General features: G+C 59.7%; 50 protein-coding genes and 1 tRNA gene (1 of these 51 running past the window's edge). 30 read left to right on the top strand and 21 right to left on the bottom strand.

The genetic code is table 11. The annotated features are described in order from the left end of the window. The 6 genes in view from AAE029_RS19395 to AAE029_RS19370 are tightly spaced (at most 56 nt apart) and all read right to left on the bottom strand, a layout consistent with a single transcriptional unit that may run on beyond the window. On the bottom strand, positions 1-995 hold the 5' portion of the coding sequence (locus AAE029_RS19395; protein ID WP_371074515.1) for a mandelate racemase/muconate lactonizing enzyme family protein. 112 nt of this gene lie to the left of the window's left edge; 995 of the gene's 1,107 nt are visible here — the first part of the coding sequence; the start codon lies at positions 993-995; its stop codon lies off the left edge, out of view. A gap of 25 nt (positions 996-1,020) precedes the next feature. Further along, a complete protein-coding gene (locus AAE029_RS19390) occupies positions 1,021-1,914 on the bottom strand; it encodes a carbohydrate ABC transporter permease (RefSeq protein ID WP_371074514.1) in 894 nt (297 codons plus the stop codon). Next, the gene (locus AAE029_RS19385) at positions 1,911-2,807 is read right to left on the bottom strand and encodes a carbohydrate ABC transporter permease (protein WP_371074513.1); all 897 of its coding nucleotides are present in this window, start codon (positions 2,805-2,807) and stop codon (positions 1,911-1,913) included. The genes AAE029_RS19390 and AAE029_RS19385 overlap by 4 nt, the downstream gene beginning before the upstream one ends. Further along, a complete protein-coding gene (locus AAE029_RS19380; RefSeq protein WP_371074512.1) occupies positions 2,800-3,861 on the bottom strand; it encodes an ABC transporter ATP-binding protein in 1,062 nt (353 codons plus the stop codon). The genes AAE029_RS19385 and AAE029_RS19380 overlap by 8 nt, the downstream gene beginning before the upstream one ends. Beyond that, positions 3,848-5,425 (bottom strand): argininosuccinate lyase, encoded by a 1,578-nt coding sequence (argH, locus tag AAE029_RS19375; RefSeq protein ID WP_371074511.1) that lies wholly within the window; start codon positions 5,423-5,425, stop codon positions 3,848-3,850. The genes AAE029_RS19380 and argH overlap by 14 nt, the downstream gene beginning before the upstream one ends. A 56-nt stretch (positions 5,426-5,481) precedes the next feature. Beyond that, a complete protein-coding gene (locus tag AAE029_RS19370) occupies positions 5,482-6,822 on the bottom strand; it encodes an ABC transporter substrate-binding protein (RefSeq protein ID WP_371074510.1) in 1,341 nt (446 codons plus the stop codon). A gap of 68 nt (positions 6,823-6,890) precedes the next feature. On the opposite strand from AAE029_RS19370, the gene AAE029_RS19365 reads away from it, so the two are divergent. From AAE029_RS19365 to AAE029_RS19330, 8 genes are all read left to right on the top strand, one after another. Beyond that, a complete protein-coding gene (locus AAE029_RS19365; RefSeq protein WP_371074509.1) occupies positions 6,891-7,868 on the top strand; it encodes a LysR family transcriptional regulator in 978 nt (325 codons plus the stop codon). A 238-nt stretch (positions 7,869-8,106) separates the two neighbouring features. Next, entirely contained in the window at positions 8,107-8,895 is a 789-nt protein-coding gene (locus AAE029_RS19360) for a GntR family transcriptional regulator (RefSeq protein ID WP_371074508.1), read from the top strand. Then, positions 8,885-9,721 carry a 5-dehydro-4-deoxy-D-glucuronate isomerase gene (kduI, locus tag AAE029_RS19355; protein ID WP_371074507.1) on the top strand — a complete coding sequence of 279 codons (837 nt, stop codon included), beginning with the start codon at positions 8,885-8,887 and terminating at the stop codon, positions 9,719-9,721. Before AAE029_RS19360 ends, kduI begins: the two co-directional genes overlap by 11 nt. 5 nt (positions 9,722-9,726) lie before the next feature. Next, entirely contained in the window at positions 9,727-10,482 is a 756-nt protein-coding gene (kduD, locus tag AAE029_RS19350; protein ID WP_371074506.1) for a 2-dehydro-3-deoxy-D-gluconate 5-dehydrogenase KduD, read from the top strand. Positions 10,483-10,570: 88 nt separating this feature from the next. Beyond that, the gene (locus tag AAE029_RS19345; RefSeq protein WP_371074505.1) at positions 10,571-11,254 is read left to right on the top strand and encodes an amino acid ABC transporter permease; all 684 of its coding nucleotides are present in this window, start codon (positions 10,571-10,573) and stop codon (positions 11,252-11,254) included. A 9-nt stretch (positions 11,255-11,263) separates the two neighbouring features. Continuing rightward, on the top strand, positions 11,264-11,917 hold the full coding sequence (locus tag AAE029_RS19340) for an amino acid ABC transporter permease (protein ID WP_371074504.1): 654 nt from the start codon (positions 11,264-11,266) through the stop codon (positions 11,915-11,917). Beyond that, entirely contained in the window at positions 11,901-12,629 is a 729-nt protein-coding gene (locus AAE029_RS19335) for an amino acid ABC transporter ATP-binding protein (RefSeq protein ID WP_371074503.1), read from the top strand. Before AAE029_RS19340 ends, AAE029_RS19335 begins: the two co-directional genes overlap by 17 nt. 109 nt (positions 12,630-12,738) lie before the next feature. Continuing rightward, a complete protein-coding gene (locus AAE029_RS19330) occupies positions 12,739-13,533 on the top strand; it encodes a transporter substrate-binding domain-containing protein (RefSeq protein WP_371074502.1) in 795 nt (264 codons plus the stop codon). Positions 13,534-13,654: 121 nt separating this feature from the next. Here AAE029_RS19330 and AAE029_RS19325 read toward each other — a convergent pair whose 3' ends face one another. Next, positions 13,655-14,674, bottom strand: a complete 1,020-nt coding sequence (locus AAE029_RS19325; protein ID WP_371074501.1) for a LacI family DNA-binding transcriptional regulator — start codon at positions 14,672-14,674, stop codon at positions 13,655-13,657. A 416-nt stretch (positions 14,675-15,090) separates the two neighbouring features. Here AAE029_RS19325 and AAE029_RS19320 point away from each other — a divergent pair, with 416 nt between their 5' ends. From AAE029_RS19320 to AAE029_RS19295, 6 genes are all read left to right on the top strand, one after another. Further along, complete coding sequence (locus tag AAE029_RS19320) at positions 15,091-16,239, top strand: ABC transporter permease (RefSeq protein ID WP_371074500.1); 1,149 nt, start codon at positions 15,091-15,093, stop codon at positions 16,237-16,239. Next, on the top strand, positions 16,236-17,282 hold the full coding sequence (locus AAE029_RS19315) for an ABC transporter ATP-binding protein (protein WP_371074499.1): 1,047 nt from the start codon (positions 16,236-16,238) through the stop codon (positions 17,280-17,282). Before AAE029_RS19320 ends, AAE029_RS19315 begins: the two co-directional genes overlap by 4 nt. Before the next feature lie 2 nt (positions 17,283-17,284). Continuing rightward, on the top strand, positions 17,285-18,346 hold the full coding sequence (locus tag AAE029_RS19310) for an ABC transporter ATP-binding protein (protein ID WP_371074498.1): 1,062 nt from the start codon (positions 17,285-17,287) through the stop codon (positions 18,344-18,346). After that, the gene (locus AAE029_RS19305) at positions 18,336-20,423 is read left to right on the top strand and encodes a hypothetical protein (RefSeq protein ID WP_371074497.1); all 2,088 of its coding nucleotides are present in this window, start codon (positions 18,336-18,338) and stop codon (positions 20,421-20,423) included. The genes AAE029_RS19310 and AAE029_RS19305 overlap by 11 nt, the downstream gene beginning before the upstream one ends. A gap of 72 nt (positions 20,424-20,495) precedes the next feature. Next, a complete protein-coding gene (locus AAE029_RS19300; RefSeq protein ID WP_371074496.1) occupies positions 20,496-22,457 on the top strand; it encodes an ABC transporter substrate-binding protein in 1,962 nt (653 codons plus the stop codon). Positions 22,458-22,531: 74 nt separating this feature from the next. Further along, the gene (locus tag AAE029_RS19295; RefSeq protein ID WP_371074495.1) at positions 22,532-23,518 is read left to right on the top strand and encodes an ABC transporter permease; all 987 of its coding nucleotides are present in this window, start codon (positions 22,532-22,534) and stop codon (positions 23,516-23,518) included. Between the two features lie 56 nt (positions 23,519-23,574). Here the strand turns inward: AAE029_RS19295 and kdgD are convergent, their stop codons facing one another. Both kdgD and AAE029_RS19285 read right to left on the bottom strand, forming a co-directional pair. Continuing rightward, positions 23,575-24,483 (bottom strand): 5-dehydro-4-deoxyglucarate dehydratase, encoded by a 909-nt coding sequence (gene kdgD, locus AAE029_RS19290; RefSeq protein WP_371074494.1) that lies wholly within the window; start codon positions 24,481-24,483, stop codon positions 23,575-23,577. 82 nt (positions 24,484-24,565) lie between these two features. Continuing rightward, entirely contained in the window at positions 24,566-25,297 is a 732-nt protein-coding gene (locus tag AAE029_RS19285) for a FadR/GntR family transcriptional regulator (protein WP_371074493.1), read from the bottom strand. 310 nt (positions 25,298-25,607) lie between these two features. Here AAE029_RS19285 and AAE029_RS19280 point away from each other — a divergent pair, with 310 nt between their 5' ends. The 8 genes from AAE029_RS19280 to AAE029_RS19245 are packed head-to-tail and all read left to right on the top strand — an operon-like array spanning position 25,608 to position 33,467. After that, a complete protein-coding gene (locus AAE029_RS19280; protein WP_371074492.1) occupies positions 25,608-27,212 on the top strand; it encodes an ABC transporter substrate-binding protein in 1,605 nt (534 codons plus the stop codon). A gap of 16 nt (positions 27,213-27,228) precedes the next feature. After that, the gene (locus tag AAE029_RS19275) at positions 27,229-28,290 is read left to right on the top strand and encodes an ABC transporter permease (protein ID WP_371074491.1); all 1,062 of its coding nucleotides are present in this window, start codon (positions 27,229-27,231) and stop codon (positions 28,288-28,290) included. Further along, the gene (locus AAE029_RS19270) at positions 28,287-29,195 is read left to right on the top strand and encodes an ABC transporter permease (RefSeq protein WP_371074490.1); all 909 of its coding nucleotides are present in this window, start codon (positions 28,287-28,289) and stop codon (positions 29,193-29,195) included. The genes AAE029_RS19275 and AAE029_RS19270 overlap by 4 nt, the downstream gene beginning before the upstream one ends. Before the next feature lie 3 nt (positions 29,196-29,198). Further along, positions 29,199-30,029 (top strand): ABC transporter ATP-binding protein, encoded by an 831-nt coding sequence (locus tag AAE029_RS19265; RefSeq protein ID WP_371074489.1) that lies wholly within the window; start codon positions 29,199-29,201, stop codon positions 30,027-30,029. Between the two features lie 5 nt (positions 30,030-30,034). Next, positions 30,035-30,835 carry an ABC transporter ATP-binding protein gene (locus AAE029_RS19260; RefSeq protein WP_371074488.1) on the top strand — a complete coding sequence of 267 codons (801 nt, stop codon included), beginning with the start codon at positions 30,035-30,037 and terminating at the stop codon, positions 30,833-30,835. Positions 30,836-30,848: 13 nt separating this feature from the next. Then, positions 30,849-31,829 (top strand): mannonate dehydratase, encoded by a 981-nt coding sequence (locus AAE029_RS19255; protein WP_371074487.1) that lies wholly within the window; start codon positions 30,849-30,851, stop codon positions 31,827-31,829. A 1-nt stretch (position 31,830) separates the two neighbouring features. Next, entirely contained in the window at positions 31,831-32,664 is an 834-nt protein-coding gene (locus tag AAE029_RS19250; protein ID WP_371074486.1) for a 5-deoxy-glucuronate isomerase, read from the top strand. Positions 32,665-32,699: 35 nt separating this feature from the next. Beyond that, entirely contained in the window at positions 32,700-33,467 is a 768-nt protein-coding gene (locus AAE029_RS19245) for an SDR family oxidoreductase (RefSeq protein WP_371074485.1), read from the top strand. 255 nt (positions 33,468-33,722) lie between these two features. Here the strand turns inward: AAE029_RS19245 and AAE029_RS19240 are convergent, their stop codons facing one another. Continuing rightward, positions 33,723-35,903 carry a molybdopterin cofactor-binding domain-containing protein gene (locus AAE029_RS19240; RefSeq protein ID WP_371074783.1) on the bottom strand — a complete coding sequence of 727 codons (2,181 nt, stop codon included), beginning with the start codon at positions 35,901-35,903 and terminating at the stop codon, positions 33,723-33,725. Between the two features lie 25 nt (positions 35,904-35,928). Then, the gene (locus tag AAE029_RS19235) at positions 35,929-36,399 is read right to left on the bottom strand and encodes a (2Fe-2S)-binding protein (RefSeq protein WP_371074484.1); all 471 of its coding nucleotides are present in this window, start codon (positions 36,397-36,399) and stop codon (positions 35,929-35,931) included. 218 nt (positions 36,400-36,617) lie between these two features. Here AAE029_RS19235 and AAE029_RS19230 point away from each other — a divergent pair, with 218 nt between their 5' ends. Then, positions 36,618-37,088, top strand: coding sequence for an aminoacyl-tRNA deacylase (locus AAE029_RS19230; RefSeq protein ID WP_371074483.1), 471 nt, complete (start codon positions 36,618-36,620; stop codon positions 37,086-37,088). A gap of 600 nt (positions 37,089-37,688) precedes the next feature. On the opposite strand, the gene AAE029_RS19225 is transcribed toward AAE029_RS19230, so the two are convergent. The 3 genes from AAE029_RS19225 to AAE029_RS19215 form a co-directional block, all read right to left on the bottom strand. After that, positions 37,689-37,862 (bottom strand): hypothetical protein, encoded by a 174-nt coding sequence (locus tag AAE029_RS19225; RefSeq protein WP_371074482.1) that lies wholly within the window; start codon positions 37,860-37,862, stop codon positions 37,689-37,691. A 155-nt stretch (positions 37,863-38,017) separates the two neighbouring features. Further along, positions 38,018-39,265, bottom strand: a complete 1,248-nt coding sequence (locus AAE029_RS19220) for an adenylate/guanylate cyclase domain-containing protein (RefSeq protein ID WP_371074481.1) — start codon at positions 39,263-39,265, stop codon at positions 38,018-38,020. 69 nt (positions 39,266-39,334) lie between these two features. Then, positions 39,335-39,943, bottom strand: a complete 609-nt coding sequence (locus tag AAE029_RS19215; RefSeq protein ID WP_371074480.1) for a hypothetical protein — start codon at positions 39,941-39,943, stop codon at positions 39,335-39,337. 266 nt (positions 39,944-40,209) lie between these two features. Here AAE029_RS19215 and AAE029_RS19210 point away from each other — a divergent pair, with 266 nt between their 5' ends. Genes AAE029_RS19210 through AAE029_RS19200 form a run of 3 tightly spaced genes read left to right on the top strand, consistent with a single transcriptional unit; the run spans position 40,210 to position 43,158 of the window. Further along, complete coding sequence (locus tag AAE029_RS19210) at positions 40,210-41,172, top strand: hypothetical protein (RefSeq protein ID WP_371074479.1); 963 nt, start codon at positions 40,210-40,212, stop codon at positions 41,170-41,172. Beyond that, entirely contained in the window at positions 41,156-41,395 is a 240-nt protein-coding gene (locus AAE029_RS19205; RefSeq protein ID WP_371074478.1) for an ABC-three component system middle component 6, read from the top strand. The genes AAE029_RS19210 and AAE029_RS19205 overlap by 17 nt, the downstream gene beginning before the upstream one ends. Next, complete coding sequence (locus tag AAE029_RS19200) at positions 41,395-43,158, top strand: DUF2326 domain-containing protein (RefSeq protein WP_371074477.1); 1,764 nt, start codon at positions 41,395-41,397, stop codon at positions 43,156-43,158. The genes AAE029_RS19205 and AAE029_RS19200 overlap by 1 nt, the downstream gene beginning before the upstream one ends. Before the next feature lie 399 nt (positions 43,159-43,557). Here AAE029_RS19200 and AAE029_RS19195 read toward each other — a convergent pair whose 3' ends face one another. The 5 genes from AAE029_RS19195 to xylF form a co-directional block, all read right to left on the bottom strand. Then, positions 43,558-46,044, bottom strand: a complete 2,487-nt coding sequence (locus AAE029_RS19195; protein ID WP_371074476.1) for a helicase C-terminal domain-containing protein — start codon at positions 46,042-46,044, stop codon at positions 43,558-43,560. Positions 46,045-46,523: 479 nt separating this feature from the next. Next, positions 46,524-46,600: transfer RNA gene (locus tag AAE029_RS19190), tRNA-Arg, on the bottom strand. A 180-nt stretch (positions 46,601-46,780) separates the two neighbouring features. Then, on the bottom strand, positions 46,781-47,563 hold the full coding sequence (locus AAE029_RS19185) for an ATP-binding cassette domain-containing protein (RefSeq protein ID WP_371074475.1): 783 nt from the start codon (positions 47,561-47,563) through the stop codon (positions 46,781-46,783). 21 nt (positions 47,564-47,584) lie between these two features. Next, the gene (locus tag AAE029_RS19180) at positions 47,585-48,895 is read right to left on the bottom strand and encodes a sugar ABC transporter permease (RefSeq protein ID WP_371074782.1); all 1,311 of its coding nucleotides are present in this window, start codon (positions 48,893-48,895) and stop codon (positions 47,585-47,587) included. Between the two features lie 261 nt (positions 48,896-49,156). Then, entirely contained in the window at positions 49,157-50,197 is a 1,041-nt protein-coding gene (gene xylF, locus AAE029_RS19175; RefSeq protein WP_371074474.1) for a D-xylose ABC transporter substrate-binding protein, read from the bottom strand. Between the two features lie 229 nt (positions 50,198-50,426). On the opposite strand from xylF, the gene AAE029_RS19170 reads away from it, so the two are divergent. From AAE029_RS19170 to AAE029_RS19160, 3 genes are read left to right on the top strand one after another with little or no spacing between them, the layout of a single operon-like run. Beyond that, positions 50,427-51,668 carry an ROK family protein gene (locus tag AAE029_RS19170; RefSeq protein WP_371074473.1) on the top strand — a complete coding sequence of 414 codons (1,242 nt, stop codon included), beginning with the start codon at positions 50,427-50,429 and terminating at the stop codon, positions 51,666-51,668. Positions 51,669-51,719: 51 nt separating this feature from the next. Next, complete coding sequence (locus tag AAE029_RS19165; protein ID WP_371074472.1) at positions 51,720-53,129, top strand: hypothetical protein; 1,410 nt, start codon at positions 51,720-51,722, stop codon at positions 53,127-53,129. Then, positions 53,126-54,805, top strand: coding sequence for a CRTAC1 family protein (locus AAE029_RS19160; RefSeq protein ID WP_371074471.1), 1,680 nt, complete (start codon positions 53,126-53,128; stop codon positions 54,803-54,805). The genes AAE029_RS19165 and AAE029_RS19160 overlap by 4 nt, the downstream gene beginning before the upstream one ends. A 318-nt stretch (positions 54,806-55,123) precedes the next feature. On the opposite strand, the gene iolG is transcribed toward AAE029_RS19160, so the two are convergent. Beyond that, positions 55,124-56,116, bottom strand: a complete 993-nt coding sequence (iolG, locus tag AAE029_RS19155) for an inositol 2-dehydrogenase (protein WP_371074470.1) — start codon at positions 56,114-56,116, stop codon at positions 55,124-55,126. A 155-nt stretch (positions 56,117-56,271) separates the two neighbouring features. Between iolG and AAE029_RS19150 the strand changes: the two genes are divergently transcribed. Beyond that, a complete protein-coding gene (locus tag AAE029_RS19150) occupies positions 56,272-56,505 on the top strand; it encodes a hypothetical protein (protein ID WP_371074469.1) in 234 nt (77 codons plus the stop codon). A gap of 1 nt (position 56,506) precedes the next feature. On the opposite strand, the gene AAE029_RS19145 is transcribed toward AAE029_RS19150, so the two are convergent. Then, positions 56,507-56,971, bottom strand: coding sequence for a hypothetical protein (locus tag AAE029_RS19145; protein WP_371074468.1), 465 nt, complete (start codon positions 56,969-56,971; stop codon positions 56,507-56,509). Positions 56,972-57,125: the final 154 nt, after the last annotated feature.

Genomic DNA, 57,125 nt, shown 5'->3' with positions numbered 1-57,125 from the left:
CCGGCCCAAATGGGGTCACGCGCCGGCTCGAAGCACTCGACGCAGACGCCGTTCGGGATGGCCGCGATCATGTGCATGGCGATCTGCGATTCCTCGTGATGGCCGACACGAAGGTCATAAAGAGCGCACATTGCCGCTGCCCGGCGCCATTCGGTGATCCCACCCGCCTCCGAGGCGTCGAAATTGACGATATCGACGGCGTCGGCCGCAATCAGGCGGCGTACCCCGGCTGCACTGACCTCGCTCTGTCCGGCGTCGATCGGGATGGAGGTCGAGCGGCGCACCTGCGCCATCATGCGGGCGTCATCGTACCAGTGGCAGGGTTCCTCGAACCATGCGATATTGTATTTCTCGATCATGCGGGCGAACTTGACCGCTTCGGAGACGGACCAGCCACGATTGGCGTCGACCGCGATCCAGAAATCGTCGCCGGCCCCCTTACGCGCAGCCTCGACGCGTTTTGCGTCCTCTTCAGCTGAGAGCCCGCCAACCTTTACCTTGCACCCCGCAAGGCCGGCTTCCCTCAGGCGCTCCATTTCCCTGCCCAGATCGGAAAGCGTCTTGCCTTCCTCGTAATAGCCGCCGATGCAGATGATCGGAATTTCCTGGCGGAAGCCGCCAAGCAGACGGCAGACATTGACGCCCGTCGCCTTGCCGATCAGATCCCAGACAGCGCTGTCCATGCAGGCGATCGCCTCCATGACGAGCTTGCGGTCGCGATTCCATTCGGAAGCCTTGAACATCTTCCTCCAGAGTCGTTCAATGGCGAAGATCTCTTCGCCGATCAGCATCGGCGCCAGTTCCTTTTCGATGATCTCGACCACATCGCGCAAGTGATCGCGATTGTCACCGTTATAGATCTCGCTCACGAGACCGCTGTCGGTTTCCATCCGCGTGATGATGGTGCAGCGTTTGGTGACATTGTACCTGCTGCCGCCGAAATTGCGGGCGAGCGGGATCTCGACGGCGATGACCGCCACGTTCTTGATCTTCATTGTTTCCTCCGATTTATGGGATGAACTATTCGCCCTTGGTGCCGCCTTCCGACAGGCCAACGACCAGCTTTCGCTGAACGAGCAGGTAGAAAAGGACGACGGGAATGGTGACGAGAACCGCGCCTGCGAGCAGCATGCCCCAGGAATAGATGTTGTCCTGCCCGATCCATGTCGCCAGCCCAAGCGGCAAGGTCTTGTTCGTCTCGGACGAGATGAAGACCAGCGCGAAGAGGAACTCGTTCCAGGCGTGGTTGAAGCTGAAGACGCCGACGGAGACGATGCCGGGCAGGGCGAGGGGGACGGTGACGCGCATCATAGCCTGAAGGCGTGTGCAGCCATCGATCATTGCGCTTTCTTCAAGGCTCACCGGGATGGCGTTGAAGTAGGACCGCATGAACCAGAGGGCGAGCGGCAGGGTGAACGCCGTATTGGCAACGATCAGCGATATCAGCGTATCGGCCATCCCCAGCTTGACGACGTAGATGTAGAGCGGGAGGACGATCAGCACCTCGGGCAGCATGTAGCAGATCAGCGTCGCATTCGAGAAGGCGGCGATGCCGAAGAAGCGGAAGCGGCTGAGGCTGTAGGCGCCGAGACCGCCCACGATCAGCGACAGGAACGTTGCGCCGAAGGCGACGATCAAGCTGTTTGCGAAATAGGTCAGGAAGTTCGTCTGTTCGAAGAGATCGCGGTAGTTCTGCAACGTCCATTCGTGCGGAAGGAATGTGGGCGGCACGGCATAGAGTTCGCCGCCCGGCTTGAAGGAGCAGAGCAGCATCCAGAAGAGCGGGAAGCCGATCACGCTGACGGCGGTGAAAACCAGCAGATAGAGAAGTATCTTTGACGCGAGGTAGTGCACATCCATCATCTCGCGATTGCGCGGAACGGATGTCTCGATGCTTGGGGCGATAGCTGTCATTGGCGTGCCTCCGCTCTCTTGATGAAGAAGAAATAGATCGCTAGCATTACGCAGAGGATTGCGAGCGTGATGATAGCGATTGCGGCGGCGCGGCCGAACTCGAAGTCCGAGAAAGCCTTCAGATAGACCAGCACAGGCAGCGTGGTGGTGGCGTCGAGCGGGCCGCCGCCCGTCATCAGGTAGATGATCTCGAACTTGTTGAACGACCAGATGGTTCTGAGCAGCGAGGTCAGCAGGAAGACCGGCATGACATAGGGCAGGGTGATCCGCCAGAACTGCTGGAAACTCGACGCTCCATCGATCTTTGCGGCCTCATATTGTTCCTGCGGAATGGACTGCAGGATGCCGAGAATGGCGATGACGGCGAAGGGAAAGAATTTCCAGACGCCAACCAGGATGACCGAGACCATTGCCAGAGACTGGCTGTTCAACCACAGCAAGGGCTGATCGATGACACCAATATCGATCAAGCCCGCATTGATGATGCCGACGATATCGTGAAGCATGTAGCGCCATGTCAGGACGGCAACGACCGTCGGCACGAGATAAGGCGCCAGGATGACGGCGCGTGCGGCGCCGCGGAACTTGAAGCTCTTGTTGAGCAGCAGGGCGAGACCCAGGCCCAGCAGCATCTCCAGCACGACGCTGCCGAAGACCCATACGAAGGTATTCCATAACGCGGTGAGAAAAGCCGGTTCGTTGATCGCCCAGATGAAGTTCTCCAGGCCGACGAAGGGACCGCTGGTATCGCCCATGGAAACGTCCTGCATCGCCGTGAAGAAGACGGTGATCGTCGGAACGCCGGCGAGCAGGATCAGCAGGAAGGCGCTGGGTGCGAGCGTCGCATAGGCGAGCATGCGGTCGCCGGCAAGGGCCGTTCGGGACTCAGCCATTGGCCGTCCTCCTTTCGGAGATATTGGCCGCCGGAACGATCGCCTTGCCGCTTGTGGTATCGAAACGCCGCAACTCCGAGTTCGCTACCGCGAAGTTGACGTCGCTATTCAGTACGGGACTGTAGTGGACGCTCGATGGGATGCGGGCAATAACCGGCGTCTCGGGCAAGTTCCCGGAGACATTTCCATAGAGAAGCCGGTCGCCGCCGAGATACTCGACACGGTGGACATTGAAGCTGATATTCATGACCGCGGCGCCTTCGGCGAAGTTCGCCTTGGGCAGGAAGTTTTCCGGACGGAAGCCGAGCGTCACGTCTTCCGTCACCACCAGGTTCATCGGCGGCGAGCCCATGAAGGTTGCAACGAAGGTATCGGCCGGATGGAGGTAGATTTCCTCAGGCGTTCCGACCTGCCGGACGGAGCCTCCCTGCATGACGACGATGCGGTCGCCGAGGCCCATGGCTTCGACCTGATCATGTGTCACATAGATGGATGTCACGCCGACCCGATCTTGGAACTGGCGAAGCTCCTCGCGCGCGGAGTGGCGCAGCTTCGCATCAAGGTTCGACAGCGGCTCGTCGAGCAGGAAGACATCGGGATCGCGGACAAGCGAACGCGCAAGTGCGGTACGCTGCCGCTCTCCGCCGGACATCTGGCGCGGTTTGCGCTTCAGCATGCGCGTGAGGCCGACAAGTTCGGCCGCCCAGCGGACCTTGTCGTCGATCGCCTTCTTGTCGGCGCCGCCACGAACCCGCAGCGGAAAGGCGATATTTTCATAGACGGTCAGATGCGGGTAGAGCGCGTAGTTCTGAAAGACCATCGCAATGTTGCGATCCTTGGGCTGCAGCCATGTCGCCTTGCGATCGCCGATGAAGATATCGCCATAGGTTGGCAGTTCCAGCCCGGATATCATGCGCAGCAGCGTGCTCTTGCCGCAGCCGGAAGGACCGAGGAGGACCAGGAACTCCCCGTCGTTAACAGTCAGGCTGACGTTGGAGACGGCGGTGTGGTCGGTAAAGATCTTGCTGACCTGTTTGATTTCAACTCGTGCCATGGTTCTCTCTCGCGATCGGGGAAGGCGCCGTCAGACCGGCGTTGCCGATCATTTCATGGGCCTTGTCCATAAGGGTCTTGTCGGCATCCGCGATGCGGCGGCGGACGTCGGCAATATTGGCAACGTCGCCATCAAGAGCGGTGTTCCGCCGCGAAATCATTTCCTTCATGCGAAGAGGCGCTGGACCGCCGATAACCGTGCGACTCTTGAGGTTCTCCGCCGGATCGAGGGCCTTGCTCACGTCTTCTTCGGAGATGCCGAGCGTGTGGCCGAAAAGAAGCTGCGAAGCCTCATCGAGCTCGGCCGAGGTGATGTCCATCGCGGTCCGACGCGCCTCGATCGCCTCGCGAACGACGCGGCCGACGATATTATGCGCCATGCGGAAGGACATGCCGGTTTCGCGGACGATGACGTCAGCAAGTTCCGTGGCGGTGCCGAAACCGATTTCAGCCAGATGCAGCATCATTTCCGGCTTGACCGTCAGCGTACGCACCGCGCCCTCGAAAACGATCAGTGCGCGCGTGGCGCGCTCGATCGTATCCATCGCCGGCGCGTTGCCTGCGGAGACGCCGTCGTTGACATCGGCGAGTGCCGTGTTCTTTGATGCGGCGAGAACGGTGTTCAGCATGCCAGTGACCATCGCGGCCACCGCCTTGACGTGTTCGAGCGCCTGCGGGTTTTTCTTCTGCGGCATGATGCTGCTGACGCTCGAATAGGCATCGTCGAGTTCGAGCATGCCGAATTCCATCGTATTCCAGCTTTGCAGGTCGGTTGCGACACGCGACACACCCGTCATCAGGACCGCCAGTGCGGCAGCGGATTCCTGCAGATCGTCACGGATCGCGACGCCGTCGTAGGCAACTTCGACCAGACGAGCGAAACCGAGAAGTTTCGCCGTCATCTCGCGATCGATCGGGAAACCGGTGGTGGAAAGCGCGCCGGAGCCGAGCGGGCTTCGATCGCAGCAGGCAAGCGCATGCATCAGGCGACCGAAATCCCGTTCCACCAGGTCGGCCGCCGAAAGCAGATAGTAGCCGAAGGATATGGGCTGGGCATGCTGGGTGTGAGTGTAGCCCGGCATGACGGTGTCGGTGTGCCTCTCCGCAAGATTGAGAAGGGTACGGCGCAGTTGCGCGACGACATCCAGCAGATTGAGCAGGGATCCCCTGAGCGCGAGGCGCCAGGACGTCGTATGGAGGTCGTTGCGGCTGCGGCCGGTGTGAAGCCGCCCGCCTGTTTCCGGACCGAGCTTCTCGACGATATAGCGCTCGATATAGGAATAGAGGTCTTCCTGAAGGTAGTCGATCGTCAGTGCGTGGACACCCAATTGCTTGAGTTCGAGCAGGACGGCGATGATGCGCGCAATGTCGTCGCGCTTTACGATCCCGCATTCGGCGAGCATCACCGCATGGGCGAGGTGAATGCGCATTTCCGGCTCGAACTGGAAACGGATGCCGGCTGCGACGGCAGGGCCGAAATAGGAGTCCACCATTGCCTGCGCCGGTGGCGACTTGACGCGTTCGCGTAGCGATACGACCGGTGCTGCCGGTTGTTCCTGGGACATAAATCTCTCCTGAAAAAATGTCCGCGCGCCTTGCACGCGGACCTCATCCTTGTGAACTATTTCTTCCTCAGATCGTCCACGATGGCCTGCATGCGCTTCTGGCCCCAGGCGGCGGCCTTTGCGGGATCCTCACCCTGCAGGACGACGCGCTGCACGACCTGTGCGGGGATATCTCTGGCGACGATCGAGCCGATATAGGGGTTCACGACGCCCGAGCGGATGACCTTGCCATCCTTGAACTGGGCGCCCGCCTCGGACTCGAAATCAAGCGAGTTCGAAGTGTCGAAGGCGATGCGCGCGATATCCTCCCGTCCGCTGAGCTTTGCCGCGGCGCCCGCCTTGATCACCTCCTCCTGCACATCCTTCAACGGCGGGATGAGGTGGGGATGGACGGTCAGCGAGAAATCCTTGAGGCGATCGCCCGAGACGATGAACTTGAGGAATTTTCGCGCGGCGTCGATATTCTTGGCGCCGACGGCTTCCGATGACAGCGCAAAGCTGTTCGAATTGACGAACTTGACGCCGACACCGCTCGGCCCCACCGGCGTTGCTTCGCCGCTGGTATTCTTGAACAGATCCGGTGTGTTCGATGCCGCGTTGGCGATCAGCCTCGGCGCATATTCATCAAGTGCGATCTTACCGGTCAGATAGACATTGATCATGTCTCCGTAGGAATAGGAACCGACTCCCTTCGGCGAATATTTCGCCATTTCCTGCAGGAATGTCAGCGCCTTGACGGTGCCAGGATTGTCGAAGGTGACGTTCAGGTCCTTGTCGAAATAGGTGCCTCCGGCGCTCCAGATCATCTGAGACAGGAAGATGCCAGTCATCCGGTTCTTTCCGGCCGGGAACATGAAGCCGAAGTTGCCGTCGCCAGTCAGGGCAGCAGCCGCACTCTTCAATTCGTCCCAGTTCTTCGGCGTCGAGATGCCCTTGGCTTTCAAGAGGTCGTCACGCTGCCAAAGAACGCCGTAATTCCCGAGCGTGTAGGGAATATCGTAAATCTTGCCTTCAACCGGCACGAGGGAGCCCGGAACGTAGTCGTCCTTCCCGATCTCGTTCACCATGTCGTCGAGCGGCACCAGATATCCCTTGCGGGCAAATTCGAAACGCTCCTCCGGCAGGATCTTGAAGATTTCCGGCATGGTCTTGGTATTGACCGAGGCGAGCACCTTCTGCAGTCGACCGTCGGTGCTGACGGCTTCCATCTCGATCTTGATATCGGGGTTCTGCGTCTCGAATTCCTTGATCGCCTTGTTGTAGAACTCAATGCTCGGCGGATCGGTCTCGTTATGCAGAAATCGGACAACCTGTGTCTCTGCCCAGGCCGTGCTTGACATGAGAAGTGCGACAATGCCGCTCCCTACGCCAAGACATAGCTGTTTTCTGGAAATCATTCCATTCTCCTCCCATCGATCTCCTCATGCGCACGCCGCTGGCATGCAGCGGCCTCCTATGTGCGTAGATGATAGGTAAACAGGCTTGTTGCCATCCGTCCACTACATGTTACCTATATCGGATATTCATTTTGCGGATGGGTGGAGTAATGGAACTCGCTGAACTTCGAATTTTTGTTCGGGCAGGGGAGTTGGGAAGTTTCAGCAAGGCGGCGGTGTCGCTGGGGGTCGCGCAACCGACCGTTAGCAGGGTCGTCAGCGAGCTGGAGCGTGAATGGGACGGGCCCTTGTTCTATCGTACCGGTAGGGGGGTGACGCTTTCGGAACTCGGCGAAGAGGCATTGATGAAGGCGCGCTTTCTCCTGCGCGAAGCGGACCAGGCCGCGGAGGATCTGAGGGCCTTCAGCCGCCTGCCGAGCGGCGTTGTTTCAGTCGGTCTGCCGACGTCGCTCGTCGAGCCCGTGGTTCCGGCGCTTGTCAACGAGTTGCGGGCGGACCTGCCCGGAATCCGCCTGCAGGTCTACGAGGGCTTCAGCGATCAAATCGAGCGATGGCTCGCCGAAGGAACAATCGATCTCGGCGCCTATAGCAAATATCGCGAAGGGGAACGCGGCAACAGCTCGCTGCTCCTGGAGTCGCAACTCGTTCTCGCGGGACCTCGTGACGGCTGGAGCCAGCCTGCCGAAATCGACTTCGAGCGCCTCGCGGATATGGCGCTTGTCCTGCCTGCACCGACGAACGGCCTGCGTATCATGGTCGAGTCGGTTGCAAAGAAACTGAAGGTGCCGCTCAACATTATCGCGGATATCGATTCGACGATCGGCCAAAAAGCGATGGCGGCGCAGTGCGGGTGCTACATGGTGAAGGCGCCGCACACGATAGCGGACGAAACGGCACGGGGAATGTTTGCCAGCAGCGTGATCCGCAATCCTTACATCACCCGCCATGTCATACTTGTAACCGGTCATCAACGCCCGCTGAGCCGTGCCAGCCGGGAGGTCATTCTTCGCATGACGGCGATTTTGCGAAGGCTGTCCGGTAACTAGCTCCGAACGAGTTCGCCGAATTCTGAGCCTCACGGACCTCACGTCGCGCCGTCGCCGACGCGTCTCGTCATGCAAGTCGTTGCATTAGAACGCTTATTTCCATCCACATGCTTTTGCTCACGTGTGATTGCACAAAGTTGGATATTAATATATTACTTTTTCATGACCCCATGGGAGGGGCTTAGTGCATGTTTCAGCCGAGTTCATGTAAGGCATTGTTGGTCCGGGAATCCGCGCGATGAGGGGCTTGTCCGGAGCCTCGCGCAGAAGACGTTCGCTGGCGGGCGTGACGATCCTGTCGCATCAGCGCGCCGCGGCGCCGCGGGCGGCAACCCTGATCTACGAAGCGTTGCTGGACGATATTGTTTCGCTTCGTCGCAAACCGATGGATCTCCTCAACGAGAAGGAGCTGGGGGCGCAGTTCGGCGTCAGCCGCACGCCGATCCGTGAAGCCATTCTTCGACTTGCCGACGACGGACTCGTCGATATCTTTCCGCAGTCTGGCACCTTCGTGTCGCGGATCCCGCGCCGTGCGCTCATCGAGGCGATACTCGTACGCAAGGCATTGGAAGACACGACGGTTTCCATTGCCGTCGAGAAGATGACACCCGCTGGCATGCGCCTGCTTGAGCGTAACCTCGCGGACATGACCGCCTGCCTCAAGGACGGCGACGTCGCCTCGTTTCACGCCCTCGACAACGTGTTTCATCAGCAGATCAGCGCCATCGCCGGCTTTCCCGGGATCTGGGCAATCATCCAGCAGGTCAAAGTGCACAGTGATCGCTATCGGCTGATGACGCTGCCGCAGGAAGGACGTCTTGTCCGTGTGATCGACGAGCATACGGCGGTGATCGATTGCATGCGTGCCGGTGACCGGGAGGGGGCGAGAGTGGCGATGGAGTTCCATCTCGGCAAGCTGCTGCACGAAATCGAAAACGCCGAGATGCTCGATCCGGCATATTTTATCGAGGATGCGCGGCCGCTGTCCGCATCCGGGGAAGGGAAGGAACGATCGGATGAAAATTGACGTGAGGCACGCCTCCCATCCCGAAGCTGTACGCAGCTTCGATACGGAAACGCTGCGGCGTCATTTCCTGGTGGAGACCGTCTTCGTAAACGGCGAGATCAGGCTCACCTATTCACACTATGACCGAATGATCATCGGCGGCGCGATGCCGATCGCGCAGGCCCTGAGCCTGACGGCGCCCAAGGCGATCGGCCAGGAGACGTTTCTGGCGGAACGCGAACTCGGCGCGCTCAACATCGGTGGTGCGGGCCGCGTCATTATCGACGGCAAGCGCTACGAACTGGCCCGGCTCGACTGCCTCTATGTCGGCAGGGGCGCCGTCGACATCCACTTCGAAAGCGCCGAACCATCCAATCCCGCAAAGTTCTATCTCGTGTCGACGCCAGCCCATGCGACGCATCCGACCGTGCTGCTGACGCGTGAGAAGGCGCGGCATCTGACGCCCGGCGAGGCCGAGACGGCAAATCGACGTTCCATCTTCCAATACGTCCATCCGGAGGTCTGCCAGTCGTGCCAGCTTACCATGGGCTTCACCATGCTGGAGTCGGGCAGCGTCTGGAACACGATGCCGAGCCATACCCATGACAGGCGTATGGAGGCTTATCTCTATTTCGATCTCGATCCGGATCAGCGCGTCTTCCATTTCATGGGCGAGCCGACACAGACGCGGCACATGATCGTGGCGAGCGAGCAGGCAATCATTTCGCCACCCTGGTCTATTCACTCGGGTGCGGGAACGAAGAACTACAGCTTCATCTGGGCCATGGCCGGAGACAACAAGAGCTTCACAGACATGGACCATATCGCGATTGCGGATCTGCGGTGACCATCATGACAAACCCTTTCGATCTGACCGGAAGAGTCGCCGTGGTCACGGGCGGCAATACGGGCATCGGTCAAGGCATTGCCGTGGCGCTCGCCCAAGCGGGCGCTGCGATCGTCGCGGTTGGGCGGTCGGCAATGGATGAGACGGAGGCGTTGGTAAAGGCGAGTGGCGCGCGTTTTCATGCAATCAAGGCGGATCTCGGCACGATCGAACCGGTGAAGGAGATTGTGGCGGAGACGCTCGACGTCTTCGGCGGCCTCGACATTCTCGTCAACAACGCCGGCATCATCCGTCGAGCCGACGCTATCGACTTTACCGAGGAAGACTGGGACGCGGTGATGGACGTCAATCTGAAGACGGCCTTCTTTCTGTCGCAGGCGGCAGGCCGGCACATGATCGCGCAAGGTGGCGGCAAGATCATCAACATCGCCTCGATGCTGTCCTTCCAGGGGGGCATCCGCATCCCGTCCTACACCGCCTCAAAGAGCGGACTGGCGGGACTGACACGGCTGCTCGCCTGCGAATGGGCCGGCAGCCGCGTCAATGTCAACGCGATCGCGCCGGGCTATTTCGTCACCAACAACACGACCGCTTTGCGGGAGGATCCGGAGCGCAGCGCCAGCATATTGGCGCGCATTCCGGCAGGGCGATGGGGCGAGCCTTCGGATTTAGGCGGAGCGGCAGTCTTCTTGGCTTCCTCCGCTTCCGATTACGTGCACGGAACGATTCTGCCGGTCGACGGCGGCTGGCTGGCGCGCTGACCAGCGTTTTCAGAAGAGCAGATTGGCGCGGCTTATGGGACGTGCCGGGCAGCAAATATCGGTTTTGCTGCCTGAATGGAGGAGGGAAATGCAGTACCAGTTCGATTTCGCGGCGCTTCTGCCGTATTGGCGCGACTTCCTGTCGGGAGCGCTGGTCACGATCGAGATCACCCTGTTTTCGGTGCTGATCGGTCTCGTCATCGGCATTGCCTGTGCAATCGCACGTCGCTCCGACATCGCGCCGCTGCGGGCGCTGGTCGGCGTCTACGTGGAGGCGGTTCGCAATACGCCTTTCATCGTCCAGATCTTCTTTATCTTCTTCGGTCTCTCCTCCGTCGGCATCCGTCTGCCGATCATCGTTGCCTCGGTTTTCGCCATGGTCATCAATGTCGGGGCCTATACCGCGGAGATCGTGCGCGCCGGCATGGATTCCATCCATCCGAGCCAGATCGAGGCGGCGGAATCACTTGGTCTTTCAAAGCTGCAGATCTACCGCGACATCATCCTGCTGCCGGCCATCGAGCGCGTCTATCCCGCTCTTTCCAGCCAGTTCATCCTGATGATGCTTTCGACATCGATCGCTTCCCAGATTTCGGCCGAGGAACTGACCGGTGTCGCGAACAACATCCAGTCGAACACCTTCCGTTCGCTGGAAACCTATGTCGTCGTTGCCGTTCTCTATGTCGCGATTACCTACCTGATGCGTGCCGCCTTCTACGGGCTCGGCCTCATCGCCTTTCCGCGCCGGCGCCGGCTCGGCACAGCATTGTGAGGCGGGCGGATGTTCGGCGCTTTTTCCACCAACCACCTCGTCTATCTGCTGGACGGCCTGCTCTGGACGGTCGTGCTTTCCGCGCTCGCCTTCCTGCTCGGCGGCGTCGCCGGCTTCATCGTCATGCTCTGCCGCATCTCACGCTTTCTCTGGCTGCGGCGCGCCAGCCTCGTTTACGTGCAGATCGTGCAGGGCACGCCGCTGCTGATCCAGATGTTCATCCTCTATTTCGGTCTCGGCGTCTTCAATATTTCCGTGCCCCCGCTCGCGGCAGCCGGACTCGGGATGATGATCTACACGAGTTCCTATCTGGGCGAGATCTGGCGCGGCTCCGTCGAATCCATCTCGCGCACGCAACATGAGGCTGCGGAATGCCTGGGGCTGACGCGTTGGCAGGCGCTCGTCGACGTAATCCTGCCGCAGGCGTTGCGTATCGCGACACCGCCGACAGTCGGGTTCCTCGTGCAACTCGTCAAGAACACTTCGCTCGCCTCCGTCGTCGGCTTCCTGGAGCTGACGAGAGCAGCGCAGGTCATCAACAACTCCCTGTTCCAGCCATTCCTGGTCTTCGGCATCGCAGCCATCTTCTATTTCTGCGTTTGCTATCCGCTGTCGGTCTGGAGCCGTTCGCTTGAGAGGAAGCTCAATGTCGGTCGCCGTTAAACTCACCAACGTCGTCAAGCGTTTCGGGGCGCTGGACGTGCTGAAAGGCGTTTCCTTCGAAATCAATGCCGGCGAGGTCGTGGCGCTGATCGGCCAGTCCGGTTCGGGCAAGAGTACCGCACTTCGCTGTATCAACCGGCTCGAGACCATCCAGGAGGGCTCGATCGAAGTCTGCGGCCATCGGGTCGAGGACCCGAAGCTCGATCTGCGCGCGCTTCGCCGCGATATCGGCATGGTCTTCCAGAGCTACAACCTGTTTCCGCATATGACGGTCGCCGAGAACATCATGCTGGCTCTCAGACGCGTCAAAGGGATGCGCAAGGATCAGGCGTTCCAGATCGCCAAGCAGGTTCTTGCCAAGGTCGGTCTTTCGGAAAAGATCGATGCCTATCCGGAGCAGCTTTCCGGCGGACAGCAGCAGCGCGTTGCGATCGCGCGCTCGCTGGCGATGCAGCCGAAAGTCATGCTGTTCGACGAAGTGACCTCCGCGCTCGATCCCAAGCTGACCGGCGAAGTGCTGCGCGTCATGGAGGATCTCGCCAGAGGCGGCATGACGATGATCGTCGTCACCCATGAGATGGGTTTCGCCAAGCGGGCGGCCAACCGCGTCATCTACATGCACACTGGCAAGGTCTGGGAAACAGGGGGCAGCGATATCCTCAGCAATCCGCAGACACCGGAGCTTAGGGAATTCATGGCGGCCGAGCTGTAGCGCAGCTCGCTCCGCCGACAGTACAGCCATGCGCCGAATAGGCGGCGCATGCTTCAGGAGGGGGACCCGACGAAAGCGGGTTCACGTAAACAGAGAGGAGACTCAGATCATGGCGACAAAGTTGATTTCGAAGCTTGCGATGCTTGCGGGGGCAGGGCTTCTGGCCCTTGCGACCACTGCGCATGCCGACGTACTGGACAATATCAAGAAGGCCGGCAAGGTGCGCATCGCGGTCGCAATGGGCATTCCGGAATATTCCTTCGTCGATGAAAATCTGCAGCCGACCGGCTCTGACGTCGAGACCGCCAAGCTGATCGCCAAGGATCTCGGCGTGAAGCTCGAGCTTGTCGAAATCACCAACGCCGCCCGCGTTCCATCGGTCCAGACCGGCAAGGCCGATATGGTCGTCTCCTCGCTCGGTATCACCGAAGAGCGCAAGAAGGCGATCGACTATTCAGTACCCTATGCAACGCTCGCGATCGTGGTCGCAGCGCCCTCGGACGTAGACATCAAGACCTATGATGACCTGACCGGCAAGCGGATCGGCGTGACGCGCGCCACGACGAACGACCAGGATATCACCAAGAAGGCAAGTGGCGCCGATATCGTTCGCTTCGAGGACGACGCGACACTGATCACCGCCGTTGTCTCCGGCCAGGTCGATATTCTCTCCAGCCAGTCGGCCGTCATCAACGGCATCAACAAGAAGCGCCAGAACCAGCCGCTGCAGATCAAATTCACCCAGGCGGAGACCAATCTCGGCATCGGAATTCCGAAGGGTGAAGCAAACCTGAAGGCCTGGCTCGATCAGTGGGTGAAGACCAACTTCGACAACGGCACGCTTCGCGACATCTACCGCAAATTCCACAACAGCGAACTGCCTGATAACCTGACGTCTCGTTGAGTTCGACGGCGCCGGATGCGAGCGTCCGGCGCTTGCCGCGTCAGTTTCCAATGATGGCCGGTCGACCACGGGTTGGCCGGCTTGTCCGTTTCCGCTGGGGATGTTTCGCGACTCTCGACGCTTAAAGCTTTCCTCGCCATGACCGGGTGGTCGCCGGCCCACTGGATTGCCGTTCGACCATGTGTGGGACCAGGCTGATCCTCTGTGGCGGGAGGTCGTTCAACTGTCCGTTCAATCCGATGCGGGAGAGCAACTGACGCACCGCCGCGATGCCCATCTGCTTGTGCGGCATATGGATCGTGCTGAGGTTGGGCGAAACCTGTGTCGCGATCGGGTAGTCCGCATGACCGACCACCGAGATGTCCTCGGGAACTGACAGGCCCATGCGCATGAGCTCCGAGACCACGGTCACCGCGACGCCGTCGCTGCCACAGAAGATGGCCGTTGGCTCGAAGTTCTCCTCGGCCATCCTGATGACGGCGTCGCGCAAGTCCGCGGCCGTGTAATCTTCCTTGAAGGCAATCTCGCGCAGTTCTGCGCCGGCAAGCTCCGCGATCGCCTCGGAAAAACCGCGCAGGCGCGCATAGCGCCCCGGATAGCCGAGCTGGCCATGGGCATAGACCATGCGGCGGTGGCCGAGCTCATAGAGGAACTTTGCCACGAAGACGCCTGCCTCGACATCCGTGGCGGTGATCTGATCCATTGTGTAGAGCTCTGGCACGATATGTGCGACGATCACGGCGGGTACGGAGCTGTCGCGCGCCGCATCGAACATTCGTTGCTCCTGCGGGCCGACAAGTATGAAACCGAGCGAAGAATCCTCCAGCCTCTCGATGATGCGGTGATCGTCGGTCCAGCGCACCGCCATGGTGCAGCCGAAACGTGTGGCTTCCATCTCGATACCATGCTGGACGTCGATCCAGAGTTCCCGGTTGGCGACCGTGCGATCGTGGAAAATGACCTCGATCGATTGGGACACAGCCTTGTTCCGGCGAGCGATATAGCCGAATTGCTCGGCCGCCGACAACACGCTGCGACGGGTGTCTTCGCTCACGCCTGGCTTGCCGGTGAGCGCCCGTGACACCGCAAATTTCGAGATGCCAAGATGATCGGCAATCTCTTGAAGTGTAACACGGCTCATGTTTGCTTCTTTTCCAGCAGTTGAGTTGCGCTCTGCAGTTGATGTGCCAATTTTTTTTATTTGTTAGGCGAAAGTTGCGTGCGTTGTCAACCGTTTCGCCTCTTGCATCGCAACATCTTCTGCAAGCTTTAGTGCGAATATTGGGCCGGTAATAACTCATAGCCCATTGTTTTTACCTTGGGAATGGGCGATTTTGCAAATGCAGCAACCGAAATCGCCGCGGAATTTTTGCATTTGGCATGCTGATGAGCGCTTGACGTCTCAGTTTTTTGCATTCACTTTAGGCTAACAATAAGCAAACAAATGCTCCGCTCATTGCGCGGAGTTGCGGTTGAGGGAGGAGCCGATATGGCCTTATCCGCCTTGCTTTGCCATTTTTCATGCCGCCGTGAGTGTCCAGACCGGAAACGGCGCGTATGACGGCCGTACCTGAGATTGCTTCACAGCCCGCGCCGCGAACGTCTGCAGCCGCGGCATCCATCGGCATGGCGAGCCAGCGGCAGTTGATCTGGCTGAAGTTCCGTGAGCACCGGATAGCATATTGGAGCGGGATCGTGATCCTGCTGATCTATCTGGTCGGCATATTCGCGGAATTCGTCGCGCCCCGCACGCCGGACTTCTATGATCCGGCCTATACGATGCTGGCGCCGCAGGGGATCAAATTGTTCTATGCGGATGAGGCCGGCTCCTATCGTTTCCAGCCGCATGTCACCGGTTTCAGTTCAAAGCGTGACCCGAAGACCCTGCGGCGGATCTTTGCGCCCGATCCTGATATCCGGATCCCGATCGGGTTGTTCGTGCGTGGTGAGCCTTACAAGCTCTGGGGGCTTATTTCCTCGGACATTCATCTCATTGGACCGATGGATCCCAAGCAACCATTTTATCTGCTCGGGTCTGACAGGCTCGGCCGCGACGTTCTCAGCCGGCTCGTATACGGTACGCGGATTTCCACCTCCATCGGCCTGATCGGCGTTGCAATCAGCCTCGTGCTCGGCGTCATCCTGGGTGGCATATCGGGCTATGTCGGCGGGATGGTCGATAACGCGATCCAGCGCACTATCGAATTCATCATGTCGGTACCGACCATTCCGCTTTGGATGGGACTTGCAGCGGCTATCCCTGTCACCTGGTCGCCGGTGCTTGTCTATTTCATCATCACGATGATCATTTCCCTTATCGGCTGGACATCGCTCGCTCGCGAGGTGAGGGGGCGTTTCATGTCCTGGCGCAACGAGGTCTTCGTCATCGCCGCGCGCCTCGACGGGACCTCCGAGCTGAAGATCATTACGCGCCATCTCGTCCCCGGTTTCGTCAGCCACATCATCGCGTCGACGACGCTGGCGATACCGGCCATGATCATTGCGGAGACCTCGCTCTCATTTCTCGGAATTGGCCTGCGCCCGCCCGTGGTGAGCTGGGGCGTGCTGCTCCAGGAGGCGCAGAATATCCGGTCTCTCGCTGAGGCTCCGTGGCTGCTCGCGCCCGGTGTCCTCGTCATTATCACGGTGCTTGCTCTGAATTTTCTCGGAGACGGCCTGCGCGATGCTGCGGATCCCTATTCATGACAGAAATTGCCAATCAACCCATCCTATCGGTGCGGGGACTGAAGACCCATTTCGATCTGCGCGAGGGCTTGATCAAGGCGGTCGATGGCGTGGACCTCGACGTCTACAGGGGCAAGACGCTCTGCATCGTCGGCGAATCCGGATCCGGAAAATCGATGATGGCACGATCCGTGCTGCAGATCGTCACAAGCCCTGGGCGTGTCGTCGGCGGCAGCATGGTGTTCAGCCGTGACGGCAGGGAGAGTGTCGACATCGCTAAGCTCGATCCATCGGGACGGCAGATCCGCGCCATTCGCGGGCGCGATATCGCGATGATCTTCCAGGAGCCGATGAACTCGCTAAGCCCGGTGCATGCCATTGGCGATCAGCTGGTCGAAAAGATCCTGCTTCACCACCGGATTGGGACAAAGGCGGCGATCGAGCGTGCCGTCAATGCGCTCGATCGTGTCGGGATTCCCGACCCGCAGCGGCGCCTTGCGTCCTATCCGTTCGAGCTTTCCGGCGGGATGCGCCAGCGCGTCATGATCGCCATGGCGCTTGCCTGTCGTCCCGCCATCCTCATTGCGGATGAGCCGACCACGGCGCTCGATGTGACGACGCAGGCAAACATTCTCGAGCTGATCAAGGAATTGCAGGACGAAACCGGCATGGCCGTGATGTTCATCACCCATGATCTCGGCGTCGTCGCCGAAATCGCCGATGAGGTCGCCGTGATGTATCTCGGTCGCGTGGTCGAGCGCGGCAGTGTCGACGACATCTTTTACAAGCCGCAGCATCCTTACACACTGGCTCTGCTCGACTCCATTCCAAAGCTTGGAGCCCGGCATGCCGTCGGCAGGCGTCTCAAGGCGATCGAAGGCATGGTTCCGCACCCTCTAGACAGGCCGAACGGGTGTCCCTTCAACACGCGTTGTCCGGAGGCTGTGGCCGGCCTTTGCGAGCGACTGGAGCCGGCGCTTCGGGAACTCGCCCCCAATCATCTCGCCGCCTGCCACATGCGCGATCCGCAATATGCCGGCGCCAGGAAACGGGTGGAGGCATGAGCATGAACATGATGCATACGGGCCATCCGCTCACCGGCTCTGTCGCACGGGCCCCCTTGATGCAGGCGGAAGACGTGAAGGTTCATTTCCCGGTCGCGAGCGGATTTCTGAAACGCACGATACGCCATGTCAGGGCGGTGGACGGCATAACGCTCGCCATCCATCCCGGCGAGACATTGAGTCTCGTCGGCGAGTCCGGCTGTGGGAAGACCACATTCGGCCAGGCGCTGGTGCGCGTCATCGAGCCGACCGACGGCCGCATCCTCTACAGGAAGGACGATGCCGAGGCGGATCTTGCGCATCTTTCCACCACGGAGCTTAGACCGTACCGCTCCGATATCCGCATGATCTTTCAAGACCCGTTCGCTTCGCTCAATCCTCGCCGACGGGTCATCGACATCATTGCCGAGCCGTTGCGAAACTTCGGGGTGACGGACAAGGCGGAAGTCGAAGCCACGGTTGCCGACCTGCTGCGGCGTGTCGGCCTGCGTCCGGAATATATGCTGCGCTACCCTTACGCCTTTTCGGGCGGAGAAAGGCAGCGCATCGGGATCGCCCGCGCCCTTTCCGTCCGGCCGAAACTGGTCGTGGCCGACGAATGCGTATCGGCGCTGGATGTGTCCATCCAGGCCCAGACCCTCAATCTCTTGCAGGATCTCCAGGAAGAGTTCGACCTTACCTACCTCTTCATTTCGCACGATCTGGGTGTCGTGGAATATGTCTCGGATCGCGTCGCCGTCATGTATGCCGGGAGGGTGGTGGAGCTGGCTGCGACGGAGAACCTGTTCGCGCGCCCCCGGCATCCCTATACGGCCGCCTTGCTCGCCTCCGTGCCGCGCCCGGATCCGCGACTTGCCCGCAGCCTGAAGCGAATGCGGCTCAAGGGGGAGGTGGCTGATCCCGCCAACCGCCCGACGGGCTGCGCCTTCCATCCGCGCTGCCCCTTCGCGACTGATCTTTGCCGCACCAGCGATCCAATTCTCCGGGAGGTGGAGGAGATCCAGGTTGCGTGTCACCACGCCGAAAAACTTGAATTGAAGGGAGTGAACGGAAATGCTGCTTGATGCTGCGGAAAACAAGGCGTCTGCCGTGGCGCAGACGGTCTGGTGGAAGCGTCCCTACAGGATGGTCCAGACCAACCTGCGTCAGCCCGATGCCCTATACGACCAGAGGCGCCTTGCCCGCGAAATTCGCGAGTTCGGCGCCGATGTGCTGCTTTACAATATCGGCGGCATCTATGCCTTCTATCCGACCAAGTTGAAGCTGCATGCCGTCAATCCTTTCATGAAGGGAGATGCGCTCGGTGAAGCGATCGAGGCCGCGCATGCGGAGGGCCTGTCGCTTGTCGGCAGGTTCGATATGTCCAAGGCGACCCGGATCGCCTACGAAGCGCACCCCGACTGGTTCGTGCACAATATCAAGGGCGATGCGCTGACCTATAACGGAACCTACCAGGCCTGCGTGAACGGCGGCTGGTATCAGGGCTATGCGCTCGAAATCATCAGCGAGGCGCTCGGGAAATACGATGTCGACGGCGTGTTCTTCAACATGTTCGGCTATACCAACTTCACCTATTCCGGCGACTACTTCGGGATCTGCGTCTGCGACAACTGCCGTCGCCGCTTTCGGGCCATGTACAGCAGGGAGCTGCCGCTCAAGGAGGACTTTTCCGATCCCGCCTATGCCGATTATCTGGAATTCAAGGAACGGACTTCCCTCGATCTGAGATCGAAGGTCTACAAGCACATCAAAAAGGTCAATCCGAAGGTGGCGATGACCGGTCACCGCGGCGATTCCGACCTGATCCGCATGGAAGTCCAGCGTGCCGTCGATCGCCCGCAACCGGAATGGCCATATCAGGCCGGTGAACAGGCGCGCTGGGCGGCCGCCTATGGTCAGGGCAAGACATTTTCGTCGACCTCGACCAACTTCATCGATTTTGCCTGGCGCTTCCATTCGGAAACCGGCGGCTACCATCTTCTGCGTTTTGCCCAACAGCTCGCGAGTGGCGCAACGCTCGATTATTATCTCCTTGGCGTCATCGACCAGGACGACAAGCTGCCTTTCGCCGACATTTCCCGCCTCTTCCATTGGCACAAGCAGCACGAGGCTTATTATTCGAACCTGCGTTCCGGCGCGCGGATAGGACTTTATCATTCGCACCGCAACGATGTTTATCGCAAGCGCACAGCGAGTCGCGATCTTGGAGACAAGGCGTTCCGGGGAGCCTACAGGGCTCTGGTGGAATCTCGCCTGCCGTTCGATTTCGTCAGCGACGACCTGATGAAGGAAGGCGAGGGCGAAAGGGTGCTCTCGCGCTACGACGCCATCATGCTGGCGAATATCTCCTGCCTCAGCGACGAAGAGGCCAGGCTGCTCGACGCCTATGTAAAGAATGGCGGCGTGCTGCTGGTTACGGGCGATACCGGCTTCTACGACGAGCGTGGGCTTGAACGGGAGCAGCCGGTGCCGGAATGCATACCGGTCAATGGCAAGCCTTCGTTCCGCACGCATATGAAGGGGTCCTATTTCCGCATCGGCGACGGCGAACTGCCCACGCCTCTCAGCAAGCTCCTGATGCTCGACGAACGCTACTTCGTCTGCGAACCGAAGGAGGGCGCCGAGACGCTGCTGACACTGCTGCCGCCGCAGCGTTTCGGCCCGCCCGAACTTTGCTTTCCGGAAGTCGAAAGCGATCTGCCGGGTGTGGTCACGGCGGCCTTCGGAAAGGGCAAGGCGGTCTATCTGCCGTGGAATCCGGAATGGCAATATTATCGCGACAGCCTGCCCAATCACCGCGTGGTGATATCGGATCTCCTGGCACGCAATATCCCGGCGCCACCGGTGCGGCTGGAGGGCAGGGGTTCCCTCGAAGTGACCATTCAGCATCAGGAGCCGACGGGGCGAATGCTGGTGCATGTCGTCAATTTCGGCGGGCAGCGCAACAATCTCTATGAGGATGCGCCGGCCGTCCACGGACTTCGTCTCGGCGTCCAGGGCGCGTCATCCGAAGCGCAGGCGCTGGTTGCGGGCAAGTCCTTGAAGGCAAAAGGGGCAGGGCCGGACGAGCGGGGCTATGTCTGGTTCGACCTGCCGCCGGTGGAGGCGTTCGAGGCAATCTCCATTGCGAAGGGTAGCTGACGATATCGGAAAGCAGGCGCGCCGGCGCGGTAGGGACCTGCGCCGCTGCGGGACAACAGAAGGAGGAGAGCAATGAAACTGGATTTCGGAGTGAGGGCGTTTAGGCGCCTGTCGATCGCCGTGACGGCTGCGGCATTTCTGGGCGCGGGATTTGCCTTTGCCCAGGAATACAAGGAAGCGCCTGTTCTTGCCGACAAGGTGAGCGCGGGAAAGCTGCCGCCCGTTGCGGAACGCGTGCCGTCGGAGCCCATGACCGTCAAGCCGTTCGAGTCCGTCGGGCAATATGGCGGGACCTGGCGGCTGACGATGGCTTCGGCCAGCGATATTTCTTCGCTGGTGCGCACGATCGGTTATGAGAATTTCACGCGCTGGGAGACCTGGCAGCCAGGCACGGAACAGAAGGACATCGTGCCCGGCGTCGTGATGAACGTGGCGCAATCGGTCGATGTCAATCCTGAGGGCACCGAGTATACCTTCAAGCTGAGAAAAGGCATGAAGTGGTCGGACGGCCAGCCCTATACGGCCGACGACGTGATGTTCTGGTATGAGGACGTCTATTCCAACACCGAACTGATGCCGACCAAGCCAACCTGGTCCGTGCGCGGCGGCAAGCCGCTGGTCGTGGAGAAGATCGACGACTATACCGTGAAATTCGTCTTCGCTGCTCCGAACGGGCTGCTGTTGCAGGCCTTGGCAACGCCTGCCAACGATCCGGAGCCGAATGTCCCGACCGCCTATCCGCGTCATTATCTCGATAAGTTCCACACAAAGTACAATAAGGATGCCGATGGCGAAGCCAAGGCATCGGGCGCCCAGAACTGGGTTTCGAATTTCCATGCCAAAGCGGACGCCTGGCGCAATCCCGATGTGCCGCGTCTCAACCCCTGGATCATCACGACAGGCATCGGGCAGGGCAGCGGCAATCAGGTGATCGCCGAACGCAATCCCTATTATTTCAAGGTCGACTCCGCCGGGAACCAGCTTCCCTACATGGATCGCGTCACCGTCGATATCATCTCCGACCCGCAGGTGACCCTGCTGAAGGCTGCCAATGGCGACTTCGACATGGTGGACAGCTATATCGGCTTCGTCACCACGCCTGAAAACAAGGGTACGTTCTTCGACAACCAGGATCGCGGAAACTATGATTTCTACGAGGTCCTTCCCAACCGCGCCAACCTGATGATCGTATCGCTGAACCTGACGGACAAGGATCCGGTTAAGCGGCAGATCTTCAGTAACAAGGCATTCCGCGAGGCGCTTTCGACGGCGATCAACCGCGACGAGATCATCGAGCTCGTCTGGCTGGGGCAGGGGCTTCCCTATCAGACGGTGGAGCGTCCTGAGTCGCCGCTCTTCGACAAGGACATGGCGACGCAGTTCACCAAGTTCGATGCGGCCGCCGCCAACAAGATGCTTGATGAGGCGGGCTTTGCGAAGAAGGACGGCAATGGCATCCGCCTCGGGCCTGATGGCAAACCGATCCGCTTCACGATCGATATTTCCGTGCTGCGTCAGCCCTGGATCGACAGCGCCGAACTCATCAAGAAATACTGGCGCGACGTCGGCATCGACCTCTTGATCAACACGACCGATACGACGGCGCTCAATCAGCGCGTCGAGGCCAACGATCACGACGCCGCTGTATGGTCCGCCTCGGGTGGCGCCGATACGCTCTTCGATCCGAAATACTTCCTGCCGTCCTCCTGGGCATCCTTCTATGCCACCACCTGGGGACAATGGTATGCCAAGGACAGCAACACCGAGGAGCCGCCAGAAGCGGTCAAGAAGCAGATGGAGCTTTACGACCAGATCTTCGCGACCGTCGATATTCCGAAGCGCCTCGATCTCATGAAGCAGGTGATGCAGATCGCCAAGGAGCAGTTCTATACGATCGGCATCATGCAGCCGACCACGGACTACGGCATCATCAACAAGCAGCTGCGCAATGTTCCCAAGGTTCTGCTGGCAAGCACCGAATACACGCATCCGGGTTCCGCAAATCCGGAACAATTCTATTTCGCAGCGAAATAGCCGAGCGATGAAAGCCTCCGCTGCGACGGCGGAGGCTTCACAGGGGAAAGCGGAATGCATTCGCGGAGAGTTCCATGGCAGCCTTCATAGCACGGCGTATCCTGTACATGCTGGTGACCCTCGTCGCGATTTCGGTGATGACCTTCATCATCATCCAGTTGCCGCCCGGTGACTTCGTCACGTCCATGGTGGCGCAGCTCAACCTGCAGGGCACAACGGTCGACGCCGGCGCGATGGCTGCCATGCGCGAGCGCTACGGTCTCGATGACCCAATGTACGTGCAATACTGGAAATGGATTTCCGGCATCATCTTCCGCGGCGATTTCGGCTACTCGCTGGAATGGCGGCGCCCGGTTTCGGAGCTGCTGTGGAACAGGCTCGGACTGACTTTCGTCCTGGCGCTCTTCAGCCTCCTCTTCATCTGGGCGATTTCGCTGCCGATCGGGATCTATACCGCGGTTCGCAGGAAGACTGTCGGCGATTACCTCGCGACGTTTTTCGGCGTCATCGGTCTCGCGATACCGAATTTTCTGTTCGCGCTCGTCCTCATGTACGTCGCGTTCAAATATTTCGGCGCGGGGATCGGCGGGCTTTTCTCTCCCGAATACGAGACGGCACCGTGGAGCTGGGGCAAGGTTGGCGATCTGATGCTTCACCTCATCATTCCGACCGTCGTGCTCGGTCTGCATGGCACAGCGGCATTGATCCGCATTCTCCGGGCCAATCTGCTCGACGAGCTCAACAAACCCTATGTGGTGACCGCCCGCGCCTACGGTCTGTCGGAACGAAAACTGCTGTTGAAATATCCGGTGCGCATTGCACTCAACCCGTTCATCTCGACTGTCGGCTGGATATTGCCGACGCTCGTTTCGGGAGCGACGATCACAGCCGTCGTTCTCAACCTGCCGATGACGGGGCCATTGCTTCTGCAGGCGCTGATTTCCCAGGACATGTATCTCGCCGGCAGCTTCATCATGATGCTCAGCGCGCTAACGGTCATAGGCACACTTCTGTCCGATCTGCTGCTTGCGTGGCTGGATCCACGGATCCGCTATACCTGACGGTGAAGCTGAAGCAAGGGGAAGGGAAGGCGTCCGGGAACGCCTTCCCTTATCAGTTACTTTGCGTCGTTCGCTTGCACGATCCGCTCGAGCAATTTCAGCTCATCTTCGGTGAGATTGGTCAGTGGCGGACGGACAGGTCCGGGGTTCCTGCTAAGGACCTGCAGGCCGCCCTTGATGATCGAGACGGCATAGCCCTTCTTGCGGTTACGCAGCGCGACGAAGGGGAAGAAGAAGTCCTTGAGGATCTGATCGACGACAGGCTGGTTGCCAGCACGTAAGGCCTTGTAAAAGCGCTGGGCGAGCTGCGGCACGAAGTTGAAGACGGCCGAAGAATAGGTCGTGACACCGGCCGCGAAATAGGCCTGTGCGTAGACCTCATGCGTCGGCATGCCGCCGACATAGACGAGTCGATCGCCGAGCTGTGTCGTGATCTCGATAACCTTGTCGACGTCGCCGACACCATCTTTGAAACCGATGAGGTTAGGGCATTCGTCACAGAGCTTTGCGATGCTGTCGGCGGTCAGGACCGCGTTGTCACGGTTATAGACGATGACGCCGATGCCGACGGACTGGCAGACCGCCTTCACATGGGCAATGAGGCCGCTTTGCTCGGCAAACATCAGATAGGGCGGCAGAAGCAGAAGCCCGTCGGCGCCCGCTTTCTCGGCCGCCTTCGCGATCTCGATGGCGAGCGACGTGCCGTAGCCGGTGCCGGAAATGATCGGGGTCTTGCCCGCGGATGCCTTGGCGGCGCCGATGACGGCCGGGATTTCGGATGGATTAAGAGAGAAGAACTCACCAGTTCCGCCCGCGGCAAAGAGAACGGAAGCCTGGTAACCCGCCAGCCAAGCGACATGCTCACGATATTTGTTCTCATCGAACTTCAGATTTTCGTCGAAATGGGTGACCGGAAAGGAGAGCAGTCCCGAACCGACAGCCTGCTTGAGCGCCTGTAAATCCATGTTTGTCCTCTAATCAAATTCTCACTGAACTTGAACTAGCATGACGTATGTCATCATACAAGCAAGTTTAAAATTTTTGCGCTCAGGTGGCCTCCTCCACGGATGACTTGGTCATGGCGAGCCTCAGCCGATCGCGGCTGCTGCCGAGGTGAAGCCGCATAGCCGCGCGTGCGCCATCGGGATCCTGGTTCTTGATGGCGAGATAGATCTGCTGATGTTCCCGATTTATCCGCTCAAGATATTCCCGTTGTGTGCCGCCATTGATGCGATGGGTCTGGAGGCGGGCGCGGGGGATGAGAACCTCACCCAAGTAATTGAAAATCGCGAGAAAATGCTTGTTTCTGGTGGCGACCGCAATGGCCCTGTGAAACTCCAGGTCGGCGTGGATCGAGCTGTCCCCGCGAGGAATTGCGTCATTCATAAGGTCGAGCGCCGTCTTCATTTTCTGAAGATCCTCGTCGGTCCGGCGGACGGCGGCAAGCGCTGCGACTTCGAGCTCGATGCTGATGCGCAGTTCCATCACGCTGATGATTTCCTCCACCAGCTCGAGATTTTCCTCTTCGATGCGGAAGGCGCTGGTTGGGGCGTCCTTCAGGACGAAAGCTCCAACGCCCTGTTGCGTCTGCACGAGTCCCTTCGCCTTGAGGTTGGCGATGGCCTCGCGAACAACAGTGCGGCTGACACTGAATTCGTTAATCAGTTCCTGTTCTGTCGGCAGCTTCTCGCCGCGCTTGTAGCGGCCGGAGGAAATGCGGTCGGAAACCTCCTTAACAAGTTGATTTGTCAGTGTTTCTCTTTTTCCCAGTACCGACATTCCATTTTACCCCTTGGTCCTCGCGCAGGGTGCGGAGGCGTTGTGATTCTTTCGATCCGCTTGCCGGTTGCCGTAGTCAAAAGAGACGCCGATGTTATCGGGCAGACGTGGAGTCATCATATATATTTCTTTTTCAGAAATCGACTCTTTCGACTGGGATCGTCATCATCATCCTCATAAGATCCTGCATTTTCAATGCGTTTCAGCTCGACCATCCCGCTGTCTCGTGCCGAAATTGATTTTCTGCTTGATATGCCGAAAAAGCGATACTACGATGTCATACAATATGCGATGGATAGGGAGGTCTTTTATGTCGCAAACTCGCACGCTGCTCGCGGCAACGACGGCGCTTGCCGCCGCCTTTGCCGTCAGCCCCGCATTGGCAGATACGCCAAAGGATCAGTTGATCATCGGGATGAACATGGTCAACCTGACCAGTCTCGATCCCCATAACGTCAATTCATATGAATCATATCACTTTATCGCCAATCTTTACGACACCCTGGTCCGCGACGACCTGAGTTCACCCGGAAAGCTGCAGCCGTCGCTCGCCAAATCCTGGCAGGTGCAGCCGGACGGCTCGATCGAATTCACCCTGGATGATACGGCGACGTTCCAGTCGGGTGCGCCAGTGACGGCCGAGGACGTCGTCTATTCTTTCAGCCGGGCGGTGAAGCTCGGCCTTCTCGGCAAGACCTATTTCGAACAGTGGGGCTATACGCGCGATAACGTCGCGGAGAAGTTCGTCGCCAAGGACGATCATACCTTCGTCATGAAGGTGGCGAAGCCGATCTCGCCGACGCTGAAGCTTGGTGCGCTGACGCGCGCCTATGCGGCCATTCTCGACAGCGCGGAAGTTCAGAAGCACGAGAAAGACGGCGATATGGGGCGTGGTTGGCTGGCGTCGCATTCGGCCGGTTCCGGACCGTTCAAGCTCAACCGTTGGAACCCGAACGATATCGCTCTCCTCGATCGCGACGATGAATACTGGGGTGGCGAGCCGAAGATGAAGCGCGTCGTCGTGCGACACCTGCCGGAATCGCAGACCGAGCGCCTGCTGCTGGAAAAGGGTGACCTGGATGTTGGTTTCCAGCTCGTTTCTTCCGATATCGATGGGCTCGCCAAGAATCCCGATATCGTCATCGATCGCCTGAAGGGCTCCGGTTTCTATTACCTGATCATGAGCACCGAGGATCCGGACTTCAAGAAGCCAGAAGTCCGCAAGGCGATCCGCTACTGCATCAACTATAAGGACGTCAACGATGTCGTCATGAAGAATTACGGCGAAGCGGCAACGACCTTCGTTCCCGAGGAAGTGGCTGGCTTCATTCCCGGCATCGGCAATGTCTACGATCCCGCAAAGTGCAAGCAGGATCTCGCGGCGGCCGGCTATCCGGACGGCTTCACGAAGCAGCTCCTTGCTCTGAGTTCGGTTCCCTACGCCGATCTGGCAACGGCGATCCAGCAGAACCTCTCGGTTGCCAAAATCAAGACCGATATCCAGACCGGCAATGGCGACCAGACCTACGGCCCGATGCGCAACCGCAAATTCCAGCTCGGCGTCGGCCGCACCGGCTCCTCGTCTCCCGGCGATGCCGATGGCTGGATCCGCACCCATGCCTACAACCCGAACAACGCGCAGGATGCCAATCTTTCGAACCTGCAGGCCTGGCGCGCGTCCTTCGAGTTGCCTGAGGTCAACAAGCTTCTCGACGAAGCCGCCGCCATTACCGGCGACGAGGCCAAGCGTGTCGAGCTTTACAAGCAGGCGCTCAAGATATTTGAAGATTCCGCTCCGCCGGTCATTCCGATCTCGCGACGCGTCGACCCCTATGCAAAGAGTGCTCGTCTGGTCAACTACGTCGGCGATCCGAGCTGGATGACGCGTTGGAACCAGGTCGAAAAGAAGGATTAAGTTCCGGGTTTATCGAATGGCCAAGAATACAGGCATGGCAGTTCAGGCGTCGCGCAGGCGCCTGAACTGGAAATCCTATTCCCGCTGGGGAAATACGCTGATCAGCGTCGTCACCACCCTGTTTCTCCTGGTGGTGCTGACATTCGTCATCGGTAGAATGATGCCGGTCGATCCTGTGACCGCGGTCGTCGGTCCCGATGCCGACCGCGCCACCTATCTAAAAGTGCAGCAGGAATTGGGACTGGATCAGCCTCTTCTCCAGCAGTTCCGGATTTTTATTACGCGGCTCCTCCATGGTGATTTCGGTACGACGCTTCTGACAGGCCGGCCCGTGATGGAAGATATCGGGCGCGTCCTACCGGCAACGATCGAGCTTGCGACGGTGACGATCATCCTCGGAGCGGGCATCGGCATTCCGCTCGGCGTCTTTGCCGCAGTCCGCCGCGGCCGGTTTGCTGACCACGCCGTCCGTCTCATCGCCCTCATGGGGCATTCAACGCCGATCTTCTGGATCGGCATGGTCGGCCTGATGATCTTCTATGCGAAGCTCGATTGGGTCGGCGGCTCCGGGCGCGTCGATATGTATTATGAGGGGCTGGTCGAAGAAAAGACGGGCTTCATGCTGATCGATGCGCTGCTTGCCGGGGACATGGAGGTCTTCTGGAGTGCACTCAACCATATCATTCTGCCGGCATCGGTGCTGGCTTACGCCTCTATCGCCTATCTCAGCCGCATCACCCGCAGCTTCATGCTGGAGCAGCTTCATCAGGAATACATAACCACTGCGCGTGCCAAGGGCGTGCCGGCGCGCAGCGTCGTGTGGAAACACGCATTCAAGAATATCCGCGTGCAACTCGTGACCGTCGTCGCTCTCTCCTATGGCGGCATGCTCGAAGGTGCGGTCCTGATCGAGACGGTATTCGGCTGGCCTGGCTTCGGCCAATATCTGACCAACGCGCTCGTCATCGGCGACATGAACGTCGTCGTCGCCTGCACGCTGATCATCGGCTGCATCTTCATCGTCCTCAATCTGATCTCGGACCTGCTCTATAAATTCTTCGACCCGAGGATCAAATGAACACGAACAACAAAGGCATCATGGGCTGGCTGACGGCCGAAGAAACCGAGAGCCCGACACAGGCAGCCATCCAGAATCTCTGGCTGATCTGGCGGCGCTTTGCGGAAAACCCTCTCGGCCTGTTCGGCCTCGCCATCGTCGTCCTCCTAATACTGATGGCGATCCTCGTCCCCTGGATCGCGCCTTACTCGCCCTTCGAGCAGAACCTGCAGACGGCGCTGCAGCCGCCCGGCGGCGCGCATCTGCTCGGAACTGACGAGCTCGGCCGCGACATCCTGAGCCGGATCCTCTGGGGAAGCCGCATCACGCTTTCGATCATCATCATCGTCAGCGTGATCGTGGCGCCGATCGGACTGCTGGTCGGATGCTTCGCCGGTTATTTCGGCGGCTGGCTCGACATCGTCCTGATGCGCATCACAGAACTTTTCCTGTCGTTCCCGAGCCTCATCCTGGCGCTTGCCTTCGTCGCCGCGCTCGGTCCGAGCCTTCAGAACGCCGTCATCGCCATCGCGCTCACACAATGGCCGCCGATCGCGCGACTGGCGCGCGCCGAATCGCTCAGCCTGCGTCACCGCGACCACATATCGGCCGTGAAGCTGATGGGCGCCTCGAACCTGCGCATCGTGCTCGGCCACATCGTGCCGCTCTGCATTCCCTCGGTGGTCGTTCGCATCACGCTCAACATGGCGGGAATCATCCTGACGGCCGCCGGCCTCGGCTTTCTCGGTCTTGGCGCACAGCCGCCGACACCGGAATGGGGGGCTATGGTTTCCACCGGCCGGCGCTTCATGCTCGACAACTGGTGGGTCGTCACCATGCCGGGACTTTCGATCCTGATCGTCAGCCTCGCTTTCAACCTCGCGGGCGATGCCCTGCGCGACGCACTCGATCCGAGACAGGAGTAGCCGATGAGTAGTCCTCTCCTATCGGTCCGCGATCTGCACATCAGCTTCAGCAGCCTTAACGGAACCTTTGATGCCGTCCGTGGGGTTTCCTTCGATCTCCACCGGGAAAAGCTCGGCATCGTCGGGGAATCGGGCTCGGGCAAGAGCATGACCGGACGGGCGATCATGCGGCTTACGCCGCGTGCAGCAACGGTCGAGGCCGAGCAGCTGCGCCTTTCCGATGTCGACCTGCTGCACGCCTCCGAGAAAACCATGGAGCATATCCGCGGCAAACGGATCGGGCTCATCATGCAGGATCCGAAATTCTCGCTCAATCCGGTCATTTCGGTCGGCGAGCAGATCGCCGAGGCCTACCGGCTTCACACCCGTTCGTCGCCGCCCGAAGCGCGGACGAAGGCGATCGCCATGCTCGATGCCGTCCAGATCCGCGATCCGCAGCGCGTCTATCGCATGTACCCGCATGAGATGTCGGGCGGCATGGGACAGCGCATCATGATCGCTATGATGCTGGTCTCCGAACCGGAGATCCTGATCGCCGACGAGGCGACCTCGGCGCTCGACGTCACGGTGCGGCTGGAGATCCTCAACCTGCTCGACGATCTCGTCAGGAAGCGCGGCCTCGGTCTGATCTTCATCAGCCACGACCTCAATCTCGTCCGCCATTTCTGCGACCGCGTGCTCATCATGTATCGCGGGCATGTGGTCGAGTCACTGAAGGCGGGGGAGCTCGATCAGGCAACCCATCCCTATACGAGAGGATTGCTGGAAGCGATGCCGCGCATTCACGCACCGCGCCGGCGGCTTCCCGTCCTCAAGCGCGATCCGGCATGGTAAAGACAATGAACAATGAAACGCCGATCATAGAGATCGAAGACCTTGTCGTCCGCTTTGGCGAGGGCGAGGACGAGAGACTTGCAGTCGATAGCGCAAGCTTTTCCGTCAGGGCAGGAGAGACCTTTGGTCTTGTCGGCGAGTCCGGCTCAGGGAAATCGACCATCCTCAGGGCGATCACCGGTCTCGTTCCGAGCGAGGCCAAGACCATGCGCGTCGCCGGCCAGGACATCCGCCAGGGACGCGGCAGGGATTTCTATACGAAGGTCCAGATGGTCTTCCAGGATCCCTATGAGGCGCTGCATCCGCGACACACCATCTGGCGCCAGCTCATGGAGCCCGCCCGTATACAGAAAATCCCGGATGCCGAGGCGCGGGGCAGGGCAGTGCTCGAATCCGTCGGCCTTCCCCAGGCGCTGCGCTGGCGCTATCCGCACCAGCTTTCCGGCGGTCAGCGGCAGCGTGTCGCGATCGCTCGCGCGCTGATGCTCGAGCCCGACATACTGCTCCTCGACGAGCCCACCTCGGCGCTCGACGTTTCGGTCCAGGCCGAAATTCTCAACCTGCTCTGCGACCTGCAGGAACAGCGCGGCCTGACCTTCCTGATGGTCACCCACGACCTCGGCGTCGTCGCGCATATGTGCAATCGGACGGCCGTCATGCAGGCGGGCAAGCTCGTCGAGACGCTGACGGTCGATGCGCTCGTCAATGGCGGCGCGACCGATCCCTATACCCGCAAGCTGATTGCGGCGAGCGAGGCTTACGGCGAGGAGCCGGTCCGGTCCGAGCGACGTATTCAAGAAGTCTGAGGGAGTTTTTCATATGTATATTGGCACTCAGTTCCGCGCGCGGGACGACGATGATTACCGCGTCATGGCGCAATTGGGCATCGTGCATGTCAATGCCGACCCCGCCGGCAACCCGCATGACTGGACGTTCGATATCCTCAAGGCGCATCGCGAACATATCGAGAGCTTCGGCCTTGTCCTCGACATGATCCAGCTTCCGCTCAGCTCGCGGGTGATCGAAAAGCAATATAGCCCCGACATTCTGACCGCCGGGCCGAACCGGGACCGCCAGATCGACTCCATCTGCCGCCTGATCGAGAATGCGGCGGCCGTCGGCATCCCCGCCGTCAAATACAATCTCAACATCATCGGCATTCCCCGCACGGAGCTGGAGACGGGCCGCGGCGGCTCGAAGAACGAGGCCTTCCGCTGGGAGAAAGCGGATCACGATGCGCCGCCCTCGATTGCCGGCGTCCTCAGCGAGGAGGAAAACTGGGAGCGCATCGACTATTTCCTGTCGCGCGTGGTGCCGGTCGCTGAAGCCAACAAAGTGCGGCTTGCCTGCCATCCGCACGACCCCTATACGCCGCCCGGCTATCGCGGGGTTACCCGGGTGCTGGGGACTGTCGAGGGGCTGAAGAAGTTCGTGCAGATGCACGAAAGCCCCTATCACGGGCTGAATTTCTGCCAGGGCACGGTCGGCGAGATGCTCGACAATCCCGCGGAAGAGATTTTCGACGTGATCCGCTGGTTCGGAGAGCGCGGCAAGCTCTTCAACGTCCATTTCCGCAATATCCGCGGTCGCAAGCTTTCCTTCATGGAAACCTTCCCGGAGGAGGGCGACATGGACATGTGGCGCTCGCTGAAGACCTATGCCGAGGTCGGCTATCAATACATGATCATGCCGGACCATGTGCCGAATATCTCCGGGCGCGATCCTGAGAACACCGCCTTCGCCTTCACCTATGGCTACATCACCGCGCTGCTCCAGGTTCTCGCAAGCGAGGGGAAATAGCATGTCCGCACGAATGATACGGGCGCAGGAGCGGACGGATGGACCGGTGCATGATGGCGGCGAGCCGGCCGGGCTCATCCATTTCTCGCTGATCAAGCTTTCGGCCGGTGAAACGCACAGCTACCGTCTGGCGGATTTCGAGACGGTCGTCGTTCCGCTTTCGGGCCGGTGCGATGTCGTTGCGGGCTATACGAAGTTCGAAGGCGTCGGTGGCAGGGCGAGCGTCTGGGAGGCAAGGGCTGATTCCGTCTATATCGGCCCGGATACGGCCGTTGTCGTCACAGCGCTCACCGATTGCGAGATCGCCATTGCGGGCGGGCGCTGGAGCCAGCCGATGGAGGCTTTCCGCGTCACGCCTGATGAAGTCGACATGGTCGATGTCGGCTCGAACGAGACAAAGTCCCGCCGGCGCATCTTCCATATTCTGGGCAATCGACAGGCGGGCAATGTCGGGCGGCTACTCGTCAGCGAACTCTATGCCGACGAGGGCTGCTGGTCGGGCTATCCGCCGCACAAGCACGATACGGATCAGCCGGGCGAAACCGACCACGAGGAGCTCTATCACTGGCGGTTCAATCCGCCGACGGGATTTGGTGCGCAGCTCTGGTACGAAGACGGCAAGGAGCCGCAGGCTTTCGTGACGCGCCAGGGCGATACATTCGCCTTTTCGACCGGCTATCACCCGACGGTGACATCGCCCGGCCATGCCTCCTATATCTTCACGATTCTGGTCGGACGGACACAGCGCTCGCTTGTTCAGAATTTCGAAGAGGTGCATCGGCCAATGATGGCGAAGATTCCCGGCATTGATGCCATGCGGGCAAAATTCCGCTAAACCTGCACCCATCGTATTCATCAGGAGACTCGCCCGTGACCTTTCCACTCTTCGATCTGAAAGGCCGACGCGCGCTTGTTACCGGTTCCAGCCAGGGCATCGGTTTCGCTTTGGCCGAAGGCCTCGCCCAGCATGGCGCTGCCATCATCGTCAATGGCCGCAGCGCGGAAAAGGCGGAGGCAGCCGCCGAACGCCTGCGGACGGCGGGTCATGAGGCGATCAGTGCGGCCTTCGATGTGACCGATGCCCAGGCTGTCACAAAGGGCATCGAGGCGATCGAGCGCGACGTGGGCCCGATCGATATCCTCATCAACAATGCCGGCATGCAGTACCGCGCGCCGCTCGAGGATTTTCCCATTGAGAAATGGGACGAGATCGTGCGGACGAATATCTCCAGCCTCTTCTATGTCGGCCAGGCGGTCGCCCGTTTCATGATCGCGCGCGGCCGCGGCAAGATCGTCAACATTGCATCCGTCCAGAGCGAACTCGCGCGGCCGAATATCGCTCCCTACACGGCAACCAAGGGCGCGGTCCGCAATCTGACACGCGGCATGTCGACCGACTGGGCCAAGCATGGCCTGCAGGTGAACGCGCTTGCGCCCGGCTATTTCAAAACGCCGCTTAACCAGGCTTTGGTCGACGACCCGAAGTTCTCTGCTTGGCTGGAAGGGCGCACCCCTGCGGGACGTTGGGGCGAGGTCGCCGAACTCGTCGGCGCCGCCGTCTTTCTTTCTTCCGATGCCTCGTCCTTCGTGACCGGGCACATGCTTGTTGTGGATGGTGGGATTACGACGTCGCTGTAGGAGCTTAATGCGAAGACGTCGGACCCCGAGATTGCCCCTCACCCTAGCCCTCTCCCCGCTTGCGGGGAGAGGGGACGACCGTTTAAACCGGATAGATGGGTAACAGGACGGACCGGTTACATGGGTGACAGTTCGCCGCTTGCTCGATTGTTCCCTCGCCCCGCTTGCGGGGAGAGGGCTAGGGTGAGGGGCAGAACTCTCCCCGAATCCGATAGCTACGGCCGCATCAGCACCTACCCCACACTCCGTCATCCTTTAGCCGGACTTCAACTCAGACGTATCGACCGGCATCTTCCGCAGGCGCTTTCCCGTGGCCGCAAAGATCGCATTGCCGATGGCCGGGACGATTGCCGAAGTTCCCGGCTCACCCATGCCTCCGGGAGGCTCGGAGCTCTCGACGATATGGACGTCGATCTGCGGCGCTTCGTTTATGCGCAGCATCTGATAGGTGTCGAAGTTTGACTGCTCGACACGCCCGTCCTTGAGCGTGATTTCACCATAGAGCGCTGCCGTGATGCCGAAGATCACGGCACTCTGGACCTGCGCGCGCACGGTATCGGGATTGATCACCGTGCCGCAATCGACGGCACAGGTTACCCGGCGGACGCGGACGGTGCCGTCCTTGGCGACCTCGACCTCGGCAACCTGCGCCATGTAGGATCCGAAGACGGACTGGACCGATACGCCGCGCCCTGTTCCTGCCGGCAGCGGACTGCCCCAGCCGGCCTTCTCCGCGGCCAGTGCAACAACGGCCTTGGCGCGAGGCGTTGCCTCGAGAAGCGCCTGCCGATAGTCGACGGGATCCTTCTTGGCGGCGTGCGCAAGTTCATCGATGAAGCTTTCGACCACGAAGATGTTGTGCGAGGGGCCGACGCTTCGCCAGAAGGCTGTCGGGATGCCCGGCGGCTCGACGCGTGTATATTCGACACGCAGGTTGGGCAGCGTGTAGACCAGGTTGGCCGTGCCATCGATCGTGTCCGGATCGATGCCGTTCTGGAAGGCCGGAGGCAGCCATCGACTAAGGACCGAGGAGCCGGCGAAGCGATGGTTCCAGGCAACCGGCATGCCCTCGGCATCGAGCCCGGCCGAAAACCGGTCGAAGAAGAACGGCCGGTACATGTCATGCTGGAGGTCTTCCTCGCGCGTCCAGACGACCTTGACCGGACCGTCGACCTGTTTGGCGATCTGGACGGCGCGGGTGACACCGTCGATCTCCAGACGGCGGCCGAAGCCTCCGCCGATCAGATGATTGTGCACGATGACCTTTTCCAGCGGTAGGCCGGTAACCTCTGCCGCGGTCGCCTGGGCACGCGGGATGATCTGGTTGCCAACCCAGATTTCGCAGGAGCCGTCACGCACGTGCACGGTGCAGTTCATCGGCTCCATCGTCGCATGGGCAAGGAAGGGAACGTGGTAGTTCGCCTCGACCTTGGTGACGGCTGACGCCATGGCCTTGTCGACGTCGCCGACATTCTGCGCCAGGGCGCCCGGACCAAGCGTCTTCTGCTCGAGTTCATGGAGGATGTCGTCCGTGGTGAGTTTGGCGTGAGGCCCGTCGTCCCATTCGATCTCAAGAGCCGCGAGACCTTTCCTCGCCGCACCCATATGGTCGGCCACGACGGCGACGCAATCATCAAGCCGCACGATCTGGCGCACACCCTTGACCGCCTTGGCGGCAGTATCGTCCACGTTCTTCACCTTGCCGCCAAAGGTCGGAGACTGGGCAAGCGTTGCGATCTTCAGTCCCGGCATCGTGACGTCAATACCGTAGACGGCCGTGCCATTGACCTTCGCCGGCGCATCCAGCCGTTTGGCCGGAGTGCCGATGAGCTTAAAATCCTTCTTAGGCTTCAGCGGTACCGTTTGCGGAACGGTCTGAAGGGCCGCATCGGCTGCGAGGTCGCCATACCTGGCGCGTCGGCCGGTTGCTGAATGAACGACGTCGCCATTTTCCGCGTGGCAGGATGCGGGATCGACGTCCCATTTCTTGGCGGCCGCATTTACCAGCATGATCCTGGCTGTCGCGCCCGCCTGGCGCATGGGCTCCCAGGCGGCGCGGATTGTCGTCGATCCGCCTGTTGCCTGTATGCCGCCAAGGAGCGGATTTCCATAGAGTTTCTCGTTGGGCGGAGCGTGTTCGAGCTCGACCTGCGCGAGTCCTACCTCCAGCTCTTCGGCGATCAGCATCGGGACGGAGGTATAGGTTCCCTGACCCATCTCGACATAGGGCATGGTCAGGATGACGCGCCCGTCGCTTTCGATACGGATGAAGGCATTCGGCGTGAATTCGCCTGCCGTCGCATTGGCATCCTCTGCCGCGAGCGGGAGGGCAAGCCCGAGCAGCAGACCGCCGCCGGCGGCAGCACTGACCTGCAGGAACTGGCGACGGGACAATCCGTCTTGAATCGGGCCATCCTGGACCGGCGTGTCGTTCATGAGGTTGAGGCGATCGAGGATCATGTCAGCCTCCCTGGGCGACGGTTTGCGCCGCATGCTTGATGGCCTCACGGATGCGCGCATAGGTGCCGCATCGACAGATATTTCCCGACATCGCATCGTCGATGTCGCTGTCCGTCGGGTTCGGATTGTCCGCAATGAGGGCCGTCGCCGACATGATCTGTCCGGACTGACAGTAGCCGCATTGGACGACTTCCAGATCCAGCCACGCCTTCTGGATTTTGGCGCCCGCGGGTGTCGCGCCGATCGCCTCGATCGTCGTGATTTCGGAGGTGCCGACGCTGTCGATCGTGGTCGAGCAGGAGCGCGTGGGCACGCCATCGATATGAACCGTGCAGGCGCCACAGAGCGCCATGCCGCAACCGAACTTCGTCCCCGTCATTCCGAGCACGTCCCGCAGGACCCATAGCAGCGGCGTGTCGTCGTCGACATCGACGGTGTGGTCGACGCCATTCACTTTAATCGTCGCGGTCATTTGGCAAGCTCCCTTAATCCCGGTGGAGTAGCTGACAGCCAAATCTACACCCATCGCTTGGCGGCTCAAAAGGTCAGAGATGCAAATGTTTTCCGCCATGCCTCCGGTTTCGCAGCCGCCGCTTGCATTTGCGGCTATCCATTCGCCGTTGACTTCGCGGGTGATGAGGAGGAAAAATATTTGCGGGCGCGTTCACGCAACACAGGGGGACGCCTACCATGACAATGGCAAGGAAACTTCAGGACTATATTGACGGCGAAGGTATCGCCTATGACACCGTCGCCCATCACCGCACGGCGACAACCAGCCAGTCGGCGCAAGCCGCCCATGTACCGGGCAGAAGACTGGCCAAATCCGTGGTCGTGCATCACGAAATGGGATATGTTGTGGCCGTCGTTCCAAGCACCCACCGGATCGAGCTCTCCACATTGCAGGATGTGATGAACAGGCGCCTTGGCCTTGCCTCGGAAGAGGAGGTCAGCGAGCTTTTCGCCGACTGCGAGATCGGCGCCGTGCCGCCCATCGGCTCGGCTTACGATGTGCCTGTCATCCTCGACGAAAGCCTCGACAATAACGACGACGTTTATTTCGAGGCCGGTGACCACAAGACGCTGGTGCATGTCAGCGGACCGAACTTCCGCAACCTGATGAAGGGTGCGCAGGTCGCCCGCTTCAGCCACCGGCCGTAAAGGTTGCTATTCTCAGCGGCGCCTCGCTGCCGCGCCCGGTGTGAAGTGCTCTTTCGGGAGAGTGTTGTCTGGCGCGGCCGCTTCCAAAAGCTCCCTCATTCCTGTGCCTGTCACAGGAATCCAGCCGCCGTGCGTCGGCACGGCGAAAAGACTCCTGTCTGATAGTGGCGTCAATTTGCGGAGGGTTTTGTTTGACGTCGACGCTCACTCCACATTCCGTCATCCTCGGGCTCCGATCCGAAGATCCACACACAGGCAGCCCTGAAAAATGGATCCTCGCCTCAAGGGCGAGGATGACGGAATGTGGGGAGGAGAAGGGGGCAAACTCACCCTTTCCATACGAAGCTATCCTCAAGACAGGGCATCGCCTTCCACGGTCAGCATCGCGAGAAAGGCGAGTCTCCCGCGCCGTGGACACGGCGCTGCTGGATCCCTGTGACGAGCACAGGGAAGAGGGCGGAGAAAGGTGCGCCCCGGAGTGACGGCGAGAGAAATGATGTTGATTTAGGGAAAACTAGCTGCCGCCAATGCCTGCGCTTACCGACAAATACCTCTGGCGCCTGGGCGCCGGCTCATCGAAATGCGAGCCGGCGAGGGTGGTCAATTTGACGGCTTGTCACCATCGACAGCGAGAAGCCGCGTGCGAGCGTTTATCTGGGAGGCGTCGATGCCGTTGAAGATATCCTGGACAAGCCGCGATATTCGCACGGCGGATGTTCCCTTGGCATACTCTTCCTGCATCCGGCGTCTGACTAGCATTTCCAAGTCTGACATAGCTATCACCTCATTCGTCCGGCGCGAGAGAAGTGTCCCTCTCAATGGGAGGACAGGCAAGTTACAGTTTTTTCATGATTTTTAGCGATGGCCGCTATGCCGCGTCTGTTGACGAAACTGTGCTCGAGGGGCTTTTGCGGATCAACATTCCGTGTCTAAAGTTCAGCCGGAGTTGATCCGCTAGTTGTTCGCGCAACGGCAGGGCTCTCCGCATGAAGCTCCTTCGGCTCTCGCACACCTTTCAAGGCATGCACGCCGACGCTATGAAAGCGTGCTCGCTCGGGCTCCGGCAAAAGGGCGAGGAAGTCCGAAGAGACGAGCAGGGACTGTCCAAGACCGGTGCATGCGGACGCAATGCGGCATACCTCGTTGACGGCCGGGCCGATGACCGTGAAATCGAGCCGCTCGTCGCTGCCGATATTGCCATAGAAGACTTCGCCGACATGCAGCGAAAGATAAATCGTCGTCACCGCATGTCCTGCGGCGGCGCGGGACGCGTTGAGCTCGACCAGCCGCTCCGCCAGCTCCCGGCGAGCTGCAAGCGCAGCCGCGGCGGCATCGCTCAAGGAAGGCGCGCTGAAGATCGCAAGCGTGCCGTCGCCGATCAGCTTCAGCACATCGCCACCGTTCCTGTAGACCGAGGTGATCGCGGCCTCCGCATAATCATTGAGCAGCGCGATAAGCTCGCCGCTATCCACCTGTTCGGAGAGCGCCGTGTAATTGGCCATGTCGGAATACCAGAGCACGGTGTTTATGCTTTTGACCGTTCCCCTGGCGATCCGGCCTTCAAGAACCCTCCGGCCCGGATCGTGCCCCAGATAGACGCTGACGAGCGACTGCGCGATGCGCCGGAGCGCGGCGGTCTTGATCGCAAGCGCCAGCCCAGGAACGAGGCTGCGCAATGCCGCGAGATCGCTCGCCGAGAACCCTCCGGGCCTGGAGGTCGACCACCGAGAATAGAGATTGTCCATCTCGCCGATCGTATCGCTTTCGCTCAAAGGGTGGATCATCGCGAGATAATCGGAATGCCCCTGATCGCGCAGCTCCGCAAGGATCGCAAAATCCGCCGATAGCTGCGCATGTAGTGGCAGATGAAGTTCCCGTATGCCTGCCTGCAACATGTGGTGGAACGGACTTCCACGCCATTTTTCAGCGTGTTCCTCGGCATCGTAGCGGGAATACTGCCGCTGCGATTCAGCCTCATCATTCTCGGCGTCCCAGAAGAACCCCCAGGATTCCAGGACCGGATGTAGCGTATCCACGAAGAGGGCCGCCTGCACGATATCGACGCCATGCTCCCGGCAGCGCTCGCAGAAGCCGGCGAGAAGCTGTGTCTCGGCTCGCCCGAGCAGACCCTGCTCGATCAGCCAAAGCTGGATTTTGTTGATGGTGGAGGTGTCCATCGCAGACCTGTTTTGTGCGTGGTATTCCATCAGCGATGATCCCAAAGAGGGTGCGTGATCAGGAAGCAATCACTGGCTGTATTGGGGCAAGCCGTCCATGATCTCGCGCCTTCTTTCTGGCAGCGCAGCAATTGCTGCTTGCCAGCAGGGAGTTTCAACCCTCTCGTTCTGGCGCGTTCCACCAGAGCGCACCATCTGAAGGTCCAAAAGGCAGCGGTCATCCCGTTTTGTTTGGTATGCCGTCCAAATGAGTTCCTTTAAGTTTTGGGGGGTGACCGCCGTCACGCGCACTGTGCTGGCAGGTCGAACGAGCGTTTCGTCCTCAGCTTCCACAGGAAGCTCGAAGCTCGTGGTACCGCCGTCTTTATGCCAGAAATACAGAATGACCTGCTCGACTGCGCCGGCGCGGTCACCCACGTTTGTTACGACGAAACTAATTCGTTCATTGGTGTATCGCTGGAACGAAGCAATCAGCTCAGATTGGGGCGGAAAAAACCACGGTTTCGCGAAGGCGAGTACGACCGCAATCGCCGAGAATGTAGCAAGTATCAAGGGCAGCGCGCTAACTGCCCTATCGAACGTTCCCCACCATCCTTGGGATCTCTGGCAGTGTTTGCAAACGGCCGCCTGAACAGAAATATGTTCCGCGCAGCTGGTACACAATTTGGTGTCGCTCATTCGATTCAGACTCGTCCCAAGGATCGGAAAGCCAACATTTGAAGTCCGATTGCATCACTTGCAAGTGTCTCCGCGAGGGGATGCTGCTCTGGACTTTCATATATAGGGAGGCTTTTGACGAGATCTTGAAGTTCTGCTCCGGATATTTGCCGACAGCACACCTGTGAAACGAGGATTTTTCGCTCGGTATGAGCGTATCAAGCCTTCCCTCGAAACTCTTCCTCAATCTACGATATGCTAACTGATGATTGTCGATGGGGGTTCGCATGTCGCAGCAAGTAGACTGGGTGGTGGTGCAACTCGCGCTCGAACACCGGCTATTCCGTTGCGGTGGCAACGAGTTCCAGAAGCTGTTTAGCGACATCATGCAACTTGTTCACGGCGACGACTTCATAAGGGTGAAGCCGCACGGCAGTCTTGGTGACGAAGGCGTCGACGGCTACTTCCTCATCGGCGATATCGTCTATCAGTGCTACGGGGCCGAAGACGGCAAGGTCCAGAAGCTCTCCGCGGTTGGAGAGAAGATGGTGGGCGACTTCGAGACCGCTGTCGAAAACAACCCCGACATGAAAGAGTGGAAGTTCACCCACAATCTGCTTTCAGGCCTTCCCAAGCAATTGCTCGACGTTCTCGTGACGCTCCGCGAGAAGGGGGCGTCGCGCAACGTGAAAGTGGGGCAGCTCAGTCTGCCAGGCTTTCTCAAACTTGTAGACGAACTCGACCCGCGAGGACGGGAACGCATTCTCGGGACTAAGGCTATCGCCCAGGATCGGCTGCGGCAACTGCCAGACGCAGTCAACGAGATCATCGATGAAGTGATGGAGAAGGCGCCGACCTTCGCGCTCGCGGCCGGACCTCCGCAGGCGATCTCGCCGCGGAAGTTGACGCATAACGATATCCCGTTCATGTGGCAGGAGAACCTGAAACGCGGCTTTACCTATGGGTCGATTGTCTACGACTGCGTCGCGAGACACGGCGATCCCGATGCAGCGACTTCAGCGCCCTCCTATTTCAAGAACCTCTATCAGAACCTGGATGCAAATGGTCTCGCCGCCGGAGAAATCCTCCGGTTCATACATGCCGACCTGTGCGGCGAGAGTCCTCGATTTGACGACCTTCGCGCGCTTGCAGCCCTCGGCGTGATGGCTTCGATGTTTGAGAACTGCGAGATTTTCGAGGATCCTCCTGAAGGCGAGCCAGAGACATTGAACTATGATCCTGCCCAGTAAGTATCTGCCGGCGGACCGATCCCTCATCGTTGTCGGGGGCGAGGTTATCGCAATGCTAAAAGACTCTCCGCTCACCGTGAGCGAGACTTGGGAACGCATGTCCAGAGTTCAGCGACGGTCGCCTCTAGGATTCGACTGGTTCGTGCTCGCGATCACGCTCCTCTTCATCATAGGTATGGTCGACCTGCGGGACGGCCTGCTAGTACTTCAGGGGGCGACGTAGTGATCATCCGTATCGGCAGTTCCATCGAGACGTTCAAGACCGTCGAACTGGGGGAGGCGCTGAACATTCTCCTGGCCACGCGGCATGAAACGTCCGACGAGAAGAGAACTCGCAACGGCTCCGGAAAGTCGAGCCTTGTTGAGATTATCAACTTTCTCCACGGCAGTCAGGTTCGAAAGGGTTCGACGTTCAAGGCCAAGGAGTTGGCGAAGGCGTCGTTCTGGGCCGACATGGTGATCGATGGCATCGCCTTGCGGGTCGAGCGCTCGGTCTTCAGTAAGGATGAGGTTTCCGTTCGCTTCGCCGACGGTGGCGTTCACGGTCTTCAGACGGAGTACGATCTTCTCGGAGGCGGACGCGCCGCAGTCACGGACTGGTGCGATTGGCTTGGGAAGAGAATGTTCCGCCTACAGCCGGGACGTAACGTTCGTGGAGAAGAGATAGCGCCTCCGAAGTTTCGTTCCCTTTTCTCCTTCTTCGCCAGACGACGACAGGATGGCGGATTCATCCGGCCACAGAAGAGTTCGGAAAAACAGAACGATTCCGATGCGCAGGCCGCCCTCGCGTGGATCTTCGGTCTCGACTGGACGCTAATCCGTGAATTCGACGAACAGAAGGTGGAGCGGAACGCCATCTCCGCGATCCAGAAGCGCGCAAAAGGGACAGGACAGGACAATCTCCGGACTGTCGCCCAGCTTCGCTCCGCCGTGGCGGTCGCTACGGCGGCGGCCGACGCGGCAAGGCAGAGCGTTGCGAACATGCGGGTAGTCGGACACTACGAGGAGATGGTCGCCGAGGCGTCGAGCCTGAAGGGCGATCTGGACGCGCTGGCCCGCGAGGCGGCGGTTCTCAGGAGTTCGATCCGCCATGTTGAGAAGAGCCTTGAGGCAGAAGCCCTTCCGGACGGCCGAGCCGTGGAAAGCCTATATGCCAACGCGGGCAAGCAGCTTCCGGACACAGTCGTCAAGACGTTCGAGCAAGTTCGCATTTTCCATGAGTCGGTCGTGAACAACCGGCGGCACCATCTAGGCGGCGAGCTGGACCGGAACAGGACGCGCCTTGGGGATGTCGAGAGCGAGGTGGCGATCAAGGGGAACCGTCGCGAGGTGCTGCTGAGGGAGCTGCAGGGGGCAGGTGCCTTCAGCGATCTCGCAAACCTTCAAAGCATCCAGTCACAGAGGGAAGCTGCGCTGCTCGATCTCGAAAGACGCCTGCGGGCGGCAGTTCAGGCCGAAATTGATAAGTCGGAACTGAAGTCGTCGGAGGCATCGCTTCTTTCGCGGTTGCAGACCGATCTTTCCGAAAGGACGTCGGCTATCGGAGCGGCCGTGCTGGCGGTCAACGAGGCACTCAAGCCGCTGTATTCGGATCGGTACGGCGCCTTGGAAATCAATGCGGGGCCTTCCGGATTGCAGTTCCACGTCCACATCGAGGGCGACCGGTCGGGAGGAATCTCCAACATGGAGATCTTCTGCTTCGACTATGCGTTGCTGAAGATCGCCACCCTCCGGTTGGGCGGCCCTGGAATCCTTATCCATGACAGCCACCTTTTCGACGGGGTAGACGCCCGACAGGTCGCGACCGCGATCGAATTGGGCGCCCGCCTCGCTGAGGAACTTGGCGTCCAGTATCTGGTTCTCATGAACTCGGACGAGTATGCCAAGCTGCAGTTTTCGAAAGATTTCGATCCGACTGATGCGATACTCGATGTCAGGATCGACGATACGGACGAGGGCGGCCTGTTCGGGTTCAAATTCGGGTAGGACTTCTGCCAGCTAGTAGACGACAAAGCCGCGGATCACCAAACTGCGGCTTTGTTTGGAGTAAGTCCCAAGCTGCCCCTTGGAGGAAGGCGAATGATGGCGAACAAAAACTATAACTCGCCGAATTCATGGAGCTGAAATGCCAATCGATAGATGTGACCAAGATGTCGCCAACCGGGCAGCGTCCGGCGTTCTATGCCAATCCATCGCGTTTACCATAAGCACGCGAATTTTCAATTGGAGAAATCCATGCTAACCATTTGATATATATATATATATATATGTATTGATCTATATGTGAATGCGCTACAGTTGCGCTGAGCCAAGCCTGCATTATTCGACTTGTCTAAAATGATCACGGTGCTTGCCTGCGAGGCAAGCACCGAAGCCCGGTGCAAATCAACTTCTAAATGGCTTCGTGTGGGTGTTTACGAACTTCGCCTTGGTCAGTCCATAATGGTCAAGGCTCGACGCAATTGTAGCCTCGTCGCCAAACGCTCCGTTTGCCACCAACGCCACCCCAAGCCCCCGCACAGCAGCTCGAAGTGCAACCAATTTTTCATTGTCAATAATTCGCATGTCAGCTGATGGCGACGCTTCAATCTGAAATTTGTTTACAGGATGGACCAATATGGGAATTGATTGACATGTCTGGTCATAACCTCTTGCAAACCAAGAACGCGCCCCGAGCAGCTGGTTGCAGTGATCTTTCGAGATCAAGCGGCCATCATTTTTAACGCCGCTCTTACACTCGATTACCAAGAACGTCAGATCACCAATGGCCCAGAGATTGTCTGGCCCACCATCCCGATATTCCTTGTCAGGTCGTTGTGAGCCGAACCCAAGAAATGCACCCAAATCTCTGAACGCACTTTCGAATTGGTCAGTTCTATGTTCATCCCAGACCAAATCCCCCGCAAGTGCATTGGTGAACAACACTAGGCCGTTGGTATCAATGAACCGTGCTGATATATATGCCGCCACAGCTTTGGCTTGAACTTCAGGTGCCTTGATCTTTACATGGCTGATGCCTGCAAGCGGTTTAACCATATGCCGGTTGTCTGCCACGGCAGAGACGAGTAGCTCCTGCGCTTTGGCTGGGTTGGCGATATGAGTTATTTCTGCGAGCTGTTGTTTGAGATAGCCGCGAACTTTGTTATCTACCTGTGAGTTTATTGCAGCCTGCAGTACCCCTGCGGCCTTAGATTGCTGCCCTAAAGTAATGAAGTCGAAGGCCTGTCTCTGAGCAACCACGGATTGCTCGACCCTACTTGCACCGCCGTCAGGTGCTTTAGCAAGTCTTGCACGTCCCGCTTGCCACCATTGCCGGTCACCTGATATGCAAAGATCAAGGATGGGCTTCAACTTGTCAGCCGGCTGTCCCTTGATTTGTCGCGTTACCTCGCGGCCTATATCCATTTGAACAAGGGTAGCGGGCGTGAACAGCGCTCGCGCTTCGGGTTGATTAATCTTTTGAGTAAGGCGAGGCCCCAAGAGCAGAACGGCGCATCTATCTTCAGCCGAACGAACGCCGCGTCCCATCCCCTGTTCCAATTTTTGGATTTGGCGAAGAAGATGCGTCTGTGTTCCTTCAAGAAGGCCGGCCTCAACTCTGGCGGTGAGGCCTTGCACTTCAGGCAGCCCGTCAATGATCAAGAGACGACACGCTTCCTCGGGCAGATCGATCCCATCATAACGGTTAACCAGCACCGTGATCCCAACCCGCTCGCCACTCTTCAGGCGATCCACTCCTGCCGATATATTGGAAGACATCAGAACCTGACCCGCAACATCGTTCCAGAAGAGTGACCGTCTCTCTGAAGGCACAATCACCACAACATTCCGTGTCTTGGCCACCTCCATGGCAATGGACTTAACGTCACTGTCTGTAATACTTGGATTTACCTCTTGAGGAGCAATAATCATGCGGTCGCCAATTTCACCCGCTCCCTTCGGCTTTATGGGATCGGAGATTGCGGCAACATCTGCCTGCAACTGTGTCACGAGGACGCCGTCGTCCGCTAGAGTTGCGGTCATGTATATGCGGCGCTTCGCGTTTGAAAAACTAGAAATCGCATCAATGGGGAGGCAGCGGGGAGAAATTTCAAGACCGCTTCCGCCAAAAACACATTGACAAAATGGAATCACATTTTTCAATAGCGGCCAACTGAAGGTCAGAGCTTCGGTATTACGATGCTTGTGAAGTATTGAAATCACTTGCTCCCTTTTATCATACCATGACCAAAAAGGGGTAAGAATGAGGGCATTTGGATCCTCACCTTTCAATTCGATAAGCCCCAGCTCTGATTGAAGCCTCAGATCGTCTTCAAATATCGAGAACAACTCTTGATAGGCTGGATGCGCTGTGGGCAATCGCATCATAAACTGATCTGCAATTACAGAAAGGCAAGCGTGTGCGTCGTCAATCACGACCGTCCCAATGGTAATCCGCGTTTCGCCGACCCCAAAAAGCGATTTTCCGTTAAACAACTTGTGAACATTGACAACCAGTATTGCATCACCCGAAAGATAGGCCGCACTGTTAATGTCATCTGTGGCCTTAATCCCCAGGTCTTCCGCTTCCTGCAAGACCTGGCCGACGAGGTAATTGTCTGGCGCCACGTACAGAGCCGGACCGACTTGCTCATTAAGCGAACTCTGAAGCGCAAGTAGGCCAATCAACATCTTGCCTGACCCGGTATTCATCTTGATAGTATTGTCCGAGCGTTGACGAGCGTCAAACCACCTATCCAATACTTCGCCCTGATTAGCAGAAAGAAATTTGAACCGTGGGTGCCTAACGAGGGTGGTAAAGATCTTCTGAGGATCAATCACCGTTTGTCCTGTTCCGTCTCCCCCACCTGACAGCGCACCAAAATCCAGCATATTTCCCGCTCCTTGCGCATCGAAAAATTTCACAACCTTTCATATATAGAGTGGGTTAAGAAATAACCATCGAGATGTCTGATTTCATGCCAAATGGCGAAGTGGTTGCGCAGCAGCAAAATTGCCAGTCACCTAGTCTTCAAGGGGCGCGCCAAGACACACAGAACAACCTTCCTGAGACACAGATCTTCATTGAATGCAGAAAAATTGAAGGGGAATGATCGCTGCGACAACGGAAACTCCTGCTGCAATGGGTCTTCTTCGTCGGAGTGGGATTTTGCAGCATAATGTGAGGCACCTTTCGAGTTGCTTTGGTCGGCGCATTTGCGCCGGAGCTGCGCCAAGCACGCGCCCGAGCTTTCGTAGGATACATTGAAAACATTGAAGAATTCTGAAGCGCATGCGCCACTGAGCTAGCTTATTTCCAGCGCGTTCAAGAACAAGAAAAACCGAAAAATTAATTAAATCAAATAGTTAAATGGCGCACCCGACAGGATTCGAACCTGTGACCTTTGGAATCGGAATCCAACACTCTATCCAGCTGAGCTACGGGTGCGTGCCGCAGGCGAGGGTGACTCGCCTGATTGGATAGGCGGTTCTTAACCCAGGATGCGCCGGTCTTCAATCTCGAAAATGCATCAGGATGAAAGTGGTTAAGGGGAAGGGTGCGGTCGTCGATAAATCAAACAAAAAAGCCGGGCAAGAATGCCCGGCTTGAAGGTGTCCCGGCGGGGGATCAGCTCTGCATCGCACCTGGGCCAGGAATGGCCTTAGGCGGTACTTTGCCGAGGATGATCATGCCGAGTACTTCGTCCTTGGTCACATCCTCGGTGCGGGCATGGCCGACGACCTGGCCGTTCTTCATGACCGAGACGCGATCGGCGAGGTCGAAGACGTCGTGGATGTCGTGGCTGATCAGGAAGATGCCGATGCCTTCCTTCTTCAGCTGCTTGATGAGCTCGCCGACCTGTGCCGTTTCCTGGGGACCGAGGGCGGCCGTCGGCTCGTCCATGATCAGGATGCGGGCGTTGAAAAGGATCGCGCGGGCGATCGCGACCGACTGGCGCTGACCGCCGGAAAGCGCCTTCACGGGCTCCTTGAAGCGCTTGAAGTTCGGGTTCAGGCGACCCATCACCTCGCGGGCGGAGGCTTCCATCGCGACGTCGTCGAGCGTGCCCCAGCGAGTCTTCAGCTCGCGGCCGAGATAGAGGTTGGCGGCGGCGTCGACGTTATCGGCGACGGCGAGCGTCTGGTAGATCGTCTCGATGCCGTATTTCTTCGCATCGCGCGGATTGCGGATGTCGGCCTGTTCGCCATTGATCAGGATGTCGCCGCTGTCGCGCTTGTAGGCGCCGGAGAGAATCTTGATCAGCGTCGACTTGCCGGCGCCGTTATGGCCGAGCAATGCTACGACCTCGCCGGGATAGAGATCGACGGAGGCGTTGTCGACGGCGTGGATGCCGCCGAACGAGATGGAAATATTCTTCATTTCCACAAGGGGAGTGCGTTGGTCACTCATGGTTCGGACTCCTCTTACGTCTTACTTGGCACGGGCGCGGTAGACTGTGTCGAGCCAGACCGCGATGACGAGAACAGCGCCGACGACGACGCTTTGCATCGGCGTGTCGACATGCGCCAGCACCATGCCCGACTGCAGCGACTGCATGACGAGCGCCCCGAGCATCGCGCCCGCGATGGTGCCGGTGCCGCCTGCAAGCGACGTACCGCCGATGACCGCAGCTGCGATCGTGTAGAGCTCGTCGAGCGTCCCTTGAGCGTTGGTCGCGGCGTTGAGGCGGGCGGTGGAGATGGCCGCCGCGATCGCGGCGAGGATGCCCATTAGCGTAAAGATGCGCACGGTGACCCAGCGGGTCTTGATGCCGGCGAGCTCGGCTGCTTCCGGGTTGCCGCCGATCGCGAAGACGTAGCGGCCGAAGCGCAGGCGAGTGGCGATGAAGGTCATGACGATGCCGACCACAATCGCGATCAGCACCGGCACGGCGATGCCGTAGGGGATATCGAGGCCACCTTCAGGCCAGGGGATATTGTTGGCCTCCGCGTAGCGTCTGGCGATGGCGGGCGGCCAGTAATAGCTGTTGGCGATCCAGACCGCGCCGAGAATGAGGCCGCAGCTCAGAACCGAGAGGAAGTACTCGGCCCAGAGGGGGCGCAGCGGAAAGCGGAAGCGCCGGCGCTGGGCGCGCGAGCCGATGATGCTGCCGATGACGAAGAGGCAGGTGAGAATGCCGACGATCCAGCTCCAGGTCGCGCCGATCGAGCCTTCCGCGCCACCGCCCATGATGCGGAAGGTTGCGTCCATCGGCGCCACGGTCTGGCCGCTGGTGACGAGCCAGGTCGCCCCGCGCCAGACGAGCAGGCCGCCGAGGGTGACGATGAAGGAGGGAACATTCATGAAAGCGATGATGAAGCCCTGGAAGGCGCCGATCAGGCCGCCGACGATGAGGCCGGCGATGAGCGCGAGGACCCAGGTGGCGGGACTATCGAAGCCGATGACCTGGGGCAGGAACTTCGCCTGCATGACACCCATGATCATGCCGCAGATGCCGAGCACGGAACCGACGGAAAGGTCGATGTTGCGGGTGACGATGACGAGAACCATGCCGGTCGTCATGATCGCGATGTCGGACGTCTGTACCGAAAGGTTCCAGAGATTGCGCGGCGTCAGGAAGAGCCCGCCGGTGATGATGTGGAAACCGATCCAGATGATGAGCAAGGCGCCGACCATGCCGAGCAGGCGCGTGTCGATCTCGGTGGCGCGGAAGAAGCGTGTCACAGGACTGGCTTCCGCGGTGCGCGGACCGGGAGTTGTTGAATGTACCGTGTCGGCCATGGGATTGTCGTTCCCCCACTGTTTGGGCAGGCGCTTCGGCGAGAGGTGACGCCGGCGATCTTGCCCCGTTCTCAGACTTACCATCACTCCGCTTCCGCAGTCCGATCCGCCTTCGCAAAGGGGCATCAACTGCGGCAGGAGCCAAAGCGCAGCAATGGTACGGGTAAAGGCGGAGGATTGCACATCACAGTTGCGTCCATCCGCGTCGGCGCCGCAACGGTCTCCCATTGCGGCGCCGGTATTCTTGTTCAGAGACCTGGCTTACTTGCAGGCAGCAACGGAACCGGCCTTCACGCCCTGGCAGGCTTCAGCCTTGGAAATCCAGCCCGCGTCGATGACGAGGTTCAGGTTGTCCTTGGTGATCGGAACAGGGGTCAGGAAGACGGACTTCATTTCGATGCCCTTCGCACCGCCCTTGAAGACCTGGACGCCCTGGATCTCGTCCATCGTCTTGCCGCCGGCAAGATCGAGCGCGATTTCAGCGGCGCGCTTGCCGAGCTCGCGGGAGTCCTTCCAGACCGAGACGGTCTGCGTGCCGAGTGCGATGCGGTTGAGCGCTGCCTTGTCTGCGTCCTGGCCGGAAACCGGAACGGAGCCGGCAAGACCCTGGGCGTCGAGGGCGGCGATCGCACCGCCGGCGGTGCCGTCGTTGGAGGCGACAACGGCATCAACCTTGTTGTCGTTGGCCGTCAGGATCTGTTCCATGTTGCGCTGCGCGTTTTCCGGCAGCCAGCCATCGGTATAGGCTTCGCCGACATTCTTGACCTTGCCGGCGTCGATGGCGGGCTTCAGCACTTCCATCTGACCGGAGAACAGGAAGTCGGCGTTCGGATCGGAAGAGGAGCCCTTGATGAAGACGTAGTTGCCTTCCGGCTTCGCCTTCAGGACTTCGCGAGCCTGCATGCGGCCGACTTCCTTGTTGTCGAAGGTGATGTAGAAGGCATTCGGATTTTCGATCAGACGGTCGTAACCGACGACCGGGATGCCTTCGTCGGCGGCCTTTTCGATGGCCGGGGCGATAGCGTCGGAGTCCTGGGCGAGAATGATCAGGGCATTGGCGCCCTGCGAGATCAGGGATTCGACGTCGGTCAGCTGCTTTGCGGCGGACGACTGGGCGTCAGCGGAAATATACTTGGCGCCGGCAGCTTCAAGCGCCTTCTTGATGGCGGCTTCGTCGGTCTTCCAACGCTCTTCCTGGAAGTTGGACCAGGAAACGCCGACAACCATATCCGCAGCCATGGCAGCGGTCTGCATGGTCAAAACGATAGCCGCGCCGGCCACCAGCTTCATAAGTGATTTCATAGATTTACCTCCCGAGTGAACGCAGCCGCGCGTACCCAAAAGCTCCCGCCGGCCGCCACGATGGTACCGTCGAGAAGGTGACAGATTTTTTTCTCGACAGTCGAGAAATTTAGTGTCAGAGATTTTTGAAACTGTCAACACTGCACTACCAGCCGAAAATTCGATCGCGTAAGGGTCGCTGGAGATGCAGTGAGTCCGGGGTGGAATAACGGGAGGAGGGGCGGCTTTCATGCTGGCCAAGTCGAGCACGGAGCTGGTCCGCCGAAGAAACAGCCTGCTCGCTCTGGCTGCGCTCCGGCGCCATGGCCCACTCGCGCATACGGAAATATCCGATTTCACCAAGCTTTCGTCGGCGACGGTCTCGGCCATTACCGCGGACCTCGAAAAGGCGCAGATCATCGAAAGATCAGAGCAGCAGGCGGTCGGCGGCCGCGGGCGGCCGCGGGTGCTTTTTTCCCAGCGCCGGGACCATGCCTATCTGATCGTCGTCATCATCTCCTCCGATGCCGTGCAGTATTCGCTGGTGGATTATGCCGGGAAACTCATCGACCGTTTTTCCGAGCAACGCCCGCAGGATGCCGCGGGAGTGAAGCCGTTCGTGATGGCTCTGCAGGACGGACTTGACCGACTCGTCTCCCGTTCCCGGCTGCCCCGCGAGAAGGTTCTCGTGATCTCCATCAGCAGCAAGGGCCTCGTCGATTCGCAGGAGCCGATCCTGCGCTGGTCGCCTGTCTTCGGCCGCGAGCAGATCGATTTCGCGGCCGTTCTCAAGAGCAGATTGGGAGCGAAGATTATTCTCAGCAACGAGACCCTGCTGGTCGCCGCAGCTCTCGGTCTCATGGAAGAGAATGAGAGGGGAGAGAATTTCCGGGCGCTTGCGGCGCTCTCGCTCGGTCACAGCATCGGCCTCGGCATCGTGCGGCGCGGCGAGCCGGGCAGCGACCATCAGGTCTCGGCGCCAAACTTCGGGCATATGCTGCATGTGCCGGATGGCGGGCTCTGTCGCTGTGGCGCGCGCGGCTGCATCGAGGCCTATGCCGGCTTCTACGCCATTCTGCGCACGGCCTTCGGTCTGCCGTCCGATACCATCCCGGCGAAATTTGTTCCGGTTGCCGAACTCGACAAGATCGCCGCCAGTGCACGCCAGGGGGATCGCCGCAACGGCTTTGCCTTCCGGCAGGCGGGGCTCGCGCTCGGCAACGGGCTTTCGCGCGTGCTGAGTCTCCATGAAATGATGGGCGTCGTGCTGACCGGCGCGGGGACGCGCTATTACGATCTCCTGAGCGAGGGCTTCATCGAGGGTCTCGCGCAATCGCATGTGGTGCGCATGGAAGGCATGCCGGAAATCCAGGTCGTGGCGGACGAGCAGAGCCTGGTGTTCCAGGGGCATCTCAGTCGGGCGCTTTCGATGATCGACAATGACGTCGTCATGTCCGGAGGCGCAGGCCAGTCGATGGAAATGGCGGAATGAACCGGCTGCGGGGCGCGGCCGGATGGGCATTTTTTTATTGAGGAGGGGCGCATGAGGAAAAGCATGCTGCTGTGTCTTGGCCTTGCCGCGGCCGGATTGCCGGCCTTGGCGGCCGAGCCGTGGGAGGAAAAGACGCCGGCGCTCGGGCAGGCGGGAGCGGAGGTGTCCGGTCGGCTGACGGCTGATGAGCTCGACAAGCTGACCAAGATCGGCGAGGCGCTTTTCACCGCCCGCTACACCGTTCAGGACGGCGCCGGCCGGCCAGGGGCGACGCAGGCGATCGTGCCGACGAAGCGCAAGCATCCCGTCCAGAGCGAATTCAGCCGGACCGCCGGTGTTGACGCCAATGCCTGTTCCGGCTGTCACAACGAGCCTTTCATCGGCGGCGCCGGCGAGTTCGTGACCAATGTCTTCGTCTCCGAAGGCTTCGAGAGTGCCGATTTCGACACCACCGATCCGCAGTTTTCCAACGAGCGCGGCACGAACAGCCTCTTCGGCGACGGGCTGATCGAGCTTCTCGCCCGCGAGATGACGGCGGATCTGCAGCGCCAGCGCGCGGACGCTCTGACAAAGGCCTCCGAAACGGGCAAGCCGCAGCGCATCAGCCTGGAAACCAAGGGCGTGAGTTTCGGCTGGCTGACGGTCGAGCCGGATGGCCTCGTCGATATGAAGGAGCTCGATGGCGTCGATATGGATCTCGTCATCCGCCCCTTCAGCCAGAAGGGCGTGATGACCTCGCTGCGCCAGTTCACCGTCAACGCGCTCAACCAGCATCACGGCATGGAGGCGATCGAACGCTTCGGCGGCCGCTGGACCGGCACGCCGGATTTCGACGGCGACAAGTTCAATGACGAGATCAGCGATGGTGACGTTTCGGCCATGGTCGCCTGGCAGGCAACGCTGCCGGCGCCCGTCAGGAAGGCGCCGGACGATACGCGCTGGAAAGACATGGCGGCGGCCGGCGAGAAGCTTTTCGACGGCATGGGCTGCACCGCCTGCCACAGGCCGAGCCTGCCGCTCGACAGCCTCGCCTTTGCCGATCCCGGACCGAATGATGTCGCCGGCACGCTGAACACCGATCAGGTCAGGCAACCGGCTGTCTACGATCTCGGCCTGCGCGACTGGACGAAGAAGCTTACGCGCAACGACAAGGGGCAGGTGCTGGTGCCGCTCTTCGGTGACCTGAAGCGGCACACCATGACGGATAACGGCGTCGACCGGCTCGGCAACGAGCTTCTGGCGCAGCGTTTCGTCGACCGCAACATCTTCATGACGGCGGAGCTCTGGGGCGTTTCGTCGACGCCGCCCTATGGTCATCGCAATGACATCACCACGCTCGACGAGGTCATCCGTGCCCATGGCGACGACGGCCGCGCCGCCCGCGATGCCTATATCGGCGCTTCCGATGAGGATCGTTCACGCCTCATCGCCTTCCTCAAGACGCTGGTGATCGAACAATGATGAAGAAACTCGCTTCCCTGGTTACCAGCGTCGGCATGGTGATGCCGCTCGTATTTTCCCCTGTGCTGGCCGAAGACGCGGCACCGGCTCCATTCACCATGGATGTCCCGTCCTATCATGAGGAGGCGGTTACCGCCGGCATCGACCATCAATATACCGGCCCCTGGGAATATTTCGTCGGCGGCGGTGTCGCAAGTTTCGATTGCAACGGCGACCGTCGTCCCGACCTGATCCTTGCCGGCGGTACCAATCCGATCGGCCTTTATGTCAACCAGAGCCCCACGGGCGGCGCTCTTAAATTCGTCCAGAAGGCGGTCGATCTCTCCGACAAGGATCAGAAGTCCGTGCTCGGTGCCTATCCGATCGACATCGACAACGACCGCTATACCGACGTCGTGCTTCTGCGGCTTGGCGAGGACATCATCCTCAAGGGCGGGCCGGATTGTACCTTCCACAAGGCGAACCGCGAGCTCTCCTTCGACGGCGGAAGGGAATGGACGACCGCCTTTTCCGCGACCTGGGAGGCGGGCAACCGGTTCCCGACGATCGCATTTGGAAACTACGTCGATCGCACAGCGCCCGGCACGCCCTTCGGCACCTGCAGCCCGAATGTGCTGATCCGCCCGAAGGGGGAGGAGACGCCGGACTATTCGGAGGCGTTCCGGCTGGAGCCGAGCTATTGCACGCTCTCGATGCTGTTCACCGACTGGAACCGCTCGGGACAGGCGTCGCTACGCGTCGCCAATGACCGGCAATATTATCGCGGCGGACAGGAACAGCTCTGGGAACTGCCGCCGGGCCGGCCACCCCGGCAGTATACGGCAGCACAGGGCTGGGCATCGCTGAAGATCTGGGGAATGGGCATTGCCGAGGCGGACCTCAATTCCGATGGCCTGCCGGAATATGCGATCACGTCGATGGGCGACAACATGCTGCAGACGCTGGATGACGATGCCGGCGAGGACCGGCCGACCTATCGCGACATGGCCTATGAAAAGGGCACGACTGCCTATCGGCCCTATACGGGCAACGACCGCCGCCCTTCGACCGGGTGGCACAGCCAATTCGCTGACGTCAACAACGACACCAATGTCGATCTCTTCATCTCCAAGGGCAATGTCGAGAACATGCCGGAATTCGCGGCGAGCGACCCCAATAACCTTCTGCTCGGCGGCTTCGACGGCAAGTTCCATGAGAAGGGTGACGAGGCGGGTATCGCCATTCCCGGCAAGGGACGCGGCGCGGTGGTCGAGGATTTCAACAATGATGGCATGCTCGACATCCTGGTCGTCAACCGCATGCAAAAGGCGGTGCTCTTTCGCAATCTCGGCGCAAAGACGGATTGGGGGTACCGGCCGCTCGGTAACTGGACCGAGATCGAGCTCGACAACGGCAAGATCAACCATATGGGCGTCGGCGCCACCATCAACGTGCGGGCCGGCACGCTGACGCAGACGCGCAAGATCGAGATCGGCGGCGGCCATGCCTCCGGGCAGGTGGGCTTCACCCATCTCGGGCTCGGCGTCAACGAGCGCGCGGTCGTACGCGTGCAATGGCCGGACGGTGAATGGAGCCAGCCTTACCGCATTTTCGCCAACCAGCATGTGGTGATCAAGCGTGGGGCGCCGGCTGCCAATTACTGGTTCCCGCCGCCGGCGCAGGGGGTAAGTCAGTAGGGGGACGGGCCGTCATTTGGGGCCGTGCGGACGTGCGGCGAATGACTCAATCGGGCTTTGGTAGCTTGCGCGAGGTTCCGTTTGGCACCAACGCTCACCCCAAATTCTGTCATCCTCGCCCTTGAGGCGAGGATCCATTCTCCGCGGTTTGCTTGGGTGTGGATCCTCGGGTCGGAGCCCGATGACGGAGTATGGAGTGACCATTGGTGCCAAACGGAGCCTTCGAACTGATCTCGTCAAGTCAAAGCCTTCACTCCCACCAACGAAATGGCCGGGCTCTCGCCCGGCCAGCTCAAATCCCAGCGGAATGGCTCAGCCTCAGTTCACCTTGATCAGCTTGCCGTCCTTCACCGACTGCACCGCGGCATCGGCGAGCACGAGTGCTGCAAGGCCGTCTGCGCCGGAAGGGGTGATCTTCGCGCCCTTTTCGATTGCGGCGATGAAGCTTGCGATCTCGTTGGCATAGGCCTCGGTGTAGCGGGTCATGAAGAAGTCGTGCAGGGGCGGGCGGGTGTAGCCTTCACTGTTTGCGACCTCTATCGAAACCGGACGCTGGTTCTCGGCGGCGACCATGCCTTTCGAGCCGTGCACTTCGATGCGCTGGTCGTAGCCATAGGTGGCGCGGCGGGAATTGGAGATGATCGCCTGCTTGCCCGACTTCGTCTGCAGGATGACCGACACGCTGTCGTAGTCGCCGGCCTCGCCAATCGCCTTGTCGACCAGGACGGCGGCCGTCGCCGTGACGGAAACCGGCTCTTCGCCGAGCAGGAATCGGGCCATGTCGAAATCGTGGATCGTCATGTCGCGGAAGATGCCGCCCGAGCGCTTGATGTAGTCGACGGGCGGGGCGCCGGGGTCGCGCGAGGTGATCGTCACCATTTCGACCTCACCAACCTGACCGGCGTCGATCGTCTTGCGGACCGCCATGAAATGCGGATCGAAGCGGCGGTTGAAGCCGACCATCAGCTTGGCGCCCGTCTCTTCGACGACCTTGATGCATGCCTTGACCCGGTTGATGTCCAGATCAACAGGCTTTTCGCAGAAGATCGCCTTGCCGGCGCGGGCGAATCGCTCGATCAGATCGGCATGGGTGTCGGTCGGCGTGCAGATGACGACGGCGTCGATGTCCTTGGCGGCCTCGATTGCCTCGATCGTGCGGATCTCGCAGCCATATGCGGTCGCAATCGCTTCGGCCGCCGCCGGGAAAGCATCGGCAACGGCGACCAGTTTCGCATCCGCGTCGCCGCTGATCGCCTTCGCATGAACCTTGCCGATGCGACCGGCGCCGAGAAGACCAAATCTCACAGTCATTGTTACCTCCCTCGATTCGGAACAAATAAACCGAATTGCAAAAATCGTGGAATTTTCATTCCATTTTCTGCCCCTCGCGTCAAGCCCACAGGGCTTTCACATTTCGCAAATCCATCCTAAAGACAAGTGACCTGAACGCGACCCATGAGACGCAGATGCAACTGATCGATCCGAACCATCCGACCTACCGGCCTCTCTGGGTGCGGCTTCTGATCGTTGCCGTCTGCTTCGGCTGGGCCGGCGTCGAGATTTTCACCGGCGATCCCTTCTGGGCCGTTCTGGCCGCTGCGGCGGGCGTCTATGCCGCCTACATGCTGCTCATCACCTTCAACCCGACGCCCCCGGCCGACAAGAGCGAAAGCCCGGCACCGGAGGAGGAAAAAGAATAGATCAGCGGTTGAGCCGCCGGACCGCCTCGTCGATCAGGAGATTGGCGATTTTCATGCGAATGGTCGCGTTTTCCCGAAAGGCGGGTGCGACCCGGTCCGGGTGGTTCACCTTGGCGAAAGCGCGGCGCTTCTCGCTCAGGCTCTGGATCGTAACCTCCGCGGTGATTGCCAGCTCAGCGGCGATTTCCTCGGGCGCAATGCGCGCCAGATGGTCAGGCATCACCGGCTCGGGTTCGGGAGGCGGCGGGGGATCGGGCTCGGCAGGGTCATCGAAATCCAGATTGTCGAAATAGGCCTGGCCCACACGCTGCCATCCGACCGAAATGCCTTCCAGCACTGTCGTGGCAAATCCCGTGTTCAGCCCATGAAGACGGTGAACGGCTGAGGCTTCGGCCTCTGCCGCGGCTTCTTCTTCCGACTTCAGACGTTCCAGAACGGATTCAAATATCGATTGTCCGAACAGCATGCGGTCCTCTCAGAGGTCCGCATCAGATCAGCGGAACGTGGCGCGGAGCTTGCCGCGCGGTCAGCGCTGGCGGTGAGTTTGGGTCGATCGGCTGACAGAAGTCTTTTCGCCGTGCGGACGCACGGCGGCTGGATCCCTGTGACAAGCACAGGGA

Source organism: Sinorhizobium sp. CB7, assembly GCF_041357635.1.
GTDB lineage: Bacteria > Pseudomonadota > Alphaproteobacteria > Rhizobiales > Rhizobiaceae > Rhizobium.
The sequence above is the reverse complement of the archived record's forward strand: the minus strand, read 5'-3'. Positions and strand labels throughout refer to the sequence as shown.

Bases quoted from the DNA above. Each gene is read 5' to 3' on its own strand.
- kduI (WP_371074507.1), top strand. From the start codon at position 8,885: ATGAAAATTGACGTGAGGCACGCCTCCCATCCCGAAGCTGTACGCAGC.
- AAE029_RS19285 (WP_371074493.1), bottom strand. From the start codon at position 25,297: ATGTCGGTACTGGGAAAAAGAGAAACACTGACAAATCAACTTGTTAAG.
- AAE029_RS19210 (WP_371074479.1), top strand. From the start codon at position 40,210: ATGTCGCAGCAAGTAGACTGGGTGGTGGTGCAACTCGCGCTCGAACAC.
- AAE029_RS19240 (WP_371074783.1), bottom strand. From the start codon at position 35,903: ATGAACGACACGCCGGTCCAGGATGGCCCGATTCAAGACGGATTGTCC.
- AAE029_RS19380 (WP_371074512.1), bottom strand. From the start codon at position 3,861: ATGGCACGAGTTGAAATCAAACAGGTCAGCAAGATCTTTACCGACCAC.
- AAE029_RS19180 (WP_371074782.1), bottom strand. From the start codon at position 48,895: ATGGCCGACACGGTACATTCAACAACTCCCGGTCCGCGCACCGCGGAA.
- xylF (WP_371074474.1), bottom strand. From the start codon at position 50,197: ATGAAATCACTTATGAAGCTGGTGGCCGGCGCGGCTATCGTTTTGACC.
- AAE029_RS19345 (WP_371074505.1), top strand. From the start codon at position 10,571: ATGCAGTACCAGTTCGATTTCGCGGCGCTTCTGCCGTATTGGCGCGAC.
- AAE029_RS19230 (WP_371074483.1), top strand. From the start codon at position 36,618: ATGACAATGGCAAGGAAACTTCAGGACTATATTGACGGCGAAGGTATC.
- AAE029_RS19370 (WP_371074510.1), bottom strand. From the start codon at position 6,822: ATGATTTCCAGAAAACAGCTATGTCTTGGCGTAGGGAGCGGCATTGTC.
- AAE029_RS19310 (WP_371074498.1), top strand. From the start codon at position 17,285: ATGAACATGATGCATACGGGCCATCCGCTCACCGGCTCTGTCGCACGG.
- AAE029_RS19385 (WP_371074513.1), bottom strand. From the start codon at position 2,807: ATGGCTGAGTCCCGAACGGCCCTTGCCGGCGACCGCATGCTCGCCTAT.
- AAE029_RS19335 (WP_371074503.1), top strand. From the start codon at position 11,901: ATGTCGGTCGCCGTTAAACTCACCAACGTCGTCAAGCGTTTCGGGGCG.
- AAE029_RS19160 (WP_371074471.1), top strand. From the start codon at position 53,126: ATGATGAAGAAACTCGCTTCCCTGGTTACCAGCGTCGGCATGGTGATG.
- AAE029_RS19205 (WP_371074478.1), top strand. From the start codon at position 41,156: ATGATCCTGCCCAGTAAGTATCTGCCGGCGGACCGATCCCTCATCGTT.
- AAE029_RS19225 (WP_371074482.1), bottom strand. From the start codon at position 37,862: ATGTCAGACTTGGAAATGCTAGTCAGACGCCGGATGCAGGAAGAGTAT.
- AAE029_RS19185 (WP_371074475.1), bottom strand. From the start codon at position 47,563: ATGAGTGACCAACGCACTCCCCTTGTGGAAATGAAGAATATTTCCATC.
- AAE029_RS19215 (WP_371074480.1), bottom strand. From the start codon at position 39,943: ATGAGCGACACCAAATTGTGTACCAGCTGCGCGGAACATATTTCTGTT.
- AAE029_RS19145 (WP_371074468.1), bottom strand. From the start codon at position 56,971: ATGCTGTTCGGACAATCGATATTTGAATCCGTTCTGGAACGTCTGAAG.
- AAE029_RS19295 (WP_371074495.1), top strand. From the start codon at position 22,532: ATGGCAGCCTTCATAGCACGGCGTATCCTGTACATGCTGGTGACCCTC.
- AAE029_RS19260 (WP_371074488.1), top strand. From the start codon at position 30,035: ATGAACAATGAAACGCCGATCATAGAGATCGAAGACCTTGTCGTCCGC.
- AAE029_RS19250 (WP_371074486.1), top strand. From the start codon at position 31,831: ATGTCCGCACGAATGATACGGGCGCAGGAGCGGACGGATGGACCGGTG.
- AAE029_RS19305 (WP_371074497.1), top strand. From the start codon at position 18,336: ATGCTGCTTGATGCTGCGGAAAACAAGGCGTCTGCCGTGGCGCAGACG.
- kduD (WP_371074506.1), top strand. From the start codon at position 9,727: ATGACAAACCCTTTCGATCTGACCGGAAGAGTCGCCGTGGTCACGGGC.
- AAE029_RS19255 (WP_371074487.1), top strand. From the start codon at position 30,849: ATGTATATTGGCACTCAGTTCCGCGCGCGGGACGACGATGATTACCGC.
- AAE029_RS19165 (WP_371074472.1), top strand. From the start codon at position 51,720: ATGAGGAAAAGCATGCTGCTGTGTCTTGGCCTTGCCGCGGCCGGATTG.
- argH (WP_371074511.1), bottom strand. From the start codon at position 5,425: ATGTCCCAGGAACAACCGGCAGCACCGGTCGTATCGCTACGCGAACGC.
- AAE029_RS19315 (WP_371074499.1), top strand. From the start codon at position 16,236: ATGACAGAAATTGCCAATCAACCCATCCTATCGGTGCGGGGACTGAAG.
- AAE029_RS19360 (WP_371074508.1), top strand. From the start codon at position 8,107: ATGAGGGGCTTGTCCGGAGCCTCGCGCAGAAGACGTTCGCTGGCGGGC.
- AAE029_RS19390 (WP_371074514.1), bottom strand. From the start codon at position 1,914: ATGACAGCTATCGCCCCAAGCATCGAGACATCCGTTCCGCGCAATCGC.
- AAE029_RS19275 (WP_371074491.1), top strand. From the start codon at position 27,229: ATGGCCAAGAATACAGGCATGGCAGTTCAGGCGTCGCGCAGGCGCCTG.
- AAE029_RS19325 (WP_371074501.1), bottom strand. From the start codon at position 14,674: ATGAGCCGTGTTACACTTCAAGAGATTGCCGATCATCTTGGCATCTCG.
- AAE029_RS19300 (WP_371074496.1), top strand. From the start codon at position 20,496: ATGAAACTGGATTTCGGAGTGAGGGCGTTTAGGCGCCTGTCGATCGCC.
- AAE029_RS19340 (WP_371074504.1), top strand. From the start codon at position 11,264: ATGTTCGGCGCTTTTTCCACCAACCACCTCGTCTATCTGCTGGACGGC.
- AAE029_RS19330 (WP_371074502.1), top strand. From the start codon at position 12,739: ATGGCGACAAAGTTGATTTCGAAGCTTGCGATGCTTGCGGGGGCAGGG.
- AAE029_RS19195 (WP_371074476.1), bottom strand. From the start codon at position 46,044: ATGCTGGATTTTGGTGCGCTGTCAGGTGGGGGAGACGGAACAGGACAA.
- AAE029_RS19280 (WP_371074492.1), top strand. From the start codon at position 25,608: ATGTCGCAAACTCGCACGCTGCTCGCGGCAACGACGGCGCTTGCCGCC.
- AAE029_RS19320 (WP_371074500.1), top strand. From the start codon at position 15,091: ATGACGGCCGTACCTGAGATTGCTTCACAGCCCGCGCCGCGAACGTCT.
- AAE029_RS19220 (WP_371074481.1), bottom strand. From the start codon at position 39,265: ATGGACACCTCCACCATCAACAAAATCCAGCTTTGGCTGATCGAGCAG.
- iolG (WP_371074470.1), bottom strand. From the start codon at position 56,116: ATGACTGTGAGATTTGGTCTTCTCGGCGCCGGTCGCATCGGCAAGGTT.
- AAE029_RS19270 (WP_371074490.1), top strand. From the start codon at position 28,287: ATGAACACGAACAACAAAGGCATCATGGGCTGGCTGACGGCCGAAGAA.
- AAE029_RS19365 (WP_371074509.1), top strand. From the start codon at position 6,891: ATGATAGGTAAACAGGCTTGTTGCCATCCGTCCACTACATGTTACCTA.
- AAE029_RS19170 (WP_371074473.1), top strand. From the start codon at position 50,427: ATGCTGGCCAAGTCGAGCACGGAGCTGGTCCGCCGAAGAAACAGCCTG.
- AAE029_RS19235 (WP_371074484.1), bottom strand. From the start codon at position 36,399: ATGACCGCGACGATTAAAGTGAATGGCGTCGACCACACCGTCGATGTC.
- kdgD (WP_371074494.1), bottom strand. From the start codon at position 24,483: ATGGATTTACAGGCGCTCAAGCAGGCTGTCGGTTCGGGACTGCTCTCC.
- AAE029_RS19265 (WP_371074489.1), top strand. From the start codon at position 29,199: ATGAGTAGTCCTCTCCTATCGGTCCGCGATCTGCACATCAGCTTCAGC.
- AAE029_RS19150 (WP_371074469.1), top strand. From the start codon at position 56,272: ATGCAACTGATCGATCCGAACCATCCGACCTACCGGCCTCTCTGGGTG.